Origin of the sequence: Cellulosimicrobium funkei, from assembly GCF_004519295.1 — a bacterium.
Taxonomy (GTDB): domain Bacteria; phylum Actinomycetota; class Actinomycetes; order Actinomycetales; family Cellulomonadaceae; genus Cellulosimicrobium; species Cellulosimicrobium funkei.
In genome coordinates this window covers 1-55,443 of sequence record NZ_SOZH01000001.1, presented here as the reverse complement: position 1 = coordinate 55,443, position 55,443 = coordinate 1, and the positions used below count along the sequence as shown (strand labels likewise).

The 55,443-nt window shown below is 75.2% G+C and carries 54 protein-coding genes, 1 tRNA gene, 1 pseudogene and 1 riboswitch; of the genes and pseudogenes, 27 read left to right on the top strand and 29 right to left on the bottom strand.

Annotated elements, in window-relative coordinates:
• Nucleotides 1-196 precede the first annotated feature (196 nt).
• Nucleotides 197-448, bottom strand: coding sequence for a cell division protein CrgA (locus E1O70_RS00280; protein ID WP_021483485.1), 252 nt, complete (start codon nt 446-448; stop codon nt 197-199).
• Between the two features lie 346 nt (nt 449-794).
• Here E1O70_RS00280 and E1O70_RS20235 point away from each other — a divergent pair, with 346 nt between their 5' ends.
• Genes E1O70_RS20235 through E1O70_RS00265 form a run of 4 tightly spaced genes read left to right on the top strand, consistent with a single transcriptional unit; the run spans nt 795 to nt 3,221 of the window.
• A complete protein-coding gene (locus E1O70_RS20235; RefSeq protein ID WP_240696548.1) occupies nt 795-1,595 on the top strand; it encodes a DUF881 domain-containing protein in 801 nt (266 codons plus the stop codon).
• Entirely contained in the window at nt 1,592-2,371 is a 780-nt protein-coding gene (locus tag E1O70_RS20230; RefSeq protein ID WP_061268265.1) for a class E sortase, read from the top strand. Before E1O70_RS20235 ends, E1O70_RS20230 begins: the two co-directional genes overlap by 4 nt.
• Nucleotides 2,371-2,565: a hypothetical protein gene (locus E1O70_RS00270; RefSeq protein WP_034650515.1), complete on the top strand. Its 195-nt coding sequence runs from the start codon at nt 2,371-2,373 to the stop codon at nt 2,563-2,565. Before E1O70_RS20230 ends, E1O70_RS00270 begins: the two co-directional genes overlap by 1 nt.
• Nucleotides 2,562-3,221: an aminodeoxychorismate/anthranilate synthase component II gene (locus E1O70_RS00265; protein WP_061268264.1), complete on the top strand. Its 660-nt coding sequence runs from the start codon at nt 2,562-2,564 to the stop codon at nt 3,219-3,221. Before E1O70_RS00270 ends, E1O70_RS00265 begins: the two co-directional genes overlap by 4 nt.
• Before the next feature lie 121 nt (nt 3,222-3,342).
• Here the strand turns inward: E1O70_RS00265 and pknB are convergent, their stop codons facing one another.
• The 7 genes from pknB to E1O70_RS00230 all read right to left on the bottom strand — a co-directional run bounded on the left by pknB (nt 3,343) and on the right by E1O70_RS00230 (nt 12,981).
• Nucleotides 3,343-5,403 (bottom strand): Stk1 family PASTA domain-containing Ser/Thr kinase, encoded by a 2,061-nt coding sequence (pknB, locus tag E1O70_RS00260; protein ID WP_061268263.1) that lies wholly within the window; start codon nt 5,401-5,403, stop codon nt 3,343-3,345.
• Nucleotides 5,404-5,513: 110 nt separating this feature from the next.
• Nucleotides 5,514-7,196 (bottom strand): serine/threonine-protein kinase, encoded by a 1,683-nt coding sequence (locus E1O70_RS00255; RefSeq protein ID WP_082774585.1) that lies wholly within the window; start codon nt 7,194-7,196, stop codon nt 5,514-5,516.
• Nucleotides 7,193-8,659, bottom strand: a complete 1,467-nt coding sequence (locus E1O70_RS00250; protein WP_061268262.1) for a peptidoglycan D,D-transpeptidase FtsI family protein — start codon at nt 8,657-8,659, stop codon at nt 7,193-7,195. The genes E1O70_RS00255 and E1O70_RS00250 overlap by 4 nt, the downstream gene beginning before the upstream one ends.
• The gene (locus E1O70_RS00245; RefSeq protein WP_082774584.1) at nt 8,656-10,296 is read right to left on the bottom strand and encodes an FtsW/RodA/SpoVE family cell cycle protein; all 1,641 of its coding nucleotides are present in this window, start codon (nt 10,294-10,296) and stop codon (nt 8,656-8,658) included. The genes E1O70_RS00250 and E1O70_RS00245 overlap by 4 nt, the downstream gene beginning before the upstream one ends.
• Nucleotides 10,296-11,726, bottom strand: coding sequence for a Stp1/IreP family PP2C-type Ser/Thr phosphatase (locus E1O70_RS00240; protein ID WP_061268261.1), 1,431 nt, complete (start codon nt 11,724-11,726; stop codon nt 10,296-10,298). Before E1O70_RS00240 ends, E1O70_RS00245 begins: the two co-directional genes overlap by 1 nt.
• Before the next feature lie 6 nt (nt 11,727-11,732).
• On the bottom strand, nt 11,733-12,263 hold the full coding sequence (locus E1O70_RS00235) for an FHA domain-containing protein FhaB/FipA (RefSeq protein WP_061268260.1): 531 nt from the start codon (nt 12,261-12,263) through the stop codon (nt 11,733-11,735).
• A gap of 10 nt (nt 12,264-12,273) precedes the next feature.
• Nucleotides 12,274-12,981: an FhaA domain-containing protein gene (locus tag E1O70_RS00230; RefSeq protein ID WP_021480387.1), complete on the bottom strand. Its 708-nt coding sequence runs from the start codon at nt 12,979-12,981 to the stop codon at nt 12,274-12,276.
• A gap of 388 nt (nt 12,982-13,369) precedes the next feature.
• Between E1O70_RS00230 and E1O70_RS00225 the strand changes: the two genes are divergently transcribed.
• Nucleotides 13,370-13,453 (top strand) — tRNA-Leu (locus tag E1O70_RS00225).
• A gap of 123 nt (nt 13,454-13,576) precedes the next feature.
• On the opposite strand, the pseudogene E1O70_RS20225 reads toward E1O70_RS00225, so the two are convergent.
• Nucleotides 13,577-14,025, bottom strand: a pseudogene (locus tag E1O70_RS20225) (DUF6389 family protein).
• A gap of 90 nt (nt 14,026-14,115) precedes the next feature.
• Between E1O70_RS20225 and E1O70_RS00215 the strand changes: the two are divergent.
• From E1O70_RS00215 to E1O70_RS00205, 3 genes are read left to right on the top strand one after another with little or no spacing between them, the layout of a single operon-like run.
• A complete protein-coding gene (locus E1O70_RS00215; RefSeq protein WP_061268257.1) occupies nt 14,116-14,490 on the top strand; it encodes a PadR family transcriptional regulator in 375 nt (124 codons plus the stop codon).
• A complete protein-coding gene (locus E1O70_RS00210) occupies nt 14,490-15,866 on the top strand; it encodes a permease prefix domain 1-containing protein (RefSeq protein ID WP_061268299.1) in 1,377 nt (458 codons plus the stop codon). The genes E1O70_RS00215 and E1O70_RS00210 overlap by 1 nt, the downstream gene beginning before the upstream one ends.
• 39 nt (nt 15,867-15,905) lie before the next feature.
• Nucleotides 15,906-16,988: a hypothetical protein gene (locus E1O70_RS00205; RefSeq protein ID WP_061268256.1), complete on the top strand. Its 1,083-nt coding sequence runs from the start codon at nt 15,906-15,908 to the stop codon at nt 16,986-16,988.
• Here E1O70_RS00205 and E1O70_RS00200 read toward each other — a convergent pair.
• From E1O70_RS00200 to E1O70_RS20030, 4 genes are all read right to left on the bottom strand, one after another.
• The gene (locus E1O70_RS00200; protein ID WP_082774583.1) at nt 16,913-17,968 is read right to left on the bottom strand and encodes an ABC transporter substrate-binding protein; all 1,056 of its coding nucleotides are present in this window, start codon (nt 17,966-17,968) and stop codon (nt 16,913-16,915) included. The two genes, E1O70_RS00205 and E1O70_RS00200, sit on opposite strands and share 76 nt — an antisense overlap.
• Nucleotides 17,969-18,059: 91 nt before the next feature.
• Complete coding sequence (locus E1O70_RS00195; protein ID WP_082774582.1) at nt 18,060-18,938, bottom strand: ABC transporter ATP-binding protein; 879 nt, start codon at nt 18,936-18,938, stop codon at nt 18,060-18,062.
• 29 nt (nt 18,939-18,967) lie between these two features.
• Nucleotides 18,968-20,059, bottom strand: coding sequence for an iron-enterobactin ABC transporter permease (gene fepG / locus E1O70_RS00190; protein WP_240696547.1), 1,092 nt, complete (start codon nt 20,057-20,059; stop codon nt 18,968-18,970).
• Nucleotides 20,056-21,144 carry an iron chelate uptake ABC transporter family permease subunit gene (locus E1O70_RS20030; protein ID WP_061268255.1) on the bottom strand — a complete coding sequence of 363 codons (1,089 nt, stop codon included), beginning with the start codon at nt 21,142-21,144 and terminating at the stop codon, nt 20,056-20,058. Before E1O70_RS20030 ends, fepG begins: the two co-directional genes overlap by 4 nt.
• 183 nt (nt 21,145-21,327) lie before the next feature.
• Between E1O70_RS20030 and idi the strand changes: the two genes are divergently transcribed.
• On the top strand, nt 21,328-21,924 hold the full coding sequence (idi, locus tag E1O70_RS00180) for an isopentenyl-diphosphate Delta-isomerase (protein ID WP_061268254.1): 597 nt from the start codon (nt 21,328-21,330) through the stop codon (nt 21,922-21,924).
• Between the two features lie 35 nt (nt 21,925-21,959).
• Here idi and E1O70_RS00175 read toward each other — a convergent pair whose 3' ends face one another.
• From E1O70_RS00175 to E1O70_RS00165, 3 genes are read right to left on the bottom strand one after another with little or no spacing between them, the layout of a single operon-like run.
• On the bottom strand, nt 21,960-22,700 hold the full coding sequence (locus E1O70_RS00175) for a hypothetical protein (RefSeq protein WP_061268253.1): 741 nt from the start codon (nt 22,698-22,700) through the stop codon (nt 21,960-21,962).
• Nucleotides 22,697-23,512 (bottom strand): hypothetical protein, encoded by an 816-nt coding sequence (locus E1O70_RS00170; RefSeq protein ID WP_061268252.1) that lies wholly within the window; start codon nt 23,510-23,512, stop codon nt 22,697-22,699. The genes E1O70_RS00175 and E1O70_RS00170 overlap by 4 nt, the downstream gene beginning before the upstream one ends.
• A complete protein-coding gene (locus tag E1O70_RS00165; RefSeq protein WP_128957679.1) occupies nt 23,509-24,513 on the bottom strand; it encodes a WXG100 family type VII secretion target in 1,005 nt (334 codons plus the stop codon). Before E1O70_RS00165 ends, E1O70_RS00170 begins: the two co-directional genes overlap by 4 nt.
• A 195-nt stretch (nt 24,514-24,708) precedes the next feature.
• Between E1O70_RS00165 and E1O70_RS00160 the strand changes: the two genes are divergently transcribed.
• Nucleotides 24,709-25,557: a class I SAM-dependent methyltransferase gene (locus tag E1O70_RS00160; protein ID WP_061268250.1), complete on the top strand. Its 849-nt coding sequence runs from the start codon at nt 24,709-24,711 to the stop codon at nt 25,555-25,557.
• 30 nt (nt 25,558-25,587) lie between these two features.
• On the opposite strand, the gene E1O70_RS00155 is transcribed toward E1O70_RS00160, so the two are convergent.
• The gene (locus E1O70_RS00155) at nt 25,588-26,061 is read right to left on the bottom strand and encodes a winged helix-turn-helix transcriptional regulator (protein WP_240696546.1); all 474 of its coding nucleotides are present in this window, start codon (nt 26,059-26,061) and stop codon (nt 25,588-25,590) included.
• Between the two features lie 128 nt (nt 26,062-26,189).
• Here E1O70_RS00155 and E1O70_RS00150 point away from each other — a divergent pair, with 128 nt between their 5' ends.
• Complete coding sequence (locus tag E1O70_RS00150; RefSeq protein WP_082774580.1) at nt 26,190-27,704, top strand: MFS transporter; 1,515 nt, start codon at nt 26,190-26,192, stop codon at nt 27,702-27,704.
• Between the two features lie 460 nt (nt 27,705-28,164).
• Here E1O70_RS00150 and E1O70_RS00145 read toward each other — a convergent pair whose 3' ends face one another.
• A complete protein-coding gene (locus E1O70_RS00145; RefSeq protein ID WP_205688577.1) occupies nt 28,165-29,073 on the bottom strand; it encodes an SDR family oxidoreductase in 909 nt (302 codons plus the stop codon).
• 86 nt (nt 29,074-29,159) lie between these two features.
• Between E1O70_RS00145 and E1O70_RS00140 the strand changes: the two genes are divergently transcribed.
• Entirely contained in the window at nt 29,160-29,684 is a 525-nt protein-coding gene (locus E1O70_RS00140) for a low molecular weight protein-tyrosine-phosphatase (RefSeq protein ID WP_228485158.1), read from the top strand.
• On the opposite strand, the gene E1O70_RS00135 is transcribed toward E1O70_RS00140, so the two are convergent.
• From E1O70_RS00135 to E1O70_RS00120, 4 genes are all read right to left on the bottom strand, one after another.
• A complete protein-coding gene (locus tag E1O70_RS00135; protein ID WP_061268248.1) occupies nt 29,667-30,272 on the bottom strand; it encodes a VanZ family protein in 606 nt (201 codons plus the stop codon). The genes E1O70_RS00140 and E1O70_RS00135 overlap by 18 nt on opposite strands.
• Nucleotides 30,273-30,436: 164 nt before the next feature.
• On the bottom strand, nt 30,437-31,585 hold the full coding sequence (locus E1O70_RS00130) for an alpha/beta hydrolase (RefSeq protein WP_082774579.1): 1,149 nt from the start codon (nt 31,583-31,585) through the stop codon (nt 30,437-30,439).
• A 94-nt stretch (nt 31,586-31,679) separates the two neighbouring features.
• A complete protein-coding gene (locus E1O70_RS20220; RefSeq protein WP_061268292.1) occupies nt 31,680-32,279 on the bottom strand; it encodes a DnaJ family domain-containing protein in 600 nt (199 codons plus the stop codon).
• Nucleotides 32,280-32,342: 63 nt separating this feature from the next.
• Nucleotides 32,343-32,981, bottom strand: a complete 639-nt coding sequence (locus tag E1O70_RS00120) for a hypothetical protein (RefSeq protein WP_128957678.1) — start codon at nt 32,979-32,981, stop codon at nt 32,343-32,345.
• 123 nt (nt 32,982-33,104) lie between these two features.
• On the opposite strand from E1O70_RS00120, the gene E1O70_RS00115 reads away from it, so the two are divergent.
• Both E1O70_RS00115 and E1O70_RS00110 read left to right on the top strand, forming a co-directional pair.
• On the top strand, nt 33,105-34,295 hold the full coding sequence (locus tag E1O70_RS00115; protein WP_061268291.1) for a pyridoxal phosphate-dependent aminotransferase: 1,191 nt from the start codon (nt 33,105-33,107) through the stop codon (nt 34,293-34,295).
• Nucleotides 34,296-34,390: 95 nt separating this feature from the next.
• Nucleotides 34,391-35,290 (top strand): endonuclease/exonuclease/phosphatase family protein, encoded by a 900-nt coding sequence (locus tag E1O70_RS00110; RefSeq protein WP_240696545.1) that lies wholly within the window; start codon nt 34,391-34,393, stop codon nt 35,288-35,290.
• Between the two features lie 16 nt (nt 35,291-35,306).
• Here the strand turns inward: E1O70_RS00110 and E1O70_RS00105 are convergent, their stop codons facing one another.
• The gene (locus E1O70_RS00105) at nt 35,307-35,675 is read right to left on the bottom strand and encodes a CBU_0592 family membrane protein (RefSeq protein WP_128957677.1); all 369 of its coding nucleotides are present in this window, start codon (nt 35,673-35,675) and stop codon (nt 35,307-35,309) included.
• Between the two features lie 215 nt (nt 35,676-35,890).
• Here E1O70_RS00105 and E1O70_RS00100 point away from each other — a divergent pair, with 215 nt between their 5' ends.
• Together E1O70_RS00100 and E1O70_RS00095 are read left to right on the top strand one after the other, a co-directional pair.
• Nucleotides 35,891-36,808, top strand: a complete 918-nt coding sequence (locus E1O70_RS00100) for a LysR family transcriptional regulator (protein ID WP_043653108.1) — start codon at nt 35,891-35,893, stop codon at nt 36,806-36,808.
• Nucleotides 36,809-36,888: 80 nt separating this feature from the next.
• Nucleotides 36,889-38,370, top strand: a complete 1,482-nt coding sequence (locus tag E1O70_RS00095; RefSeq protein WP_128957676.1) for a lactate/malate family dehydrogenase — start codon at nt 36,889-36,891, stop codon at nt 38,368-38,370.
• A 47-nt stretch (nt 38,371-38,417) separates the two neighbouring features.
• Here E1O70_RS00095 and E1O70_RS00090 read toward each other — a convergent pair whose 3' ends face one another.
• The gene (locus E1O70_RS00090) at nt 38,418-38,783 is read right to left on the bottom strand and encodes an SdpI family protein (RefSeq protein ID WP_167496878.1); all 366 of its coding nucleotides are present in this window, start codon (nt 38,781-38,783) and stop codon (nt 38,418-38,420) included.
• Between the two features lie 175 nt (nt 38,784-38,958).
• A riboswitch (glycine riboswitch) is annotated at nt 38,959-39,066 on the top strand.
• A gap of 280 nt (nt 39,067-39,346) precedes the next feature.
• Between E1O70_RS00090 and gcvP the strand changes: the two genes are divergently transcribed.
• The 3 genes from gcvP to gcvH are packed head-to-tail and all read left to right on the top strand — an operon-like array spanning nt 39,347 to nt 43,828.
• Nucleotides 39,347-42,202 carry an aminomethyl-transferring glycine dehydrogenase gene (gcvP, locus tag E1O70_RS00085; RefSeq protein WP_370670932.1) on the top strand — a complete coding sequence of 952 codons (2,856 nt, stop codon included), beginning with the start codon at nt 39,347-39,349 and terminating at the stop codon, nt 42,200-42,202.
• Nucleotides 42,199-43,422, top strand: coding sequence for a glycine cleavage system aminomethyltransferase GcvT (gcvT, locus tag E1O70_RS00080; RefSeq protein WP_061269383.1), 1,224 nt, complete (start codon nt 42,199-42,201; stop codon nt 43,420-43,422). Before gcvP ends, gcvT begins: the two co-directional genes overlap by 4 nt.
• 28 nt (nt 43,423-43,450) lie before the next feature.
• Nucleotides 43,451-43,828, top strand: coding sequence for a glycine cleavage system protein GcvH (gcvH, locus tag E1O70_RS00075; RefSeq protein WP_021483687.1), 378 nt, complete (start codon nt 43,451-43,453; stop codon nt 43,826-43,828).
• Between the two features lie 75 nt (nt 43,829-43,903).
• On the opposite strand, the gene E1O70_RS00070 is transcribed toward gcvH, so the two are convergent.
• Genes E1O70_RS00070 through E1O70_RS00060 form a run of 3 tightly spaced genes read right to left on the bottom strand, consistent with a single transcriptional unit; the run spans nt 43,904 to nt 47,885 of the window.
• Nucleotides 43,904-44,473 carry a hypothetical protein gene (locus tag E1O70_RS00070; protein ID WP_051027849.1) on the bottom strand — a complete coding sequence of 190 codons (570 nt, stop codon included), beginning with the start codon at nt 44,471-44,473 and terminating at the stop codon, nt 43,904-43,906.
• Nucleotides 44,470-44,970, bottom strand: coding sequence for a pyruvoyl-dependent arginine decarboxylase (locus E1O70_RS00065; RefSeq protein ID WP_043653117.1), 501 nt, complete (start codon nt 44,968-44,970; stop codon nt 44,470-44,472). Before E1O70_RS00065 ends, E1O70_RS00070 begins: the two co-directional genes overlap by 4 nt.
• Nucleotides 44,967-47,885: a response regulator gene (locus E1O70_RS00060; RefSeq protein WP_051027851.1), complete on the bottom strand. Its 2,919-nt coding sequence runs from the start codon at nt 47,883-47,885 to the stop codon at nt 44,967-44,969. Before E1O70_RS00060 ends, E1O70_RS00065 begins: the two co-directional genes overlap by 4 nt.
• A 70-nt stretch (nt 47,886-47,955) precedes the next feature.
• Between E1O70_RS00060 and E1O70_RS00055 the strand changes: the two genes are divergently transcribed.
• From E1O70_RS00055 to E1O70_RS00030, 6 genes are all read left to right on the top strand, one after another.
• On the top strand, nt 47,956-48,351 hold the full coding sequence (locus E1O70_RS00055) for a response regulator (RefSeq protein WP_043653120.1): 396 nt from the start codon (nt 47,956-47,958) through the stop codon (nt 48,349-48,351).
• The gene (locus E1O70_RS00050) at nt 48,348-48,701 is read left to right on the top strand and encodes an Hpt domain-containing protein (RefSeq protein WP_167496879.1); all 354 of its coding nucleotides are present in this window, start codon (nt 48,348-48,350) and stop codon (nt 48,699-48,701) included. The genes E1O70_RS00055 and E1O70_RS00050 overlap by 4 nt, the downstream gene beginning before the upstream one ends.
• 109 nt (nt 48,702-48,810) lie before the next feature.
• Nucleotides 48,811-49,104 carry a hypothetical protein gene (locus E1O70_RS00045; protein WP_043653125.1) on the top strand — a complete coding sequence of 98 codons (294 nt, stop codon included), beginning with the start codon at nt 48,811-48,813 and terminating at the stop codon, nt 49,102-49,104.
• Nucleotides 49,105-49,274: 170 nt separating this feature from the next.
• Nucleotides 49,275-49,529 carry a helix-turn-helix domain-containing protein gene (locus E1O70_RS00040; protein WP_043653127.1) on the top strand — a complete coding sequence of 85 codons (255 nt, stop codon included), beginning with the start codon at nt 49,275-49,277 and terminating at the stop codon, nt 49,527-49,529.
• Between the two features lie 79 nt (nt 49,530-49,608).
• On the top strand, nt 49,609-50,037 hold the full coding sequence (locus tag E1O70_RS00035; RefSeq protein ID WP_043653129.1) for a (deoxy)nucleoside triphosphate pyrophosphohydrolase: 429 nt from the start codon (nt 49,609-49,611) through the stop codon (nt 50,035-50,037).
• Between the two features lie 71 nt (nt 50,038-50,108).
• Nucleotides 50,109-51,935, top strand: coding sequence for a lipase family protein (locus tag E1O70_RS00030; protein WP_061269384.1), 1,827 nt, complete (start codon nt 50,109-50,111; stop codon nt 51,933-51,935).
• A 52-nt stretch (nt 51,936-51,987) separates the two neighbouring features.
• Here the strand turns inward: E1O70_RS00030 and E1O70_RS00025 are convergent, their stop codons facing one another.
• A complete protein-coding gene (locus tag E1O70_RS00025; RefSeq protein WP_061269385.1) occupies nt 51,988-52,371 on the bottom strand; it encodes a hypothetical protein in 384 nt (127 codons plus the stop codon).
• Between the two features lie 114 nt (nt 52,372-52,485).
• Between E1O70_RS00025 and E1O70_RS00020 the strand changes: the two genes are divergently transcribed.
• Entirely contained in the window at nt 52,486-52,908 is a 423-nt protein-coding gene (locus E1O70_RS00020) for a VOC family protein (protein ID WP_128957675.1), read from the top strand.
• Nucleotides 52,909-52,952: 44 nt separating this feature from the next.
• Complete coding sequence (locus E1O70_RS00015) at nt 52,953-54,263, top strand: amidohydrolase (protein ID WP_240696544.1); 1,311 nt, start codon at nt 52,953-52,955, stop codon at nt 54,261-54,263.
• Here E1O70_RS00015 and E1O70_RS00010 read toward each other — a convergent pair.
• Nucleotides 54,250-55,254 carry a DUF2510 domain-containing protein gene (locus E1O70_RS00010; RefSeq protein ID WP_240696543.1) on the bottom strand — a complete coding sequence of 335 codons (1,005 nt, stop codon included), beginning with the start codon at nt 55,252-55,254 and terminating at the stop codon, nt 54,250-54,252. The genes E1O70_RS00015 and E1O70_RS00010 overlap by 14 nt on opposite strands.
• Nucleotides 55,255-55,443 lie beyond the last annotated feature (189 nt).

Sequence of the window (55,443 nt, the reverse complement as noted above, 5' to 3'; positions counted from 1 at the left end):
ATCACCGGGCCTGTCGCCGGCCCGCAGGCGCAGTACCGCGGGTCGGGCGGCCGAGCGGGGGCGCAGTGGCGCCTCACCGTCGCGGGGATCGCATCCCCTGGAGCCCGACGTGTAGCTCCCCGCCGGCGGTGCATGGTGCCGGGGAGGCCCGGGGTGCGCGCTCCGTCGCGCGCGCCGCGGGCTCCCCGGGCAACGGCTACTTCCAGCGCGTCGTGAGCGCGAAGCCCGCGATGATGAAGGCGAAGCCGACCCCGAGGTTCCACGCGCCGAGCGGCGGGACGGGGAGCTGCTTCGGACCGCTGAGGTAGAACAGCACGATCCAGGCGAGCCCGACGAGCATGAGCCCGAGCATCGTGGGCACGAGCCAGCGCGGGTTGCCCGTCTCGGGCTTCGGCACGCTCGGCGGACGCTGCGGCTTGGGCTTCTTGCGCGACTTCGACTCGGGCACGAGGGTGGGCTCCTGTCCTGGTGGGGCTCGCTGCGCCGGCGCCGAGACGCACCGCGGGAGCGGACGCCTGCCGTCGTCGTGCAGGAACCGTGCATGGGTCGGGCGAAGGTCGTCGACGGGCCGCGAGGCTCTGCCGGAGCACAGGTCCGTCACGATCGTGGACGACGTTCGTCGACTAGCGTAGTGGGCGCACACAATAGGCACGGACACCGCGCGCGGAGGACGTGCCGCGAGGTGTGCCGCGCACGACTCAGCACGACACAGTCCACCACGCCGACGCATCACGCCGACGCACGACGCCGACCCGGTCGACGACCTCGTCCGCCCCCAGGAAGGAGACGGTCGCGTGAGCACCACGGACCCCGCCGCCACGGGCCCGGACGACCCCGCCGAGGGGCCGTCGTCCGCCCCGGGCGGCACGCCGCGCGCGCGTCGCGTCCGGTCCGCCGTGACGGTCGCGCTCGTCCTCGCGCTCGCCGGGGTCATGTTCACGGCGAACGCGCGCCTCGCGCGCGGCGACGAGTCCCGGCACCCGGAGAACCTCGCGCAGCTCGTCGACCGCGAGTCCGACCGCGTGGCCGACCTCGCGACGCAGGTCGACGCCCTGACGGCGGAGGTCGCGGACCTGTCGCAGACCGGGGACGCGCCCGCCGGCGTCGACCCCGACCTCGCGGCGCGCACGGCCGTGGCCGCGGGGACGACGCCCGTCGAGGGCGCCGGCGTCTCCGTGACGCTCGACGACGCGCCCCCCGAGGGCAGCTACCCGGCGGGGATCCGCCCCGACGACCTCGTCGTGCACCAGCAGGACATCCAGTCCGTCGTCAACGCGCTGTGGGCGGGCGGTGCCGAGGCGATGACGCTCCAGGGGCAGCGCGTCACGGCGACGTCGGCGTTCCGCTGCGCGGGCAACATCCTGCTGCTGCACGGCCGCGTGTACTCCCCGCCCTACGTCGTCGAGGCCGTGGGCGACCCCGAGGCCCTGCGCGACGCGCTCGACCGTTCGCCGGGCGTCCAGGTGTACAAGGAGTACGTCGACGCGGTGAACCTCGGCTGGTCGGTCGAGGACGAGAGCGACATCGAGATGCCGGGCTACCAGGGGGCGCTCGAGCTCCGCTACGCGCGCCCGTCCGACGCGGTGGCGTCGTGACCGCGACGACCCCCGCACCGGCCCGCCACGCGGGGCACCGCGGCTCGGGTCGCGGTCCGGTGTCCGCCGTCGTGGGGGTGCTCGGCGAGCTGCTCATCACGCTGGGGATCCTGCTCGGCCTGTACGTCGTCTGGCAGCTCTGGTGGACGGACGTCCAGGCGGACCGCGTCCAGGCGCAGGTGCTCGAGGAGATCCAGGCGCCGACGCCGGACGCGGCGGACGTCGGTACGACGATCCTGCGTGACGACCCGCCCGTCCCCGCCGCGCCCGCGCTCGGCGAGGTGTGGGGCACGCTCTACGTGCCGCGCTGGGACGGCAAGATGATGCCGATCGCGGAAGGCACCGACAAGCGGTCGATCCTCGACCAGGCGATGGCCGGGCACTACCCCGAGACCGTCATGCCGGGCGCCGTCGGGAACTTCTCCCTCGCCGGGCACCGGCAGACGTACGGCAAGATCTTCCACGACGTCGAGGAGCTCGAGATCGGCGACCCGATCGTCGTCGAGGCCGACGGCACGTGGTACGTCTACCGCGTCGACCACATGCAGGCCGTGAAGCCCGACCAGGTCGAGGCGATCGCGCCCGTCCCGTGGCAGCCCGGCGTCGAGCCCACCGAGCGGTACCTCACGCTGACGACGTGCCACCCGATCGGCCTCAACTCGCTCGTCGCGCGGTACATCGTCAACGCGAAGTTCGACTACTGGATGCCCGTCGAGGACGGCACGCCGCCGGAGCTCGTCGGCCAGACCGCTCCCGCCGCCGAAGGAGGCTCGTGATGTACGGGGCGCTGTGGCGCGTGCTGCCCGGCCCGGCGTGGCTGCGGGTGCTGATCCTGCTCGTCCTCGCGGCCGCCGTCGTGCTCGCGTGCTTCGAGTGGCTGTTCCCGCTCGTGTCCGAGTACATGCCGTTCAACGACCCCAACATCCAGACCGACGCCGCCGGCGCAGCGTCCGTGGAGGCCCCGCGATGACCCACCCGACCCGCATCCTCGTCGTGGACAACTACGACTCGTTCGTCTACACGATCGTCGGCTACCTCGACCAGCTGGGCGCGCAGACCGTCGTCGTGCGCAACGACGCGGTGCCGGAGCCCGACGCCGAAGGGCGCTTCCGCGACGCGGACGGCACCGTGTTCGACGGCGTCCTCGTCTCCCCCGGGCCCGGCACGCCGAAGGAGGCCGGGCAGAGCGAGCACGTGATCCGCACGTGCGCCGCGTCGCGCACGCCGATGCTCGGCGTGTGCCTGGGCCACCAGGCCCTCGCCGAGGTGTACGGCGCGACGGTCACGCACGCCCCCGAGCTCATGCACGGCAAGACGAGCCTCGTGGAGCACGAGGGCGAGGGCGTGCTCGCCGGCCTCCCCCACCCGTTCACCGCGACGCGGTACCACTCGCTCGCCGTCGTGAGCGACACCGTGCCCGCCGAGCTCGAGGTGACGGCGACGACCGCCGGGGGCGTCATCATGGGCCTCCAGCACAAGGACCTGCCGCTGCACGGCGTCCAGTTCCACCCGGAGTCCGTGCTGACCGAGGGTGGCCACCGCCTGCTCGCGAACTGGCTCGAGGCGTGCGGCCTGGAGGGCGCCGTCGAGCGCTCCGCGGGCATGGCCCCGCTCGTGCGCCACTAGCGAGCACCGCGCGGCACCGGCCCCCGTCTGTCTGCCGCCACTCGGACGCGCCGCACGACGACGGGCCCTCACCTCCGTGGAGGTGAGGGCCCGTCGTCGTGGAGGGCCCGGGGGCGGTGGGTCAGCCCTCGCCGTCTCCGCCGTTCCCGTTGCCGCCGCCGTTGTTCCCGCCGCCGTTGTTCCCACCGTTCGACGGTCCGGGTCCGGTCGAGACGATGAGCGACACCTGGGTGCCGACCGGGACCTCTGCCCCGCCGCGCGGGTCGGACCCGATCACGACGCCGGCCGGCCACTGGTCGGACTCCTGCGTCTGGCGGGTGCCCACGTTGAGCTCGGCACCACCGAGCGCGTCCTTCGCCTGGTCCTCGGTCATCCCGACGAGGTTCGACGGCACCGTCGTCGTCTCCGCCGCGCGCGGGATCGCGACCTTGAGGGTCACGGTCGACCCCTGCGGGACGCTGCCCGCGTTGGGCTGCTGCGAGAGGACCTGGTTCTCCGGCTCGTCGGACTCCTCGTCGCTGCGGTCGACCTTCAGGCCGAGCGCCTCGACGGTCGACTTCGCAGCGTCGAACTGCTGGCCCGTGACGTCCGGCAGGGCGACGAGGCCGCTCGACACGAACAGGTTGACCGTCGAGCCCGCCGGCACGGACTGGCCGGCGCCGGGGTCGGTCTTCGTCACCGCGCCCTTCGGGACGTCCGGCGAGTCCTCCGTGTTGACGTCGCCGACGTTGAGCCCGGCGTCGGAGAGGTACTGCCGGGCCTCCTCCTGCGTCTTGCCCTTGAGGTCCTGGATGGTGACGGCGTCGGGACCGGCCGAGAAGAAGGCGGTAACGGTCACCCCCAGCTCCTGGGTGGTGCCGCCGGCGGGGTCGGTCCGGGTGAACGTGCCCTCGGGCTCCGTGGAGTCCTGGTCGATCGCCTGCGCGTACTCGAAGCCCGCCTCGGTGATCCTCTGCTCGGCCTCCGCGGGCGTGACGCCCGCCGACAGGGTCGGGACGGTGCCGGTCGTCGGCTCGTCCTCGCCCTGGCTGTTGATGACGATCATCGTGATGATCGCGGCGAGCGCGAGCACGCCGACGGCGATGAGCGTCCACATGAGGCCCTTGCGGCTCTTGGGCTGCTCCTCGTCCTCACCCGGTGGCTGCTCCCCCGGCGGGACGGCGGGAGCCGCGCTGGTCGCCCAGGGGTTCGCCGCCGCGGCGGCCGGGGTCATGACCTGCGTCGCGGACTCGACCATCGTCGGCTGGAGGTCGGCGGCCGCGGCGGCAGCGCCGAGGCCCGCGGCGGCGGCCGCGACGCCGAGCGCCGGAGCCGTGATCGACCCGCCGCGCACGGCGTTCTCCAGGTCGGCCCGGAACTCGGCGGCGCTCGAGTAGCGCGCCGTGCGGTCCTTCGCGAGCGCCTTGAGCGTGATGCGGTCGAGCACCTCGGGCACGTCGGGAGCGATCGCGCTCGGCGTCGCGGGCGCCTCGCGCACGTGCTGGTAGGCCACTGCGACGGGCGAGTCGCCGATGAACGGCGGGCGGCCGGTGAGCAGCTCGTAGAGCAGGCAGCCGGTCGAGTACAGGTCGGAGCGCGCGTCGACCGTCTCGCCGCGCGCCTGCTCCGGGGAGAGGTACTGCGCGGTGCCGATGACGGCCTGGGTCTGCGTCATCGTCGCGGCCGAGTCCGCCATGGCACGGGCGATGCCGAAGTCCATGACCTTCACCGCGCCCGTGGGCGTGATCATCACGTTCGCGGGCTTGATGTCGCGGTGCACGATCCCGGCGTGGTGCGAGTACTCGAGCGCGGCGAGCACGCCCGCCGTGATCTCGACCGCCTCGTCGATCGGGACGGCCTGGCCGTCGCGCAGGATGTCCCGCACGGTGTGGCCCTCGACGTACTCCATGACGATGAACGGGACGTGCACCGAGTTGCCCGTGGCGTCCGCGTGGACGTCCTCGCCGGTGTCGTAGACCGCGACGATGGCCGGGTGGTTGAGGGACGCCGCCGCCTGGGCCTCGCGGCGGAAGCGCGCGAGGAAGGTCGGGTCGCGCGCGAGGTCGGAGCGCAGGATCTTGATCGCGACGGTACGACCGAGGCGGTTGTCGTGCCCGATGTGCACCTCGGCCATGCCACCACGGCCGATGAGCTCACCGACCTGGTAGCGCCCGGCAAGCACTCGGGGAGCGTTGTCCACCACTCATTCGTCCTTCGGTGTCGTCGGAGCCGTGGGCGCGTCCGCCCACGGCACAGCTGGCGCAATCATCCCACCCGCGACCCTGCGGCCACGCGGGGAACACCACGATGTCGTCACGATGTCACCCGTCCGGGGAGCGTCTCGGCGTCCGGCACGGCGACCTCCACGGAGGTCTCGGCGCCGCGCACGGGGGCGGCGTCGCCGCCGTCGCCGTCCCGGTCCCCGAGCGTGGCGATCGTCGCGATCACCAGCACGAGCAGGAGGCCCAGGAGGGCGACGAGGGGCCAGGTCAGGCCGTTGGGCAGGCCTCCCAGGCGGCGGCCCGTCGTGGTCGACGTGCGGCGCCCCGCGGAGCGCGACGGCACGGGTGCCGACTGCGACTGTCGTCGGGCCTCGGCGCGGGTCGCCGGGGCGACGTGCTCGGCGCGCGTCGAGCCCGCCGGACCCCCGGGCGCGCCGGCCGGGCGCGTGCCCGCGCGGGTGGGCTGCGGCCGTCGTGAGGAGCGCGTCGGACCGTGCATCTCGCGACGCGGCGGGTACGACCGCGGGGCGGCCGGGTCGTCCGCCGGGGCCGCGGGGACGGGGCGCTCCCACGGGAGGGCCGGGCCGGGCGCGGCGTCGTCCGGTGCGGGCGGCGCCGGGACGGGCTCGGCGGTCGCCGGGACCGTCCCGCCGTGCCGGCCGAGCGGGCGGACGCGGGTGGCGTCGTCGTCGGGCGGGCCGGGGGGCGTCGCGGCCGACGGCGGCGGCACGTCCGCCTGCGCGGCGTGCGCGGCGCGACGGGGCTCGGGGGCGACCCACGGGTTCGCCGGGTCCGTCGCGTGCGGGTCGCGCACCGCGGCCGGGATGACGAGCGGCGTGATGACGGGTGCCGGGTCCGGCTCGGGCGCGGGGACGTCGTCGGCGGTGGGGCGGGCCCGGCGCGCGCGGCGCGTGGGGGCGGGCGCCCCCGTGCGGGCGGACCAGGGGTCGCTCGCGAGGCGCGCGGCGATGCCCTCGAAGACGCGCGCGAGCGCGTCGGCCGGGTGGGGCCGCGCCAGCGGGTCCTTGGCGAGCATGACCATGACGAGCTCGCCGAGCTCCGGGTCGACCGACGTGGGCAGCGGCGGCACCGGCTCGTTGACGTGCGCGACCGCGATGTCCACCGGCGTGGACCCCGTGAACGGGCGGTTCCCCGCGATGGACTCGTACGCGACGATGCCCAGCGCGTAGATGTCCGAGGCGCCGGTGGCGGCCTGGCCGACGGCCTGCTCGGGCGAGAGGTACTGGGCCGTGCCCATGACCATGCCCGTCGCGGTCATCGGGACCTGGTTGGCCGCGAGCGAGACACCGAAGTCGGTGATCTTCACCGTGCCGGAGCGGTCGATGAGGATGTTCCCGGGCTTGACGTCCCGGTGCACGACGCCGGACAGGTGGGCGGCGTGCAGCGCGCGGGCGGTCTGCGCGAGGATCGGCAGGAGCCGCGCGGGCGGGAGCACCGGCTCGCGCTCCAGCAGGTCCGCCATGGGCTCGCCCACGACCAGCTCCATGACGAGGTACCCGGAGCCGTTCGTCTCGCCGTAGTCGTACATCTGCGCGATGTTGGGGTGCGAGAGCGCAGCGCTGTTGCGGGCCTCGGTGCGCAGGCGGTTGAGGAAGTCCTCGTTGCCCGCGTACTCGCTCCGCAGGACCTTGACCGCGACCTCGCGGCCGAGCGCGTCGTCGGCCGCGACCCACACCTCGCCCATGCCGCCGACGGCGATGCGTCGCACGAGGCGGTAGCGGTTGCCGAGCGTCAGCCCCCGGACCGGCTTCATCCGTTCAACACCGCCTCCATGACGGCGCGGGCGATCGGCGCGGCGATCGCGCCGCCCGTCGCCTCGTTGCCCATCGAGCCGCCGTTCTCGACGATGACCGCGACCGCGACCTGCGGGTCGTCGGCCGGGGCGAAGCTCGTGAACCACGCGTGCGGCGCGGCCTCGCCGCCCGTCTCGGCGGTGCCCGTCTTGCCCGCGACCTGCACGCCCGGGATCTGCGCCGCCTTGCCCGAGCCGTTCTGCACGACGCCCACCATCATCTGGGTGAGCTGCTCGGCCGTCGACGGCGAGACCGAGGTGCGCAGACGGCGCGGCTCGGACTGCCGGACGACGTCGAGGTCGGGGTTGCGGATCGTCTCGACGGTGTACGGGGCCATCTGCACGCCGTCGTTCGCGATCGCGGCGGCGACCATCGCCATCTGGAGCGGCGTGACCTTGACCTCGCCCTGGCCGATGCCGGCGCGCGCGATCCCGGCGGCGTCCGCGCCCGGCGTGCCCTCGGCGGGGAAGCGGCTCGGCGTGACGTCCATGGGGATCTCGAGCGAGGCGTCGAAGCCGAAGTCCTCGGCCTGGTCGCGCATCGCGTCCTCGCCGAGGGTCATGGCCAGGTCGCCGAACGCGGTGTTGCACGAGATGCGCAGCGCGTCCGCGAGGGTCATCTCGCCCGTGGGCGAGCAGCGTGTGCCGCCGAAGTTCTTCATCGTCTGGGTCGACTGGGGGTACGGCAGCTCGTCCGGGGCCGGGATCACGGTCTCGGGCGTGTACTGCCCGCTCTCGAGGGCCGCAGCGGAGGTGACGATCTTGAACGTCGAGCCCGGCGGGTACGTGTTGCCGCGGATGGCCCGGTTCGACATCGGGTTGCCCTCGGCGTTGAGCAGCCCCTGGTAGCGCTGGCGCGCGAGGGCGGTGTCGTGCGTCGCGAGCTCGTTCGGGTCGTAGCTCGGCTTCGACACGAGCGCGAGGACGCGGCCCGTCTTCGGCTCGATCGCGACGACGGCGCCGCGCTGGTCACCCAGCGCGTCCCACGCGGCCTGCTGGGCCGCCGGGTCGATCGTCAGCTCGACGGACGCGCCCTGCGGCTGCTGCCCCGTGAAGAGAGCGCTCAGGCGGTCGAGCCACAGCGAGCTCGCCTCGCCGTTGAGGTAGTCGTTCTCCTTGTCCTCGATCTCCGTGCGCCCGTTGGTGAGCGACAGGAAGCCGGAGACGGGTGCGTAGAGCGGGCCGTTCGAGTACTGGCGCTGGAAGCCGAACGCGTCGTCCACCGGCGTCGAGGACGCGATGGCGTCGCCCGCGACGACGATCGGGCCGCGGAACTTGTTGTACTCGCGGTAGATCGTGCGGGCGTTGCGCGAGTCGTTGTTGAGCGAGTCGGCCTGGACGAACTGGATGTACGTCGTCGACACCATGAGCGCGAGGAACATCACGAGGACGACGGTCGCGACGCGACGCAGGGGGACGTTCACCGGGCTCCTCCCCAGGGGTCACGGTCGGTCTCGGCGCCTGCGTCCGGTCGCTGCACGACCTCGGTCCGCAGCTCGTCCGGGTGGTCGGGGACCTCCCCGCTGCGGCCGACGGCGGGCTGGACGCCCGTCGTCGCGCGCGCGGGGCCCGTGGACGGACCGGGGACGGCGGGCGCGCCGACCGTGGTGGGGGCGTCGTCGGGCAGGGCGCCCACGGCCGCGCCGCCGCCCACGACCGCGACCGGGTCGGAGTCGGTGCGGCTGCGCGCCCCGCCGGGCGCGACCTGCCCGCGCACGGGCAGGGAGGAGGGCCGGCGCGCGTCGTCGGAGATGCGCAGCAGCAGCCCGACGACGAGCCAGTTCGCGAGGAGCGACGACCCGCCCTGGGCGACGAACGGCATGGTCAGGCCCGTGAGCGGGATGATCCGCGTGATCCCGCCGACCACGACGAAGAGCTGCCACGCCATGACGAACGCGAGGCCGCCCGCGAGCAGCTTGCCGAACCCGTCGCGCACGCCGATCGCGGTGCGCAGGCCGCGCTCCACGAGGACGAGGTACGCGAGCAGGATGCCGATGAGACCCGTGAGCCCGAGCTCCTCGCCGAGCGACGCGTAGATGAAGTCGGAGAACGCGTACGGGACCGTGCGGGGGTAGCCGGCGCCCCAGCCCGTGCCGAAGAGGCCGCCGTTGCCGAGCGAGAACAGGCCGCCCACGAGCTGGCCCGAGCCACCCGGGCTGCGGCCGAAGATCTCCGGGTCGAACGGGTGCAGCCACACGTCGATGCGCGCCTGCACGTGCCCGAACGTCGACGCCGCGAGCACGGCGCCGACCGCGATGAGGAGCAGACCGATGACGACCCAGCTCACGCGCTCGGTCGCGATGTAGAGCATCGCGACGAACAGGCCGAAGAACAGGAGCGAGGTCCCGAGGTCGCGCTCGAACACGAGGATCGCGAGCGAGACGAGCCAGACGATGATGATCGGCCCGAGGTCGCGCAGGCGGGGGAGCTGGAGGCCGAGCACACGGGGGCCGGCGAGCGCGAGCGTGTCGCGGTTCGTCACGAGGTACCCCGCGAAGAAGATCGCGAACGCGACCTTCGCGAACTCGGCCGGCTGGAGCGAGAAGCCGAACAGGTTGATCCAGATCTGGGCGCCGTTGATGCGGGTGCCCAGGCCCGGGACGAGCGGTAGCGCGACGAGCACGATGCCCGCGATCATCGCGGTGTACGTGTAGCGGCGCAGGGTGCGGTGGTCGCGCAGGAACCAGACGACGGCGAACGCGCAGAGGATGCCCAGCGCGGTCCACTGGAGCTGGCGGGGCGCGAGGTCCTGCTCGCCGCCCGTGACCTGCGAGCCCAGGTCGAGGCGGAAGATCATGGCGAGGCCGATGCCGTTGAGCGCGACGGCGATCGGCAGGATCACCGGGTCCGCGTACGGCGCCTTGAACCGCAGCAGCACGTGCGCGGCGCCCGCGAGCACCACCGTGCCGATGCTGTACACGTAGAAGCGGCCCGGGAGCTCGCCCGTGAGCTGCAGACCCACGAGCGCGTACGCCCCGATGCCCAGCGCGAGCGCGAGGACGAGCAGACCGAGCTCCGCGCCCCGGCCGGGGCGCACCTCGGTGGTCTCCACCGTGGCCATCAGGCCCCCGAGCCGGCGCCGTCGGTGGGCGCGGGGGTCACGGCCGGCGCGTCGGCCTCCGGGGTCCCCGTCGTCGCGTCGTCGGGGGTCCCGCCCGTGGTCCCGTCCGTCGAGCCGTCGGTCGCGGGGGTCTCGGTGGTGTCCTCCGCGGCCTCGGCCACCAGCCGCTCGGCGCGGGCGCGGGCGTCCTCGAGCGACTCCGCGGGGATCGTGGTCTCCAGGCGGTCGACGACGTAGCCCGGCAGGTCGTCGACGCGCGTCCCGGTGAGCTCGATCGGGGTCGACAGCGTGACCGGGCCCGCGTTCTCGGGGATGCCGCGGAACACCGCGACCTGGCCGTCGGCGACGCCCACGTAGTACTGCGACTGCGTCCAGCGGTAGCCCGCCCAGCCCGCGACGCCCAGGCCCGCGACCACGAGAAGGATGGCGACCACGGTGACCCAGCGCCGGGGCGCGCGACCGGGACGCACGTCGTCCTCGTCGTCGCCGGAGCCCTCGGGGGTGGTGCGACCCTCCGCGCCGTCCTCGTCCGCCGCGTCGGCGTCCGGGTCCTCGGCCGGGGCGGTCGCCTTCGTGCTCGCCATGAGCGCGGCCGCGCGGGCCGCCGGGCCGTCCGCGGCCGACGTCGGGGCGTCGCGGTCGATCGCCGCGGACCCGACGACCTGCGCGCCCGTGCCAGGGGCCCCGCCGTCGGGCAGGGCGTCGACGTCCACGACGTCCGCGACGACGACCGTCACGTTGTCCGTGCTGCCCGCGCGCAGCGCGAGCTGGAGCAGGTGGTCGGCGCACGCGTCGACGTCGTCCGTGTCGGCGAGCGTCTGCGCGATGGTCTCCTGGCTGACGAACCCGGACAGGCCGTCCGAGCACAGGAGCCAGCGGTCGCCCGGCTTCGCCTCGCGCACGGACATGTCCGGCGTGAGGTCGATGTCGAAGTCGCCCAGCACGCGCATGACGACGTTGCGCTGGGGGTGGGTCTCCGCCTCGTCCGCCGAGATGCGCCCCGTGTCGACGAGGTGCTGGACGAACGTGTGGTCGGTCGTGACCTGGTTGAGCTCGCCGTCGCGCAGCAGGTAGGCGCGCGAGTCGCCGAGGTGCGCCATGGCGAGCTTGTTGCCCGCGCGCAGGATCGCGGTGACCGTCGTGCCCATGCCGACCAGCTCCGGGTCGGTCACGCTGCGGTCCACGAGGTCCTGGCGGGCGTGGTCGATCGAGCGCTCGAGCTCGGCCAGCGCGTCGTCCGGGCCGTGCGACTCGCCGTCGAGCGGGGCGAGCGCGGCGATCGCGATGGAGGACGCGACGTCGCCCCCCGCGTGTCCGCCCATGCCGTCCGCGACGACGAGCAGGTGCGGGCCCGCGTAGCCGGAGTCCTGGTTGTTGGAGCGCACGAGCCCGACGTCGGAGCGCGCGGCGTAGCGCAGGGCGATGTTCACTGCGGGCTACCTCTGCAGCTCGACGACGGACTGACCGATCCGCACCCGCGTCCCCGGGCCCAGGGGGGTGACCTGGGCGATCCGCTGGTCCTCGACGTAGGTGCCGTTCGTGGAGCCCAGGTCCTCGACGAACCAGGACCCGTGCTGCGGGAAGATGCGGGCGTGGCGCGACGACGAGTAGTCGTCGTCGAGGACGAGCGTGCAGCTCGGCGCGCGGCCGATGAGGATCGACGACGTCGTGAGCGGGATCGTCGTCCCGGTCAGCGGGCCGGCGGTGACGACGAGCCGCGACGGGCCCGCGGGCGCGGCGGGTCGCGACGGGCCCGCGGGCGCGGCGGGTCGCGACGGCTCCGGGGCGGCGGGGGTGGGGCCCGACGTCGGGCGGGCGGCCGGGGCGGGGGCGCCCTTCTTGCCGCGGCGCGGCGTGATCTTCGTGCCGTACAGGTCCCGACGCAGCACGCCGATCGCGGAAAGCACGAACACCCAGAGCAGCACCAGGTAGCCCAGCCGGAGCAGGGTGAACGTGAGATCGGTCATGCGGGCCGGATCACCACTCCTCGTTGTCGGACGCGCCGGTCCAGAACATGATGCGGGTCCGGCCGATCGTCAGGGAGTTCCCGTCGAGCAGCGTCGCGGCGGGCACCTGGTGGCCCTCGACGAACAGCCCGTTCGTGGAGCCGAGGTCGGTCGCGATCACACCCTCCGGGGTCACGCGGATCTCCAGGTGGCGCCGCGAGACGCCCGGGTCGTCGACGACGATGTCGGCTTCCGAGCCGCGGCCGATCACCGTGACCGGGCCGGTGAGCAGGTAGCGCTGCCCGTCGATGTCGACGAGCGGGTGGCGCGTGCTCGGGGACGCCGTCGTGGCGGGGGCGACGTTGCCGCGCACGCTCGCCGAGCGGAGCTGGAAGCGGCCGACGTCGAGCGTGTCGTTCTGCTCGAAGCTCACGCTCACTGGGCCGACGAACGCGTAGTGCTGCGACGCGGCGTACTGGGTGACGTTCGACGCCAGCTCGTCGGCGAGCGTCTCCGCGCCCCACCCCTCGACCTGGCCGAAGTCGTCCACCGACAGCTCGATGGTGAACTCGTTGGGCACGACCGTGCGCTCGCGGTCGACGACGGCGGCGCGGTCGTCGACCTCGCGCCGCAGCGCGCTCGCGAGCTCGACGGGCTTGACCTCGCTGCGCCCGACCTTGGCGAAGGCGTTGTTCACGACGCGCTCGACGCCCTTCTCGAAGCGGTCCAGGACTCCCATGCCACCTCCTCCCTCGTGCTCGCTCGTGCCGCGGCTCGCGCCGCGCGGATCTCGTCTGCTTCCCCGGTGGCCCCCCGCGCACCCGCGTCCGGGCAGACTACCTAGATCGTATCGATCGCGTCGGACCAGCAGGCCCGTTTCGTCGGACGATTACCGGACGGATGTGGCGCTTTCGTGGCGGAGCGTGTGAACGTCGGGCGTCCGCTCCCCCGCCGAGCACGAGGTTGCCGTCGTCTCGCCGCTCTTCCCGGGAGCGACGACGTGCTCGAGGGCGACGAAGGTCGTGGTCGGCGACGGGGCCACGCCGCGGTGCGTCCGGGTGGCGGGCGTCACGCAGGACGGCGCGGTGCCGGTCGGTCGCCCGCGCCGTGCTAGTCTTCTGCGGCACGCGCGAGTGGCGGAATAGGCAGACGCGCACGGTTCAGGTCCGTGTGCCCGAAAGGGCGTGGGGGTTCAACTCCCCCCTCGCGCACGTGACGAGGTCCCGGTCAGGTCGTCCCTGACCGGGACTTTCGCATTCCCGGCCCGTGCTCTTCCTCTGGGCGGCGCCTCCGGGTGTCGCCCCCGGCGACCACGCGTGGCCTGGCTCCCGCGCTCATGGCGCGAGCGCGCGCGGCACGGAGGTGCCGTGGCCGTCGTGCCCGTCCACCACGCCCGGCACGCGCGACCTGCCGCGCGCTGCGGCGTCCCGCACCTCCACGACCCAGTCGGCGGCGGTGTCGACGACGACGTCGCGCGCGTCGTGCGGCTCGCGGCCGGGTGCGACGAGCGGCACGTCCGGGACGGGGCCGTCCTCGCGTGCACGACCTCGAACAGCGTGCGGTGCGGCGCGATCGCGCGGTCGAGCACGGCGGCGTCGGGGCCGTCGAGCGACACGACGACGTCGAACGTGCCCTCGCCGTCCTGGTCGGGGAAGACCGTGACGACGATCTCCTCCGCGCGGTCCGGGAGCGCGTCGACGACGGCGCGCAGGCGGCGCACGGCCTCCGGCGCCGCGGCGTCGAGGTGGGCTCGCACGAGGCGGGCGTGGGTCGCGGCGTCCATCGCGCCACGGTAGCGCCGGGAACGCCCGCCGAGGCCAACCCTAGATCTGCTAGGGTCGTAACCCCTAGAACAACTAGGCATAGGAGCGTTATGCGTATCGAGAAGGACCTCGTGGCTGCCTCGGCCACCCCGCTCGTGCTCGGGATCCTCGCCGACGGCGAGTCCTACGGCTACGCGATCCTCAAGCGCGTGGACGAGCTCTCGGGCGGCCGGATGCAGTGGACCGACGGCATGCTCTACCCGCTGCTGCACCGGCTGGAGCGCCTCGGCCTCGTCGAGGCGTCATGGGGCACGTCCGACGTCGGCCGGCGCCGCAAGCACTACGCGATCACGGCCGCGGGGCGCGAGGCGCTCGTCGAGCGCCAGGCTCAGTGGGACGTCGTCGCGCACGCGCTGCAGGAGGTGTGGCGCTCCGCCCAGGACGGGCTGCAGAGCCCGCCGCGCGTCGCGGAGGGGTGGGCCTGATGGGCGCCTCGACCGCGCCGGCCGGCGCCGCGAGCCCCGGCCCGCACGCCGCGCTCGAGGCGCAGATCGACCAGTGGCGCGGGTACGTCCGGCGCCGGGAGGCGATCTCCGCGGCGGACGTCGACGAGATGGAGGACCACCTGCGCGAGCGGGTCGAGGACCTGCGCGCGACGGGCCTCGACGACGACGAGGCGTTCCTCGTCGCCGTGAAGCGCATGGGCACGCTCGACGACCTGTCGCGCGAGTTCGCGCAGGAGCACTCCGAGCGCCTGTGGAAGCAGCTCGTCCTCGTGGGCCAGCAGGCCGGCCGCACCCGCTCGTGGCGCGAGCTCGCGGTGGTGCTCGGGCTCGCCGTCGCGGTGGGCGTCACGGTCAAGATCGCGATCGTGCTCCTGCCCTGGGAGACGGTCGGCCTCAACGTCGGGCTCCTCGTGCTGCCGTTCCTCACGGCCTACCTCGCGTGGAAGCGCCAGGTCACGCTGCGTGTCGTCGGCGCGCTCGTCGTGCCGTTCGTCGTGCTGGGCGTCGTGCTCAACGTGTACCCGTTCGCGCCCACGGACGCGACGTTCGTCCTCGCGGCGCTCGCCGCCCCGGTGACGCTGTGGTCCGTCGTCGGGCTCGCCTACGTGGGCGGGCGGTGGCGCTCGGACGCGCGCCGCATGGACTTCGTGCGGTTCACGGGCGAGCTCGCCGTGTACTACACGCTCATCGCGCTCGGGGGCGGGGTGCTGCTCGGCCTGACGATCGGGGTCTTCTCGCTCGCCGGCGTCGACCTCGAGCCCTACCTCGACACCTGGATCCTCACCCTGTGCGTCCCGGCGGCGCTCATCGTGGCCGCCTGGCTCGTCGAGGCCAAGCAGAACGTCGTCGAGAACATCGCGCCCGTGCTCACGCGCGTGTTCACGCCCCTGACGCTCGTCATGCTCCTCGCCGCGTTCGTCGTCCTCGCGACCGCGGGGAACCTCGCGGCGGTCGACCGCGAGCTGCTCATCCTCATGGACGCGATCCTCGTGCTCGTCCTGTGCCTGCTCCTCTACTCCGTCTCGGCCCGCGACCCGCTCGCGCCCGGGTCGTTCTTCGACGGGCTCCTGGTGGTCCTCGTCGGCGCGGCGCTCGCCGTCGACGCCGTCGCGCTCACCGCGATGCTCACGCGCATCGCCGAGTTCGGCGTGAGCCCCAACAAGGCGGCGGCGCTCGGGCTCAACCTCCTCCTGCTCGTCCACCTCGCGTGGTCGGCCGTGCTCGCGACGGCGTTCCTCCGCGGGCGTCGGCCGTTCGCCGACCTCGTCGCGTGGCAGACGCGCTTCCTCCCCGTCTACGCGGCGTGGGCGGCGGTCGTCGCCCTCGTGTTCCCGCCCGTGTTCGGCTTCGTCTGACCGACGGCGGTCGGCCGTCCCCGGGGGTAGCGTGACGGGATGGCCGACCGACCGTCCGGCGGGCCGGTCGACGGCGACGTCGTCGGCTGGCTCCTCGACGCCGACCCGGCGCTGCGCTGGCAGGTGGAGCGCGACGTCGTGCACGCCCCGCCCTCCGTGTGGCGGGCGACGCGGGCGCGCGTCGCGACCGAGGGCTTCGGCGCCCGGCTCCTCGGCCACCAGGACCCGGACGGGCAGTGGGCGGGCGGCGCGTACTTCCCCGCGGACGTCGGGGGGGACGGCGCGGCCCCGCCGGACGCCGAGGGCAGGCCCGAGGAGGGCCAGCCCTGGACCGCGACCACCTGGTCGCTCGTCGCGCTGCGCGAGTGGGGTCTCGACCCCGAGGTGCTCCGCGCGCGCCGCACGCCCGAGCTGCTGGCCGAGCACTGCCGCTGGGAGTACGACGACCTGCCCTACTGGGGCGGCGAGGTCGACTGGTGCATCAACGGGTACACGCTCGCCGCGGGCGCGTGGCTCGGCGTCGACGTGACGGGGCTGCTCCGCACCGTCCTCGACGGTCGGCTGCCCGACGGCGGGTGGAACTGCGCGTGGGTCGAGGGCGCGACCGTGTCGTCGTACCACTCGACGCTCAACGCGCTCAAGGGCCTCCTCGCCTACCAGGAGCACGCGGGGGCCACGGACGAGCTGCGCGCCGCGCGCCGCGCCGGCGAGGAGTACCTGCTCCGCCGCGGCCTGTTCCGCCGGCTCGGCACCGGCGAGCCCGTCGGGGACTGGGCGTTCCGCCTCGCCTACCCGTTCCGCTGGTACTACAGCGTGCTCAACGCGCTGGTCTACCTGCGCGCCGCGTCGCTGCTCGACGGCACGCCGCCGGACCCGCGCGCGGCGGACGCGGTCGAGCACGTCCGCCGCGCGCGGTGCCCGGACGGCACCTGGCTCCAGGGCCGGCGGCACCCGGGCCGCGTGTGGTTCGAGGTCGACGCCCCCGCGGGCGAGCCGTCGCGCTGGCTCACGTACCACGCGACCGTCGTCCTCGACTGGTGGGACGGTCAGGACGCGGGCGGCCCCGAGACGACCTCGGCGCCGTCGAGCACCGCGATGAGCTCGTCGAACCACTCGACGTAGCTCGCCCACGTGAACGGACGCTTGTCGTCCCAGCCCACGACCTGCCCCGCCTGGACCGCGGGCAGGCCTGCGTACACGGGGTTCGCCGCCATGGCCTCGTCGGAGCCGGTGTAGCTGAGCACGACGTCCGCCGGGTAGTCCGGCACGCGCTCCCAGCTCAGCTCCGCCCAGGCCTGCTGGTCCTGCGGGCCGCCGATCGTGAAGCCCAGCTCCTCCAGCAGCGCGAGCTGGCCCAGGGTCCGCTGCCCGACCCACAGCTCCTCGGCCCCGTTGAGCGGCAGGATCGTCAGCGGCTTCTCCGCGGCGATCGCCCGCAGGGTGTCGAGGCGCTCGTCGAACGCGGCGCGCGCCTCCGCGACCTCCGGGGTGTCCGCGTCGCCGCCGAGCGCCTCCGCGAGCGACGCGTAGTCCTCGATGACCTCGACGACGGGCCGGCCGGAGAACTTCATCCCGACGAACGGCGCGACGGCGGTCGCCTCCTCGGTGATCTTCTCGTCCCACCACCGCCACGCCGTGCCGTCCTCCGTGCCGAACCCGATCACGAGGTCGGGGTCGAGCGCGAGCAGCTTCTCCAGGTTGAGCTCGGCGTCGGTGCCGACGACCTCCATCTCGTCGACCTGCGCGTTGCCGATCGACAGCGCCCCGGTGTCCGAGAAGCCGTACCCGAACACGCCGTCGGGCCGCACGCCGTAGTCCCACAGCGCGGCGGCCGAGTAGCCGTCGACGACGAGGCGGTCCGGCGCCTCGTCGAGCTCGTACGTCGTGCCGTGGCCCGAGGACGTCCACGACCAGCCGTCGGCGCTCGCGGACGGCTGGTCGTCCCCGGCGCCGTCGGAGCCCGCGTCGGTGCCCGGGGAGCACGCCGCGACGACGGCCGTGAGACCGAGCGCGAGCGTGGCCGCCGCGACCGCGCGCGCGGGCCGGCGCCGCGCACGGGGCGCGCCGGGCAGGGTGGACGAGGGACGGGTCGTGCGGGTCATGCGGTGCTCCTCCGACGAGGCGGTGCGGGCGAGCGCAGGACGGTGGGGGGCCGGTCGGGCGGGGTGGTCCGACCGGGAGAACGGGGCCGCGTCAGGCGCGGCGGGGCCGGCCCTCGGGCACGACGAGCGGGGTGCCCGTCACGGGGTCGGCGATGATGCGGCACGGGAGGCCGAACACGTCCTCGACGAGCTCGGCCGTGACGACCTCGCCCGGCGCGCCCTCGGCGACGATCGCGCCGTCCTTCATGGCGATGAGGTGGGTCGCGTAGCGGCACGCGTGGTTGAGGTCGTGCAGGACGGCGACGAGCGTGTGCCCGCGGTCCCGGTTGAGGTCGGCGCACAGCTCGAGCAGCTCGATCTGGTGGGCGATGTCGAGGAACGTCGTCGGCTCGTCGAGCAGGAGGAGGGGCGTCTCCTGCGCGAGGACCATCGCGACCCACACGCGCTGGCGCTGACCGCCGGACAGCTCGTCGACGAGGCGGCCCGACAGGTCGGTCGTGCCGGTCGCGGCGAGCGCGGCGACCACGGCCGCCTCGTCCTCGCGCGACCACTGGCGCAGGAGCTTCTGGTGGGGGTAGCGCCCGCGCGCGACGAGGTCCGCGACGGTGATCCCCTCGGGCGCGACCGACGACTGCGGCAGGAGGCCGAGGCGGCGCGCGACCTCCTTCGCGGGGATGGACGAGATGGAGCGGCCGTCGAGCACGACCTCGCCCTGCGACGGCTTGAGGAGGCGCGACAGGGCTCGCAGCAGCGTCGACTTGCCGCACGCGTTCGGCCCGACGATCACCGTGAACGAGCCGTCGGGGATCGTCACGTCGAGCCCCGAGGAGATGACGCGGTCGTCGTAGCCGACGGTGATGCCGTCGGCGTGCAGGCGGTCGGTCGAGGGGGCCGCGGGGCGGTCGGCGGAGCCGGGCGCGGCGGGCGCGGCCGCGTCGTGCGGGGCGTCCGCGAGCTGGGTGGGTGCCACCGGGGTCCTTCCGGTCTGCGGGGTCGGGGTCACTTGCGGGCCTCGCGGACGAGGAGCCAGACGAGGTAGGCGCCGCCGACGCTCACGGTGACGACGCCGACGGGGAGCTGGGTCGGGGCGAACGCGCGTTGCGCGACGAGGTCGCTCGCGGCGAGGAGCACCGCGCCCATGCACGCGGCGGGCAGGATGCGTACGCCCGCGCTGCCCGTGAGGCGGCGCGCGAGCTGCGGCGCGGCGAGCGCGACGAACGCGATCGGGCCGGCCGCGGCGGTGACGAGCGCGGTGAGCGCGACGCCGAGCACGACGAGCGCGAGCCGCACCCGCTCGCTGCGCAGGCCCAGGGCGGCCGCGGCGTCGTCCCCGAGCTCGAGCAGGCCCATGCGCGGGGCGAGCCACACGAGCGGCAGGGCCAGGAGCGCGGCGAGCACGCACGCGGGAACCGCCTGCGCCCACGTCATGCCGTTGAGCGACCCCGCGCCCCACATGGCGGCGGCCATCGCCGTCTCGAGGTCGGCCTTGACGATGAGCCACTGGTTGGCGGAGGCGAGCATCGCGGACACCGCGATGCCGACGATGATGAGGCGGAACCCCTGCACGCCGCGCCGGTAGGCGAGGACGTACACGACCCCGGCGGTGACGATCCCGCCGACGAGCGCGCCCGCCGCGACGCCGACGTACCCGCCGCCGAGCAGCATGATGACGACGAGCGCCCCGGTGTACGCGCCCGTGTTGAAGCCGATGACGTCGGGGCTGCCGAGCGGGTTGCGCGTGAGCGACTGGAAGATGGCGCCGCTCGCGCCGAGCGCCGCGCCGAGCACGAGCGCCATGAGCGCGCGCGGGAGGCGCCACTCGACGACGACCATGTGCACCGGGCCGTCGGCCGCGCCGACGAGCGCCTGGAGCACCTGCGGCACGGTGAGCGGGTAGTCGCCGGTGGTGAGCGCGACCACGCCGACGGCCAGCGCGACGAGCAGGAGCGCCCCGCACACCGCGAGCGTGCGCACGTCGAGCCGCAGGCTCACGCCCCGGCCGCGCACGACGCGCGTCGCACGACCGAAGTCGACGCGCCGGTCCGGGCCGGGCGCCCCGGCGGGGAGACGGTCCTGCACCGGGGCGCTCACAGCCCGCTCGCCTTCGAGCGGCGCACGAGCGCGATGAGGACCGGGGCCCCGACGAACGCCGTGACGATCCCGACCTGGAGCTCGCCCGGCATGACGACGACGCGGCCGACGACGTCGGACACGAGCAGCAGGACGGGCGCGAGCACCGCCGAGTACGGGAGGATCCAGCGCTGGTCCGGGCCGACCGTCCACCGCGCGACGTGCGGCACCATGAGGCCGACGAACGCGATGGGCCCGGCCGCGGCCGTCGCCGCGCCGCACAGGAGCATGACCGCGACGCCGACGAGCACGCGCGTGCGCCCGACGTGCGCGCCGAGCGAGCTCGCGAGGTCGTCGCCGAGCGCGACGGTGTTGAGCGGGCGCGCGACGACGAGCGCGATGACGAGCCCGATCACGACGAACGGGGCGATCGTCCCCGCCATCTCCATCGTGCGGCCCGCGAGCGAGCCGGCGCCCCAGAAGCGCATGCGGTCGAACGCCGCCGGGTCGAGCAGGGTGATGCCCTGCGAGACGCCGCCGAGCACCGCGCCCAGCGCGACGCCCGCGAGGGTGAGCCGCACGGGCGTCGCTCCCCCGCGGCCCTGCGACCCGATGGCGTACACCGCGACGGTCGCGACGACGGCGCCCGCGAACGCGAACCAGATGAACGACCCGATGTCGGTGAGCCCGAGGAACGCGACGGCGAGCACGACGGCGAACGCGGCGCCCGCGTTGACCCCGAGGATGCCCGGGTCGGCCAGGGGGTTGCGCGTCATGGCCTGGATGAGGGCGCCCGAGACGCCGAGCGCGGTGCCGACGAGCAGCCCGACGACCGTCCGCGGGAGGCGCAGGTCGCGGATGATCACGTGGTCGCCCGAGCCGTCGTAGCCGGTGAGGGCGTCCCAGACCGTGCCGAGCGGGACCGGCTTCGAGCCGACGACGAGGCTCAGCACGACCGCGAGCACGAGGACCGCGAGGGCGACGAGGAGCCCGAGGCTGCGCCCCGCGTTCGTGCGGGCGACCCCGGCCGGGCGGTCGGCGCGGTCGGCCGGTGCCGTGCCGCCGGGGACGTCGGCCGTCGTGGCGGCGGTCGCGGGCGAGGTCATGGTGCTCGGATCTGCTCGGGGGCGCTCGGCCCGGCGGGTCAACACGAGTGAGGTTACCCTCACCTTAATTCACGCCCCGGAGGGTCCGGCAAGATCGTCCACGAACCCGGAGGAGTGACCCCGCTCACCGTCGGTGCCGGAGGGGGTTGCCGGTCCGCGAGCGGCGTGTGCGAGAGTGGCCGCATGACCTCGCACGTCCCCGTCGCCGCCGACCACGTCGTCACCGTCGACGACCAGGGTCGCCGGACCGGCACCTTCGAGCGCGCCGCGGTCCACACGACCGAGACGCCCCTGCACCTCGCCTTCTCCTGCTACGTGCTCGACGACGCGGGCCGCCTGCTCCTCACGCGGCGCGCCCTCGCGAAGCGCACGTGGCCCGGCGTGTGGACCAACTCGTTCTGCGGGCACCCGCGCTGGACGGAGTCGACCGAGGAGTCGATCCTCCGCCACGCGCGGCACGAGCTCGGGCTCGAGATCGCGGACCTGGAGGTCGCCGTCCCCGGGTTCCGCTACCGGGCCGTCGACGCGTCGGGCGTCGTGGAGAACGAGATCTGCCCCGTCTACGCCGCCCGTGCGGCGGGCCCGGTCGAGGCGAACCCCGACGAGGTGATGGAGCTCGCCTGGGCGGACCCGCGGGACGTCGCGCGCGGGGTCGCCGCCACGCCGTGGGCGTTCAGCCCGTGGATGGTGCTCCAGGTCGGGGCGCTGGGCGGCGCGAGCACGGCCGGCGACGGCCCGACGGCGCTCCTCGCCGCGGCCTTCGGGCCCGCCTCCGCCTGACCGCGCCCGGCCCGCGACCGGGCAGGAGCGAGGATTCAGACGCGCCGGAGCTGCGGGCGGCGGAACCGCTCGGGGATGCCCAGGTGGTCGGCGTCCTCGGCGGTCGAGCGCAGCCGCCGCGGCGGGAGCGCGTGCGGGAGGACCGCGTCGGCGCCGGGGACCCGCGCGTCGTGCATCGCGGCGGCGAGCGCGTGCACCAGGGGCGCCTGCCGGGACGGCCGCCGCGTCGAGAAGACCCACAGGTCGAAGCCGGGGGCGGTCGCGAGGTCGACGGCCTGGCCCTGCGCCCACGCGTGCCGCGCGACGACCGGCGACACCGCCAGGAACGTGACCGGCCGGCGCGACCAGAGCACCGTGCGGGACGCGCCGCTCACGCCGCGGTCGGCCATGAGGAGCCCGATCGTGCGCTGGTTGCCCACGACGGCGGACACCGTGCGGGGGTCGATCCCCGACCACGGGATGACCGTCGGGCGCAGGAACGGCGCGAACGAGCCCACGACGATGCCGCCGTCGAGCACGAGCAGCTTCTCCGAGCCGAGGAACCACAGCAGGACGCCGAGCACGGCGGCGACGGCCACGAGCAGGACGGCCGCGGCGACGACCTCGCCGTCGGCCAGGCTGGCGACCGGCGCGAGCAGCACGAGCACGAGGACCACGGCCCACGCGGGGCCGTTCGGCGTCGCGGCCTCGACGTGCCGCAGGCGGCCGAGGCGCGACGCGTCGGCCCAGTGGCGCACCTTGCGCGTCGCGCGGTCGCCGGTCGGCGCGGCCGTCATCGGCCGAGCAGCTCGGCGGGGAGGCGGCGCAGCGTCGCCGGCCCGACCTCCGACAGCTCGAGCGTGACGGGCGTGCCGTCGTCGTCGTGCTCGCCGCCGCGCACGAGGTACACGCCGTCCGGCGTCGCGTAGACGCTCACCCGGACGAGGGTGTCCGAGCCCGCGCGTACCGCGCCGAGCACCGTGACGGCGACCGCTCCGGAGAGCTCGGGCGACGTGCGGGCCTCCACGGCGAACTGCTCGGTCGTGAAGGTGCGGGCGCGGCCGTCGAGCACGGCCTTCGCCGCGGGGTCGAGGAACACCGCGAGGCGCCCCGCGAGCTCGGCGAGCGGGTAGACGCTGAAGGAGTGGTGGCCGCTCGGCCCGACCTCCTCCTCGAGCACCCGGTCGTCGTCGTGCAGGTAGACGTACACCCAGTGCTTGCCGAGCGCAGTCGTGCGGTCCGCGGAGAGGATGGCCGACGCCGTACGCCGCAGCACGAGCGGGCCCGTCACCTCGGGGACCGCGTCGATCCCGACCTGCGGCTCGCCGCCCGGCCCGGGCGGGCGCTCCTCGTCGGACGGCACCACGAGACCCCGGGCGAGCAGCGACCGCAGGGCCACGCGCCCGACGAGCGTGCGGTCCGCGCCCTCCTGCGCGTCGAGCCAGGGCAGCGGGACGAGCTGCGGGTTCTGGAGGCCGTCGAGGATCGCGACCTCCTCGTCCGTGAGCGTGACGACGTGCGTCACCTCACCGGGCGCCGTGCGCGCGAGCGTCTGCTCGGCGGCCGCGATGTCGGCCGCGGACCACTGCATGGTCGGCTGCTGGGTCACGAGAAGAGGCCTCCGATGAAGTCGCCGGCGGCGGAGAGCCCGTCGCCGATCGCGTCACCGACGTCGGACGCGACGTCGCCGATGGTATCGGCCGCGTCCCCGACGAAGCTCGTGACGTCGTTCCAGCCGTCCGCGAGGTACGGGCCCGGGTCCGAGAAGAACCCGGTGATCGAGTCCCAGTTGTCGTAGACGAGGTTGCCGAGCGCCCAGACGCCCGCGACCGCCGCCGCGCCCGCGACGACCGCGATGCCGACCGGGTTGGTGAGGAGCCCCGCCGCGATCGCCATGGTGCCCGCGCCGCCGATCACGGACAGGACGCCCATGCCGCGGTCGACGCCGCCGCGCACGCCGTCGTACTGGGTGTTGACGATCTGGTTGATGCCGCCGACCACGCCGGCCGCGCCGCCGGCGAAGCCCATGAACCGGGAGAACGTCGTGGCGCGCCCGAGCACGCTCAGCGCGTCCCCGACCGCCATCCCGCGCGTGAGCTGCAGGGCGCTCGCCGCCGCGGGCGACAGCGCCGCGAGCCGGCTCGCGTCGAGGAAGCCGCGCGCGGCGAGGAAGGTGCGGTACGCGATCCACGCGCCGCTCCCGGCGCCCCACGCGGACAGCGCGGTGTCGCCGACGTCCCAGATCGAGCCGTCGAGCGGGTCGCCCGCGCCGGGAGGGCCGCCGCCGGGGCCGGTCGGCACGACGGGCCCGGGGACGCCCGGGGACGGGATGGACCCGCCCTCGGTGCTCGTCGCGAACTGCTGGTCGGCGTGGCGCAGGACGGCCTGCGACGCCTCGGAGAGCGTCTGGCTCACGCCGCGCAGCAGCGCGACGGACGTGCCGGTCCACTCGCTGCGGAACTGGTCGGCGTCGCCGCCCTGCCAGCGACCCGCCGCCTCGACGAGGCCGCTGACCTCGGACGTCGTGCTCACGAGCTGGTCGGAGGCTGACCGCAGCGACTGCGCGAGCCTCCGCAGCTCGTTGACGTCCGCGCCCCACATACCGCTCACGTCGTCCCCGTCCCCTCGTCGGTCGTCCGGCCCGCCGGCACCCGGTGTCCGGGACGCGCGAGGCGGGCACCGGGGAGGCTACCGTGCGCGCCGTCGTGCGGGCGATGGGGAGTCCTCCCCGTCGGGTCGCGGCGGGCTCGCGCACGCGCACCGCTCGCGTTCGGCTCCGGCGCCCGGGCGGGTGACAATCGACCCATGCCTGACGCGGTACCCGACACCCCCGCCACCCCCGAGCGCGCGAGCGAGGCGCCGGTGCCCGCCCCGGACGCCTCGTTCGAGGAGCACGTCGCGTGGGCCCGCGCGGTCCCGGTCGTCGGGTCCGACCTCTCCCCCGTGGCGGGACGCGTCGTCGAGGACCCGCTGCCGTGGGACTACGTGGCGCTCGCGCGCGAGCTCGTCGCGAGCGGGCGCGGGCCCGTGCTCGACCTCGGCACGGGCGGCGGCGAGCTCCTCTCCACGCTCGGCCCGTTCCCCGCGGGCTCCGCGGCGACGGAGGGCTGGGCCCCGAACCTGCCGGTGGCCCGACGGCGGCTCGAGCCCCTCGGGGTCGAGGTGCGGCCCGTGGAGGGCGACGACGAGCAGCTCCTGCCGTTCTTCGACGGCCAGTTCGCGGTCGTCCTCGACCGGCACGAGGAGTTCGACCCGGACGAGGTGCTCCGCGTGCTGGAGCCGGGCGGCGTGTTCCTCACCCAGCAGGCCGACTCGCGCGACGGCGTGCGGCTGAGCACCGCGCTCGGCGCCGAGCCGGCGTGGGACCCGGACTCGGTCACGCTCGACGCCGCGGTCGAGGTGCTCCGCGAGGCCGGGTTCGTGGTCGACGCCGCGCGCGAGCACGAGGGCCTGCGCCGGTTCCGCGACCTGTCCGCCCTGCTCTGGTACCTGCGGCTCATGGCCTGGCAGGTGCCGGAGCTCGCGTCACTCTCGCCCGAGGCGGTCGCGCGCTACGAGGCGCCCCTGCGCGCCCTGCACCTGCACCTCGCCGCGGGCCACGAGTTCGTCGACGAGGCGCCGCGCTTCCTCGTCGTCGCGCGCAAGCCCTTCTGACGCCCGCGCCGCCCCGCCGCGCGGACCGGGTCACAGGTCCCGGAGCTCCGCCTCGCGCTCGTCGTAGGCGCTGCGGGCCGCCGCGATGCGCTCCTGGTGCGCCTCGGTCCAGACGACGAGCGCCTTGGTCGTCGCGTGGAGCGAGCGCCCCATCTCGGTGAGCGCGTAGTCGACGCGCGGCGGGACGGTCGGGTAGACCGTGCGCTCGACGATGCCGTCGCGCTCGAGCTGGCGCAGCGTGCGCGACAGCATGCGCTGGCTGATCCCGTCGATCTCGCGCTTCAGCTCGGTGAAGCGCATGACGCGCCGGTCGAGCAGCGCGATGGCGAGCAGCGACCACTTGTCGGCGATGCGGTCGAGGATCTGCCGCACCTCGCAGTCCTCGCGGGCGTCCCACTGCCAGACGTCGGCGTCGCTCTCCCAGCGTGACGGCGGTCGCGGGTCGCACGCCTCCTCCGTCGCGGCGCGGTCGGCCGCGCCCGCCGGTCGAGGGCGCGCCGCCACGGTATCCGCGGTGATACCAGGTGGGCGTGATGTGCCGTCTTCCATGCCTCCTGATCCTGACCCACGATGGGTTCGGTATCAAGAGGTAACCGGGTGCCGAAGGGTGCTCACGACGACAGGGGACGTCCATGGGCGACGGGACGACGAGCCGCAGCGGTGCGAGCATCCGGGAGGCCGGCCGCGAGGCCGCGCGGGAGGCCGCGCGGTTCAGCCTCCGGGACTGGGGTCTTCTCCTCGTGCTGTGCGGGGCGATCTTCCTCGAGGGCAGCGACATCGCGATGCTCTCCGTCGCGCTCCCGGGCATCCGCGCCGACCTCGGCCTCGCGACCGGCGAGCTCGGCGGGGTCGTGACCGCCTACGTCGTCGGGTACGGCGGGTTCATGCTCCTCGGCGGACGCGCGGCCGACCTCTACGGCCGACGCCGCATGTTCGTCGTCTGGCTGCTCGTCTTCCTCGTGTTCTCCGGGCTCGGCGGGTTCGCGACCGACGGCTGGATGCTCCTCCTGTCGCGCTTCGTCACGGGCGTGGCGGCCGGCTTCCTCACGCCCGCCGGGATGTCGCTCATCACGACGTCGTTCGCGGAGGGGCCGCGCCGCAACCGCGCGCTCGTCGTCTACGGGGCCGCGGGGGCCGCGGGCTTCTCGCTCGGGCTCGTCGTCGGCGGTCTCCTGGCGGCGGTCCACTGGCGGTGGGTCTTCTTCGCCCCGGTGCTCGTCGCCGTCGTGCTGCTCGCGCTCGCCCTGGTCACGGTCCCGCGCGACACGACGACGCGCGTCCGCGGCGCGCTCGACGTCCTCGGTGCCGTGCTGGCGACGACCGCCATGGTCCTGCTCGCCGTCGGCATCGTGCGGCTCGAGCACCCGGGCGACGGGCTCGCGTGGACGGTCGCCGCGCTCGGGGGCGGTGCGGCGCTGCTGGCGGGGTTCGTCGTGCGGCAGCGACGTGCCCCGCACCCGTTGCTGCCGCTGCGGCTCTTCCGGTCGGTCGAGCTCGTGCGGGCGAACGTCACGGCCGTGCTCTTCGCGGGCGGGTTCTACGGCTTCCAGGTGCTCCTCACGCTGTACCTCCAGGAGCTGCGCGGCTGGACGCCGCTCCAGACCGGGCTCGCGATGCTCCTCATGGCGATCGACGTCGTGCTGGCGCCCGTCCTCACGCCGCGCCTCGTGGAGCGGTTCGGGGTGCCGCGCGTCATCGTCGGGGGGCTCGTCGCCGGGACGCTCGCCGCGGCGTGGTTCCTCGCGTCCGGGCTCGACTGGGCGTACGACGTCATGGTCCCGTCGCTGGCGCTCGTCGGGGTCGCGTTCGCGCTGGTCTACGGGCCGATCGCCATCGCGGCGACGACGGGCGTGACCGACGCCGAGCAGGGCGTCGCGGGCGGGGTGCTCAACACGTCGTTCCAGCTCGGTGCGGCGATCGGCATCTCGGCCGCGACGGCGGTCAGCGTCCTCGCTCTCGGGGACGCGACGGGACCGGACGCGGGCCTCGCCGCCTTCCACACCGCGCTGTGGGTCCCCGTCGCGGCGTTCGCCCTCGCGGCCGTGGCGATGGGGGCACCGCGCCGCCGGGCCGCCGTCGGGCCGGCCGGTCCCGCCGTCGAGTTCTCGACCACGGAGACCGCACGACCGGCCCCCGCCACCCGCTGAGTGCATGAAACTGTCGCGTCCTGGCGTCCCGGACGCGACTGTTTCACGCACTCAGCGTCGGGGTGCGGGCAGCAAGAAGCCCGCGGGCTGGAGGGTTCCTCCTGTCGTGCTGGACGAGGGCACGACACCCGCGGGCTCTGGTGGTTGCGTGGTACTCGCTCGCCGCCGGGGGCTCCCCTCGGGAGACCCCGCCCGGTTCACGGGCTCACCGCATCCGGTCCGTTGCTGGATCGGTTGCGCGACGACTAGCGCGCAACCACCTCACGAGTCCGAAGAATCTTCACTTCCAGGACCACCTCCTTTCGCGTGTACGACGACGGTACGTCCGCCTCCCGCGGCCACGCCAGGGGTTTTCGCCCACGGCGTGGAACCGCCGGGGAACGGGCCGCCGGCTCGCCCGGTCGGTCCTGCGAGGGTCGACCAGGCGACGCGCGGGCCGACGCCGCGCGCTCGACGCGGGTCAGGCGGGGCGCAGGTGCGCCCACTCCTCGGGGTAGTCGTCGAGCCACGCGGCGAACGACTGCGCGGGCCGCTCGACGAGCCGCGGGACCGTGTCGCTCACGTGCGCGAGCTCGCCCGCGGCGATCGCCGTGTACGACGACACCCAGCCGTCCACCTCGAACCGCGGCGCCCCGTACCGGTCGCGTGAGGCGTACGCCTCGTCGACGGTCTCCGGGTGGTACGTGATGTCGCGGCCCGTGGCCGACGACAGCTCGGCAGCGACCTCCGCGAGCGTGAGCGCCTCGGGGCCCGTGACGTCGTAGGTGACGCCGTCGTGGCGGTGCGCGTCGGCGTCGAGCAGCACGACGGTCGCGACGTCGGCGATGTCGTCGTGCGACACCGACGCCACGCGTCCGTCGCCCGCGGGGCCGCGGATCACGCCGTCGTCTCCCACCATGAGCGCGAGCCCGCGGTGGTAGAGGTTGTCGCGCAGGAACGTGTGCCGCACGCCCGTCGCGCGGATGTACTCCTCGGTGCGCCAGTGGTCGCGCGCGAACGTGAACACGGCGTCGGGGGCGGCGCCGACGAACGACACGTAGACGATGCGGTGGACGCCCGCCGCGACGGCCGCGTCCACGGCCGCGCGGTGCTGCGCGACGCGGTCGACGTCCTCGCGCGCGGACACGAGCAGGACCGTGTCCACGCCGGTGAACGCCTCGACCATGCCGCGCGTGTCCGTGTACCCGGCGACGACGGCGACGTCCGACTCCGGCAGCGGGTCGTCGCCCAGGCTGGGCGCGCGGGCGGCGTCGCGCACCACGAGGCGTTGCGGCGCGCCCTCGGCGGCGAGCCGGAACGCGAGCTTCGACCCCAGGAGACCGCTCGCGCCCGTCACGGCGACCCGTCCCGACCCCGCCCCGATCATCATCTCCTCACGGTAGGCGCCCTGGTCACGGGCCGCCCGACGACCGGCCCGGACGGGAGGGGAACGCCCTCCTCGCGCAGAATGGGGCCATGTCCAGTGCCGAGACCCGCCCCGGGCCCTACCGCGTCATGACCGTCTGCACCGGCAACATCTGCCGCTCCCCCATGGCCGAGGTGGTGCTGCGCGACCGCTTCGAGGCGGCCGGGCTCGGCGACCGCGTCGTGGTGGACTCGACCGGGATCAGCGACGAGGAGCGGGGGAACCCGATCGACCGCCGCGCCCGCGCCGTCCTCGCGGAGCACGGGTACGTCGTCGACGGGACGCACCGGGCGCGTCAGGTGCGCGCGGGCGACCTCGCCGCGCGCGACCTCGTGCTCGCGATGACCGCCCAGCACGCGCGGGCGCTGCGGCGCCTCGACGCGTCGGCGCCGGTGCGCCTGTACCGCTCGTTCGACCCGGCGGCGCCGCGCGTCGAGCCGGGCGGGTCCGAGCACGTGCTCGACATCGCCGACCCCTGGTACGGCGGGCAGCAGGACTTCGAGGACTGCCTCGCCGAGGTCGAGGCCGCGGCCGACGGGATCGTGGACCTGGTGCGCTCAGAGCTCGACGGCTGAGCGCGCGCGACGGGCGTCCGTCCCGTCGGCGCGCGACCCGCGCAGCGGGGCCGTGGACCAGCGGAAGCGGTCGAAGAACGCGTCGAGCGCGGGGACGCGGGACAGCACGGTGAACAGCCCGAGGCCGAGCGCGCCGCCCACGACGTTGAAGAGCAGGTCGCTGGCGTCCGCGACGTGACCGCCACCCAGCAGGTGCGAGGCGACGTACTGGGTGACCTCGATCGCGAGACTGAAGGCCGCTGCCGTGAGCACGACGCGCCACCACGACGGCCGCGCCAGGAGGAGCGGCAGGAGCATGCCCAGCGGCACGAACACGAGGAAGTTCATCACCGCGTCGGCGACCTCGTAGTCCACGAGGGGCACGAGGACCAGGTGGGCGTCCCACGCGGCGCTGCTCGCCGGCTTGTCGAGGAAGATCGGGAACACCGTGTTCGCCACGACCCCGGCCGCGTAGACGGCGAGCGCGAGCGCGACGGCGGCCCGCGGCAGCGTGAGACGACCGGACCGGTGCAGGCGCCACAGCAGCAGCCCGAGGACCACCGCCCCCAGCGGGACGACGACGGGGAGGACGGGGACCTCGCGAAACACTCGAACCGCTCCTTCAGCTGACGACGCCACGCACGACGTCGCCGACGGTAGCGGTGCCCCGCCACCCGGGAGATCCCCCGACGGTGCGACCCCGGCCGCGGCGCCCTCCCCCTGCGGGTGGACCGGGGCGCGCCGCCCGAGGTGTCATCGGGTGTCGTCGAGCGTCACCGGCGGCGGGTCCGCCCGCGCAGCGTCCCGACGGCGGTGCCCACGGACCGCGCGACGGACCGTCCCGCGTGACGCACCGTGGCGCCGAGCCGGCCGAGCGCGCGGCCCACGCCGCCCGTCGCGCGCGGCGCGCCGCGGGGAGAGGGGGCGACGGCGTCGGGCACGGGCGGCGTGACGGGCGCGGGCCGCGGCAGGTACGCCCCGACCCACTGCGCGACCCGCCCGTAGGCGAGCGCGCGCACGGGCCGGGCGGAGAGGACGACGTCGTGCAGGGCGCCGTCGAGGCGCGCGACCGTGACGAGGTCGCCGAGCTGGACCGAGCGCTGCGCGACGCCGTCCACGTCGATCGCGGTGTCCGTGCGCATCATCTCGGGCGACCAGCGGGGCAGCAGCGTGCTCCGGGCCGAGAGCAGCACGAGCACCGGCGCGCCGATCCCGAGCCCGCGTGCGACCGTCTGCTGGCCGTGGAAGACGGCGGACAGCCACGCGGGCGTCGTCCGGAAGCCGTGCTGCGGGCGCCAGGCGAGGTCGTAGGACCACTCGCCGTCGAACTCCTTGCTCACGGAGCGCGTGTAGAAGCCGAGGTCGACGTTCGGCAGCGGGCGCGTGGGCGTGAGCCGGGCGCGCGCGCCGATCACGGGCTCGAGCAGAAGACGGCCGACCTCGCGCGTCTGGAACTCGAGCCACGGGCTGTTGAGGACGAGCGCCGCCGCACGCCCGGGGTGGCGCGCGAGCCACAGGCTCAGCGTCAGGCCGCCGGTCGAGTGGCCCATGAGCACGACCTCGCGCGGGGACCGCCCGTCGCCCCGGTGGCCCATCGCGACGAGCGCGGCCTCGATGTCCTCGTCGTACGTCGCGAGGTCGGCGACGAACCCGGGAGTCTGGCCGGGCCTTAGGCTGCGGCCGTACTTGCGCAGGTCGAGCGCGTGGAACCGCGCGCCGTGCGCCTCCCAGAAGTCGGCGAGCTCGGTCTGGAAGAAGTAGTCGGACCAGCCGTGCACGTACAGCACGTCGAGGTACGGGTCGGGCCCCGGGCGCCGGCGCCGCACGAGCGTCGCGACGACGTCGCCCTCCTCGTCGGGCGCGAGCGGCAGCGTGAGCTGCTCGTAGTCGTCGCCCAGGACGTCGGGCTGCCAGTCCGCCATGCGGCCGACCCTAGGCGGGCCCGACGACGACCGCCCGCCCGGCGGGTCGCGGACCGGTCGGGCGGGGTCGGGTCCGGTCGGGCCGGTCCGGTGGTCAACGGTCGGCGCGGCGGGCGCGCCAGCGCGCGACCTCGTGCTCGACGTCGCGCGTCGGGGTCACGACGGGCGGCCCGCCGAGCAGCTGGCGGCGGGCGTCGACGACGCGCGCGTTGAAGTCCGCGAGGATCTCGCGCACGGCCTGCTCGTCGAGCTCGCGGTCGAGGCGGTCGTCGAGCTCACGGTCCTCGGTCTTGAGGAGCATCGCCGGCGGCCCGAGACCGGTGAGCTGCTCGCGCTCGATGACCGCCTTGAGCCACCAGTCCGGGTCGTGCGTGCCCGTGAGCCCGGGGATCGGCTTGCCCGCGAGGGGGAGGTCGTCGAACTCCCCGCGGCGGACGGCCTGGTCGATCACCGTGTCGACGTACATCGCGCGGTCCTCGGGTCGTACACGGCGCGGACCCCCGACTGGGGCGTCGTCGTCGCGCGCCTCGACGGCGCCGTGCGTGCCCGCCCCGCCCGGCGGCTCGCGGCGGGCGGGGTCGTCGTCGGGCACCTCCCGCTCCGCGGCCTCGCGCGCGGCCTCCCGCTCGACCCGGTACTGCGCGGCCCGCCGGACGGGGTCGTCGTCCGGGGTGCGGGAACGTCGTCGGAACACGAGCACCTCCCTCGTCGTCTCCGCCCAGCGTAGGCAGCCCCGGTCCGGCCGGACGAGCGGACATCAGCCGTCGAGGAGCGGGTGGTACCGGCGGCGCAGGGCCCGGTCGAGGGCGGCCAGCACGCCGCCGACCGTGAGGACCGTGTTCACCGGGCCCGGGAGGTCCGGCACGAACGGCGGCGTCCAGCCGGTGAACTGCGACGCCAGCTCGAGCAGCTGCGGCACCTGCGTCACGAGCGCGACCGCGAGCACGACCCACGCCGTCACGCCCACCGCGCGGCTCGCCGTCGGGCGCTCGCGGTCCATGCGGTCGCGCCACGCCTCCGCGGTCCCGGGCAGCGGCGGGACGTCGTGCACGGTGCCGACCGCGTCGACGACGCGCACGTACCGCATCCCGTAGGTGCTCATCCTCGCCTCCAGCGTCGCGCCCCCGAGGTCGAAGCGGGCGCGCGAGCGCTGCTCGTCGACGAGCCGGCCGTCCCGGTACAGGCGGATGCGCTCGTCCCAGTCGAGGAAGTCCACGGCCACGACGTACTCGTGGCCGCCGTGCCGGAGCCCGAACGCGCTCCGCCACAGCACGGCCCACCCGCGCACGGGGCGGAAGGTCGCGGCGCCGTCGCGTCGGTCGCCATGGTCGCCGTGGCCGCCGCGGTCGTCCTTCCGGTCCTCGGGGCCGTCGCGCCAGGCGTCGTCGGTCGTCATGGCCTCATCCGACCCCGGGCGCGCGGTACGGCGCGTCGCCCGGACGACCGACACCTCCGCGCGGGGCCGGCCGGCGTCCGCCGAACGGATGACCCCGGGCATGATGGGCTCATGCCCGGGTCGATGAAGGTCTCACGCCGCTCCCACGTGCCGCCGTTCGCCGTGATGGAGGTCCTCGCCGAGGCGAACCGCCTGCGCGACGCCGGCGCGTCCGTCCTCAACCTCTGCGCGGGCGAGCCGTCGACCGGGGCGTCGGACGTCGTGCGGCGCCGGGCGATCGAGCTGCTCGAGCACGGCGACCTCGGCTACACGGAGTCGCTCGGGGTCCCCGCGCTGCGGCGCGCGATCGCCGAGCACTACGACCGCTGGTACGGCGTCGAGATCGACCCGGCGCGGGTCGCGGTGACCACCGGGTCGTCCGGCGGGTTCCTCCTCGCGTTCCTCGCGGCGTTCGACGTCGGCGACCGCGTCGCGCTCGCCCGCCCCGGCTACCCCGCGTACAAGAACATCCTGCGCGCGCTGGGCTGCGAGGTCGTCGAGCTCGACTGCGGCCCGGAGACGCGCTACCAGCCCACGGTCTCGCAGCTCATGGAGGCGTACTACGACGGCGGCCTCGACGGGCTCGTCGTCGCGAGCCCCGCGAACCCGACGGGGACGATGATCCTGCCCGCCGAGCTCGACGCCGTCGCGGCGTGGTGCGCCGACCACGACGTGCGGCTCGTGAGCGACGAGATCTACCACGGCATCGTCTACGGCGACGGCGACGGCGCGGAGCGTCCGGCCGCGGCGCTGCCGACGGCGGCGCGGTACGTGCCCGACGGCGCGGTCGTCGTCAACTCGTTCTCGAAGTACTGGGCGATGACCGGGTGGCGCCTCGGGTGGCTCGTGCTGCCGGACGAGCTCGTCGGGCCGGTCGACGCGCTCGCCGGGAACGTCGCGCTGTCGCCGCCCGCGCTCGCGCAGCACGCGGGCGTCGCCGCGTTCTCCCCCGAGGGGTATGCCGCCGCGGCCGAGAACGTCGCGCGGTACGCGGCGTCGCGCGAGCTCGTGCTGTCCCGGCTCGACGACCTCGGGTGGTCGCGGGTCGCGCCCGCCGACGGCGCGTTCTACGTCTACGCCGACGTGTCCGGGGACGGCCTGGACTCCGTGACGTGGTGCGCGCGCCTGCTCGCCGAGGCGGGCGTCGCGCTCACCCCCGGCACGGACTTCGACGGCGTCCGCGGCGGGGACTGGGTCCGGCTGTCGTTCGCCGCGGCGCCGAGCACGGTCGCCGAGGCGGTCGAGCGCATCGCCGCCTGGCGCCGCACCCTCTGACGGGCCCGGGGCGCGCCGCCCCTGCGGCGTCCCCGGTACCGGGCGGGGAACCCGCCCTGGTCGCGACGGTCCGCGGCCCGCGCGAGGATCGTCCGGTGCCCCACGACTCCCGTGACCTGACCCACGGACCGCTGCCCCCGCGACCGGAGGGCGCCCTCCGTCTCGCGACCTTCAACACGCTGCACGGCGCCGCGCTCGACGGGACGGTCGACGTCGAGCGGTTCGCGCGCGCCGTCGCCTACCTCGACGCCGACGTGCTCGCGCTCCAGGAGGTCGAGCGCGACTCGCCCCGCTCGCACCGTGCCGACCTCGTGGCCGTCGCGGCGGAGGCGCTGCGCGCCGAGCACCGGCACCTGTCCCCCACGCTGCGCGGCGTCTCCGGTGCGTGGGTGCGCGCGGGCCGGCCGGGGTCGGGCGTGCGGCGCGTCCCCGGCGTCGCGTCGTACGGGATCGGGCTCGTCAGCAGGTTCCCCGTCGAGCGGTGGGCGCGCCTCGAGCTCGACCGGATGCCGTGGCGGTCGCGCGTGCGACGGCGACGGCCGGGTGCCGCGACGGGGGCCGCCCGCCTGCTCCCGTTCCGGGTGGTGCCCGACGAGCCGCGCGCCGCGCTCGCCGCTGCCGTCCGCACGCCGTGGGGGCCGCTCACCGTCGTGACGGCGCACACGACGTCGCGCCCCGAGTTCACCGCGGACCAGCTCCGGTCCTTCACGGGGGCCTGCGCGCCGCTCCCCCGCCCGCTCGTGCTGCTGGGCGACCTCAACCTGCGCGCGCCCGAGCCGGCGGAGATCACCGGGTTCACGTCGCTCGCCGACGTGCTCACGCACCCCGTCGACCGGCCCGTGCGGCAGATCGACCACGTGCTCGCCGACGGCCTGCCCGGCGGCCCGACCGTCCGGGCCCTCGGGCCCGCCACGGCCGTCGACACGGGGCTGTCCGACCACCGCGCGGTCGTCGTGGACGTCGTCCTGGAGCCCGCGCCGGGCGCCTCGCGCTGAGCGGGGCCGGGGGCGGTCAGGCCGCGAGCCCGACCTCCTGGGGAGCGGGGTCGCCGTCGGCGCGCACGGCGGCCGGTGCGGAGGCGGCCGCCGTGATCCCGGCGGCCTCGGCGAGCGTGCGACGGCGCGCACGACGCGCCCGCACGATGACGACGATCGCCTGGGCGCCGATGAGGACCCACACGAGGTTCGCGGCGACGGACGGCCACACGCCGTTCGCGGCGGCGACCATGCCCATGAGACCTGCGGCGGTGAGGTTGGTCAGCTGGAACGGGGCGGACGACGGCGCCCAGCGGCCACGGCTGACCATCGCGTAGGCGACGACGCCGGCGGCGGCACCGATCCAGCCGAGGAACATGACGATCGCGTCGAGGGTGACGGGCACAGCGGTACTCCGGTGACGAAGAAGGGGTGGAGGGGGTACCGCGACGCTGCGGTGGCTGTGCGCTCCGGGCCGATGGCTGGTGGCGCGGGTGGTGCGAAGCTCGGGCGCCGACCCGTAAGGAGGAGGAGGTAACCGACCGGCGCCACGACAAGTGTGAGGCCTTCCGAGGTTCAGCACAATCGAAGGATTCTGCACCGGCCGTTTAGCATCTCTACATGGCGACGGACCCACGCAGACTTGGTTTCCTCCTTGCCGTGCACCGGGGCGGAGGCATCCTCGCGGCAGCGGATCTCCTGCACGTCACCCCGTCCGCGGTCTCCCAGCAGATCCAGCGGCTCGAGGCCGAGGAGGGGGTCGTCGTGCTCGACCGCGGACCGCGCGGCGTGACCCTCACCCCGGCCGGTCGCGTGCTCGCCGAGACCGCCGAGCGCATCGAGACCGAGCTCGTCGAGGCCCGCAAGGCGCTGGCCGCGCTCGGCGACGAGGTGAGCGGGCGCGTCGCCGTCGGCTCCTTCCAGACGGCGATCCGCGCCGTCGTCGCACCCGTCGCCGGGAGGCTCGCCGAGACCGCGCCGGGGATCGAGCTCGACGTGCAGGAGCGCGAGCCCACCGAGGCCCTGCGGCTGCTGCGCGCGGGCGAGCTCGACGTCGTGCTGCTCGAGCGCGACTACGAGGCCGACTCCCCCGCCCCGCGCGGCACGCGCGAGATCGTCCTGCTCGACGAGCCGTGGCGGCTCGTCGTCCCCGCGGGCATGCCGACGCCCACGCGACTCGACGACGTGCGCGACGCCGTCTGGCTGGGACCGGAGCCCGGCACCGCCGCCGCCCGTGCGCTCCGGCGGCTGGCCCGCGGGCTCGGCGGGACCCTGCGCACGCGGCACAACTACTACGACTTCGACGTCGCGCTCTCGCTCGTCGCCGCCGGGCTCGGTGTCGCGATGCTCCCGGCGCTCGCCGTGGAGGGCGGCGCGTCGGACGAGGTGCCCGACGGCGTCACGGTCGTCGGGCTGCCCGGCCTCGGCTCGCGCCGCCTCGTCGCGCGCCACCGCGCGACCCGGCACGAGCCGCGCCCCGTGGTCTCCGCCGTGCTCGACGAGATGGTCGCCGCCGCGGGCGACATCGCGTTCGCCTGACGCCGGGGTCCCCGGGTCCCCGGGGCGATCCCGGGGGCCCTGAGGGCCCGCGACATCACGGGGCGTCGTAGCCTGCCGGGGTGGACGTAGCGGTGGTGGGGGCGACGGGCGACGTCGGCCGACAGGTGTGCACGCAGATCGTCGAGCGGCGGGTGCTCCCGCCGACGGCGCGGCTCCAGCTCGTCGGCCGGGCCGGCGGGGCGTCGGGGCGGGCCGTGCACGGGCTGCGCGCCGACCTCGTCGACGCGTACGACGAGCACGCGCCGCTCCTCGACGTCGCGCACTCGCCCGACGACGTCACCGCCGACGTCATCGTCGTCGCCGCCGGCCTCACTCCCCCGGCCCGGACGGGCGCCGACCCCGACCGGCGCGTGCTCGCCGCGACCAACGGCGCGGTGCTCGCCGAGTACGCGGACGCGATCGCGCGGCACGGCTCGGGGCACGAGGTCGTGATCGTCGTGACCAACCCCGTCGAGCTCGGCGTCGCGGTCATGGCGGAACGGCTCGGGCGGCACCGCGTGCTCGGCATGGGGGCCTGGCTCGACACGCTGCGGTTCCGGCGCGAGCTCGCGGTCGAGCTGGGCGTACGGCGGCACCGCGTCGGCGGGTTCGTGGGAGGCCAGCACGGCGAGGACGCCGTCCCGCTCTGGTCGACCGTCCGGGTCAGCGGGCTCGACGCCGACGAGCGGGCGCGCGCCGTCGCCGCGCTGCGCCGCGGCCGCACCCTCGACGCGCTGCCGGGCGAGATCGCCGCGGCGAAGGACGAGCTCGCGCGCGTCGCGAGCCAGGACATGGGTGCCGCGTTCGAGCTCATCGACACCTGGCCCGCCGACCTGCGGCTCGTCACGCGGCCCTGGATGACGCACCAGTCCGGCGCGAAGACCCCTGCGGGCACCGCGAGCGCGACCGTCGACCTCCTCGAGGTGATCCTCGACGGCCGCGAGATCGTCGTCGCGGGGCAGGTCGCGCTCGACGGCGAGCTCGACGGACGCCTCGCCCCGGCCGACGGCGTGCCGTCGCGCGGCGTCCTCGGCGTCCCGGTCGTGCTCGGCCCCGGCGGCTGGACGCGCGTGCTGCTCGACGAGCTGCCCGACGACGAGGCGCGCCGGCTCGTGCAGGCGGCCGAGGGGATCGATCGCCTGATCTCGGCGAGCGCGGTGTCGGACGCGGGCCGTGCGGCGGGCGCGGCGGGTCCGCAGGGCGGGGCGGGCTCGCCGGGCGTGGCGGCGGGCGTCCCCGGCGCGACCGGTGCGGCGGGCGCGGTGCGTGCGCCGGGCCCGGTCGGTGCGGAGCGCGACTGGGTCGCGACCGTGCACGGCCTCGACCAGCCGGGCACGCTCACCGCGCTCACCGGGGTCTTCTCGACGCGCGGCGTGAGCTTCGACTCGCTCGCGACCGGGCCGGTCGACGGCGACGGCCGGGCGGGGCGGATCGTCGTGTCGTTCCGTGCGACCCCCCGCCGCACGCGCGCCCTGGAGCGCGCGGTCCGGCGACTCGCGACGGTGCGTTCCGTCGTCGTGGAGCCCGCGGGCGACTCCTCCCGGCGCGGCACGCCGGGCTGAGCGACGGCCGGGCTCGCGGCGTCGACCGTGCACGTGCCGCCGCCGGGTCAGCGGCGAGGACCCACCTCGCGGCGCACGGCCCGCGTCCCGACGACGAGCCCTCCCACCGTGAGGGCGAGCGCCAGACCGGTCGCGACCAGCACGACGACGAGGCCCGCGGCGTCGTCGACGAGGAGGAGCACCGGGGCGGCCGCGACGAGCACCCAGCCCGCGGCCTCGCTCAGCGGGCGGGCCGCGCGGTGGGCGGTGCGCCAGGCGTCGTCGCTCGCCAGAGTCGTCGCGGTGCGGATGCCCGCGACCTGGTTGCGGCCGATCCGTCCGGAGGCCGTGGCGCGGGCGCACCAGACGAGCAGGAGACCCGCTCCGGCGAGGACGAGCAGGAGCACGAGATCGGCGACGGTGTCGGGGTGCACGTGCCCCACCCTGTCACGGCGGCGCGCGCCCGTGCCGGGCTACCGGTAGGCGTGCGCCTGGAGCGCGGACATCTCCGCGCACGGTCCGCCGCGAGCGCGACCGTGGCGCCTGCCACGGCCCGCCCGGGCGGCACGACCCCGGTAGGATCGTGCGCACAACTGCAGTACTGCCGCCCGAACCTCGACGGGAGAGCTCGGCAGCACGGTCCTCGGACCGGGCGCCGGCGCCGAAGGAGCAAGTCCTCCCCGGGAATCTCTCAGGCCCACGTACCGTCGAGGCGAGGCAACTCTGGAAAGCGGTCGTGCGCTCGTCGGACCCCCGGCGACCTCGGCCCACCGACGGTGCAAGTCGGCGCGCCCCGGCCCTCGTGGCACGGCGGACCGGCAAAACTCTCAGGTCGACGCGTGCGTCCGATGACAGAGCGGGGAGGGACCCGCCGTCGTCCCCTCCCCCGGAGGTCCCCGTGACCCAGCCGTCCCTCGACCGCACCTCGCCGCCCGACGCCGCCTCCGGCGCGTTCGCGCCGCGCCACCTCGGCCCGCGCGGCCGCGAGGTGCAGGTCATGCTCGACCAGCTCGGCTACTCCTCGCTCGACGCGCTGGTCGACGCCGCGGTGCCCGCGACGATCCGCACCGAGCGCCCGCTCGACCTGCCGGCGGCGCGCACCGAGACGGAGGTGCTCGACCACCTGCGCGCGCTCGCCGCGAAGAACGTCGTCAAGACGCAGATGATCGGGCTCGGCTACTACGGCACCGTCACTCCCCCGGTGATCCGTCGCAACGTCCTCGAGTCCCCCGCCTGGTACACGGCGTACACGCCGTACCAGCCCGAGATCTCGCAGGGCCGCCTGGAGGCGCTGCTGAACTTCCAGCAGGTCGTCGAGGACCTCACCGGCCTCGACGTCGCGAACGCGTCGCTGCTCGACGAGGCGACCGCGGTCGCAGAGGCCGTCGCCCTCATGTGGCGGGCGTCGCGTGCGAAGAGCGGCTACGTGGTGCTCGACGCCGACCTCTTCCCGCAGACGCTCGCGGTGACGCTCGGTCGTGCGCAGGCCGTCGGCCTGCCCGTGGTCGTCGCGGACCTGTCGGGCGGCCTGCAGGCGGGGCTCGCCGCCGCCCGCGCGGCGGGCGCGTTCCCCACCGAGGTGGACGACGACGCGCACCTCGTGGGCGTCGTCGTCCAGCAGTCGGGCGCGTCGGGTCGCGTCGTGGACTGGCGGCCCGTGGTCGCGGAGGCCAAGGGCGCGGGTGCGCTCGTCACCGTGGCGAGCGACCTCCTCGCCCTCACGCTGCTGGTCTCCCCCGGCGAGCTCGGCGCCGACGTGGCGGTGGGCTCCGCCCAGCGGTTCGGCGTCCCGCTGTTCTACGGCGGCCCGCACGCCGCGTTCATGGCGGTCCGCAAGGGCCTCGAGCGCTCCCTGCCCGGCCGCCTCGTGGGCGTCTCGATCGACGCCGACGGCGACACCGCCTACCGCCTCGCCCTCCAGACGCGCGAGCAGCACATCCGGCGCGAGAAGGCGACGAGCAACATCTGCACGGCGCAGGCGCTCCTCGCGATCGTCGCCTCGATGTACGCGGTCTACCACGGCCCCGACGGCCTCCGCGCGATCGCCGAGCGCACCCACGCCCACGCCACGACCCTCGCCGAGCACCTGCGCGCGGGCGGCGTCACGGTCGAGCACGACACCTTCTTCGACACCGTCCGCGCCGTGGTCCCGGGCCGCGCCGCCGCCGTCGTCGAGGCCGCCGCGGCGGCCGGCGTCAACCTGTACAACCCCGACGCAGATCATGTACAGATCGCCTGCGACGAGACCACCACGCCGGCGATCCTCGCCACGGTCGTGCGGGCGTTCGGGATCGACCCCGCAACCGGGCAGAGCGAGGACGCCGCTGCTGCCGCATCGCCCGGCCACGACCTCCCGACCTGGGCGACCCGCACGACGCCGTACCTCCAGCACCCCATCTTCCGTCTGCACCGCTCCGAGACGTCGATGCTGCGCTACCTGCGCCGCCTCGCGGACAAGGACCTCGCCCTGGACCGGACGATGATCCCGCTGGGCTCGTGCACGATGAAGCTCAACGCGACGGCGGAGATGGAGGCGATCTCCTGGCCGGGGTTCGCGGACCTGCACCCGTTCGTCCCCGCCGACCAGGCGCGCGGCTACGAGGAGCTGATCGGCGGCCTGGAGTCGGCGCTGGCCGAGATCACGGGCTACGCGGGCGTCTCGGTGCAGCCGAACGCGGGCTCGCAGGGCGAGTTCGCGGGCCTGCTGGCGATCCGCGAGTACCACGTCTCTCGCGGCGACGTGGAGCGCGACGTCTGCCTGATCCCCGCGTCGGCGCACGGCACGAACGCGGCGTCGGCGGCGCTGGCGGGCCTGAAGGTCGAGGTCGTGCGGACCGCCGAGAGCGGCGAGGTGGACCTTGCCGACCTGCGCGCGAAGCTGGCCGACCACGGGCCGCGGGTCGCGGCGATCATGATCACCTACCCGTCGACGCACGGCGTCTTCGAGGAGCACGTCCGCGAGGTCTGCGACCTCGTACACGAGGCGGGTGGTCAGGTGTACATCGACGGAGCGAACCTCAACGCGCTCGTCGGGCTCGCGCGCCCGGGGGAGTTCGGCGGCGACGTGTCGCACCTGAACCTGCACAAGACGTTCTGCATCCCGCACGGCGGGGGAGGGCCCGGGGTCGGACCGGTCGCGGTCGGCGAGCACCTGGTGCCGTTCCTCCCGGGCGACCCGCTGGCGCCGGGCGCGTCCGCCGCGACGCCCGTCTCGGCGACGCGGTACGGCTCGGCCGGGATCCTGCCGATCTCCTACGCGTACGTCGCGCTCATGGGCCCGGACGGGCTCACGGAGGCGACGAAGACCGCGGTGCTCACCGCGAACTACGTCGCGAGCCGGCTCGCCGACCACTACCCGGTGCTGTACACGGGCCCGAACGGCCTCGTCGCGCACGAGTGCATCCTCGACCTGCGCCCGATCACCGCGGAGACGGGTGTGACGGCGGAGGACGTGGCGAAGCGGCTCATGGACTACGGGTTCCACGCGCCGACGCTCTCGTTCCCCGTGGCAGGCACGCTCATGGTGGAGCCGACGGAGAGCGAGGACCTCGCGGAGCTCGACCGGTTCGTCGACGCGCTCGTCGCCATCCGCGGCGAGATCGACGCGGTCGCGTCGGGCCGCTGGGCGGTCGAGGAGTCGCCGCTGCGCGGCGCGCCGCACACCGCGGCGGCGCTCGTGGCGGAGGACTGGGCCAAGCCCTACTCGCGCGAGCTCGCGGCCTACCCGGTCGCGAGCCTGCGCGCCGGGAAGTACTGGCCGCCGGTGCGCCGCATCGACGGTGCGCGGGGCGACCGCAACCTCGTGTGCTCGTGCCCGCCCCTGGAGTCCTACGTGACGGGAGACCTCGCATGACCGAGCAGCAGACCGGGACGACCGAGAGCGCGGAGCGCCGCAGCCCGCTGCACGACGAGCACGTCGCGCTCGGCGCGAACCTCACGAGCTTCGGCGGGTGGCTCATGCCGCTGCGGTACACGTCCGACCTCGCGGAGCACCGCGCCGTCCGCGAGGCGGCCGGCCTGTTCGACCTCTCCCACATGGGCGAGATCGAGGTCGCGGGACCGCAGGCCGCGGCCGCGCTGGACCACGCGCTCGTCGGGAACCTCTCCGCGGTCGCGCCGGGCCGGGCGCGCTACACGATGATCTGCCAGGAGGACGGCGCGGTCCTCGACGACCTCGTCGTCTACCGCCTCGCGGACGAGCGGTTCCTCGTGGTCGCGAACGCGGGGAACGCGGACCTCGTCGCGCTCGAGCTCGTGGAGCGCGCCGCGGGCTTCGACGCGACGGTCACCGACCAGGGCGCGGGCACGGCGCTCGTCGCGGTCCAGGGGCCGCGTGCGGAGGAGATCGTCGCGGGCCTCACGGACCCGGCCGACCCGGTCGCCGCCGAGACCGTGCGGGACCTCCGGTACTACGCGGCCGCGCCGCTCGTGCTGCGGACCGACGACGGCCCGGTCGACGCGCTCGTGGCCCGCACCGGGTACACGGGGGAGGACGGGTTCGAGCTGTTCGTGCCTGCCGACCGCGCCGCCGACCTGTGGCGCACGGTGCTCGCCGCGGGCGCGCCGCTCGGCCTCGTCCCGGCGGGCCTGTCCGCGCGCGACTCGCTGCGCCTGGAAGCGGGGATGCCGCTGTACGGGCACGAGCTCGACACCACGACCACGCCGTACGAGGCGGGGCTCGGGCGCGTCGTGAAGCTCGACAAGGTCGACGCCGACGGCGCGCCGCTCGAGTTCGTCGGCCGCGCCGCGCTCGCCGCGCGCCGGGAGTCGCCGCCCGCGCGCGTGCTCGTCGGGCTCCGGGGCCTGGGGCGGCGGCCCGCGCGGGCGGGCTACGCCGTCGTGCTGCCGGGCGACGGCGTCGACGCCGGGGGAGCGGTGGGGGAGTCCGCGCGTCGCGTGGGCACGGTGACGTCCGGCGCGCCGTCACCGACGCTCGGCCACCCGATCGCCCTCGCGTACGTCACGCCCGAGCTGTCGGCGGAGGGCACCGAGCTTGCCGTCGACGTGCGCGGCCGGGCCGAGCCCGTGGTCGTCGTGCCGCTCCCGTTCTACCGTCGTCCCCAGCAGTCCTGACCGCCCCGTCGTCCCGAAGGAGAACCCCATGACCGAGGCCCAGTTCCCGGCGCACCTGCAGTACACGGCCGAGCACGAGTGGATCGACGGCTCGACGCCCGCCGTCGTCGGGATCACCGCGACGGCCGCCGAGGCCCTCGGCGACATCGTCTACCTGGAGCTGCCCGAGGTGGGCGCCGAGGTGACCGCCGGGAGCGTCATCGGCGAGGTCGAGTCGACCAAGTCCGTGTCGGAGCTCTTCTCGCCCGTGACGGGCACGATCGTCGAGGTGAACCAGGCGGCGGTCGACGACCCGGCCGTCGTGAACTCGGACCCGTACACCGACGGCTGGCTGTTCAAGGTCGACGTCGTCGACACGGGCGACCTGCTCACCGCCGACCAGTACGCGGCGCACGTCGGCAGCTGACGACCCGGCCGGGGCGGCGCGGACCGCCCCGGCACAGGGTCGGCGGAACGTTCGGCGGAACGGCCGGCGGAACGGTCAGCGGAACGTCGTCGCGTAGTACGTCTGCTGGTCGACGGTCTCGACCTCGACGTCCTGCGTCCGCTCGAGGTGGCGGCGCAGGTTGTCCGCGAACCGCAGCGAGTCGTCGTTGAACCGCGACACGTCGTAGGCGCACACCACGCGGTTCTCCGCGAGGTGCGCGACGAGCGCGTCGATCATGTCCATGAACGTCCGGCTCGCCCGACGGCCCGGGTGGGCGAGCGTGAAGCCGATGTACCAGACGGCGCCGCGCGCCGCGTGCTCGGGGTAGCGCGCCGCGAAGAACTCCGGGCTCACCCACGGGACCGCCGCGAGGTCTGTCGCGAGCGTCGTCAGCCCGACGGCCGCGCCGTCGTCGTCGTGCGCGAGGAGCTTGAGGACCCGCGGGTCGCTCATCTCCTCGTCGAACTCCTCCCGGTGCAGCACGTGCCGGGCCGCCGCGCGCGTGCGCAGCGGCTCGAACGCCTCGAGGTAGAGCTCCCAGAACCGGTCGGCGAGCTCGCCGCCCACGGTCTGCTCGAACGTCACCGCGGCGCGCCCCGCGCCGGCGCGCGTCGGCGCCGTCACCGGGTCTCCCCGTCCCAGCCCTCGCGGCGGTACGCGGCGACGACGACGGAGCACACGGGCAGCGACTCGCAGCGCACCCCGGCGACCCGGCGACCGGCCGGGTGGAACCGGTTGCCGCGGGTCGCGGCCAGGTCCTCGAGGCTGAGCGTGAGGTCCAGCTCGAGCTGCTCGTGCGACGGCGCCTCGTGCTCCACGAAGAGACCGGCACCGCTGTCGTCGTCGCGCAGCGACCACGCCACGCCGGCCCACGCCTCGTGGCCGGGCATCACGGCGTGCGCCTCGGCGTACACGCAGTAGAGGAGGTCGCCGTGCCCGCCGTACCCCTCCTCGAGACGGTCCACCTCGACCACGCGGGACCCGGGCGGCACGACGGAGCTCAGCCGGACGAGGTTGAAGTCGCCGACGCCGGCATCCGTGAGCGCCGCGTCGAACGCGGAGAGCTCGGTCCTCCCCGTGCCCGTCCCGTGGCTCACGTAGATGATGGGTCCCGCGGTCATGTGATCTCCGTCCCTGAGGCTCTTGCCCCGTCGTCGTGCGCCGTGCCCCAGCGGCCCGCGGCCGTGTCCAGGAGGTCGAGCACGGGTTCCAGCAGCTTCTCGGGGGCGGTGCTCCCCTTGCGCAGGTAGACGGTATCTCCCAGCCGGAGGTCCGCACGCTCGTGCGCGTCCAGGCGGGCCCCGCTGTAGATGACGAGCGGGACCCGGCTCAGGCGGCCGTCCTGGCGGAGCGCGTCGACGACCTCGCGGCCCGCGCCGTCGGGCAGCGTGAGGTCGAGCACGACGAGCGCCGGGTCGTCGCCGCCCGCGAGCACCTCCAGCGCCTCGTGGACGCTGCGCGCCAGCGTGACGACGAGACCCGCGCCCTGCAGGACGGCCCGGACCACCTCGCCGACCTCCGGGTCGTCCTCGACGACGAGCACGTGCTCGTGGTGCGGGCGCAGGCTCACGGCCTCCTTGACGGTGCGCTCGAGCTCCGCGGGCGCGACCGGCTTGACGAGCCAACGGTCGGCGAGGGACGCCGTCGCCACGGCCTTCGAGGGCTGCGAGCCCGAGACGATGACGACGGGCACGTTCGCCGTCGCGGCGCTCCGGCGCACCCGGTCGAGCACGTCCTGCCCGTCGCGCCCCGGCATCGCGAGGTCGAGCACGACGGCGGCGGGCCGGGCGGCCTCGATGGCCGCGAAGGCGAGCGTGCCGTCGGTCACCCCGACGACGTCGTACCCGCGCGACTCCAGGACCGCGCGCAGCACGTCCACGACGTACGCGTCGTCGTCGACCACCACGACCCGGGGGCGCTGGTCGCCGGGCGCGGTCGCGGGCACGTCGTCGGCCGGGTCGAGGACCGGCTCCGGCCGGGGGAGGGTCGCGCGGAAGGTCGCGCCCATGCCCTCGCCGCGGCTCTCGGCCCAGATGCGGCCCCCGTGGCGCTCCACGATGCTCTGCGAGATCGCCAGGCCGAGCCCGCTGCCGCCCCGCTCGCGCGAGTCCGACGCGTCGACCTGCTCGAAGCGCCGGAACACCGCCTCGAGCTTGTCCGGCGGGATGCCGCGCCCCTCGTCCTCGACGCGGAGCTCGACCATCTCCCCGGCGGAGCGCGCGGACACGCGGACCGTCCCGCCCGGCGGGGAGAACTTCACGGCGTTGCTCAGCAGGTTGGTCAGCATCTGCACGACGCGGTCACCGTCGACGGCGACGACCTCGTCGGTGTCCTCCTGCACGATCTCGACGCCGGCGTCGCGCGCGAGCAGCCCGACCGGCTCCGCGGCCGTCGAGACGAGGTCGGCGACGCGGTGGTCGGCCCGCTCGAGCGGCGTCGTGCCCGAGTCCATGCGTTCGATGTCGAGGATGTCGTCCACGATCCGGTTGAGGCGGTCGCTGCTGGACCGCGCGACGTGCACCATGCGCGCCGAGCGCTCGGGGAGCGTGCCCAGGGCCCCGCTGTCGAGCAGGCCGAGCGCGCCGCGGATCGCGGTGAGCGGCGTGCGCAGCTCGTGGCTCACGACGGACACGAACTCGTCCTTGAGCCGCTCGACCTCCCGCCGGTCCGTGATGTCGCGGAACACGACGACCGCGCCCAGCGTGCGGCCGTCGTCCTTGAGCGGGCTCGCCGTGACCTCGACGGCCACCTCGGAGCCGTCCTCGCGGAGGTAGACGTCCTGCTCGGCGACCGCGGTGATGCCGTCGCGCACGGCCTCCCGGATGTAGCAGGAGTCAGCGGGATAGGGGTTGCCGTCCGCGTCGGGGGCGTGGAAGAGCGCGTGCGCGTCCCGGCCGATGAGCGAGTCGGGGCTCGCGCCGAGCGTGCGGGACGCCGCCGCGTTGACGAAGGTGACGCGGCCGTCGGGGTCGACGCCGTAGATGCCGTCCGCCACGGACTCGAGCGTCCGCGCGCGCTCGCCGGCGAGCGCGCGGAGCTGGGACGTGCGCTCCTCGACGCGTCGCTCCAGGCCGTGCAGCAGCGACTCGTTGTCGGCGACGACGAGGATCTGCCGTGCGACGACGGCGAGCAGCACGACGACCCACAGCGCGTTCGGGGCCCACGTGAAGCCCGTCGAGGACTGCACGACCCGGATCAGGGCGGCCGCGAGGAACAGGCAGAACGTCACGGTCGTGCCCAGGATCGCGGACCCCTGCGCCCGCTCGTCGGCCACCGGGCTGCCGCTCGCCGCCCGGTGCCGCGCGGCGAGCGCGATCATGAGGTACCCGCCGACCCACCCGACGTCGATCGGGCTGCCGAACGTGAACGTGCCGTCGGCCGAGAGCAGGGCGAACGCGACGTCGGCGACGGCGTAGAGCACGAACCCGCTGCCCACGAGCACGAGGGGCACCCGCTCGGAGGCGGTCGAGCGGGTCATCACGAGGACGGCGAAGGTCGCGAGCAGCGCGTCCACCACCGGGAGCGTGTACGCCGTGACGGCCGTGGTGCCGGTCGGCGGGGCCTCGGCCGAGCGGAGCGTCACCGCGTAGAGCGCGATGTACAGCACCGAGCCGCCGACGACGACGCTGTCGAGCAGCATCCGCCCGATCTCCTTGCCGCGCGGGCGCACGGTGGGGAAGAACGCGAGCCCGACGATGCCGAGGACCAGCGCGGCGATGTAGGCGTAGTCGCCCGTCGACGGGTTGTCGACCAGGCCCGCGTAGACGTTGCCGACGAGACCGACCACGCCGCCGAGCGCGAGCAGGCTCCACGCCCGACGCCGTCGGCCCGTCGAGCGTGCCGCGCGCCACCCGCAGCTCGCCGCAGCGATCGCCCCGGCGCTCACGATCGAGGCCTGCGAGACCGTGCGTCGCGTCTCGGCGTCGAGGGGGCTCGCGAGGACCGCGGCGAGGAGCACGAGGAGGACGCCGACCACCCAGCACCAGAGGACGAAGGGGTCGTGCGTCCGCTCCGCCGGTCCCCGCTGCCCCACCATGCGTCGAGCGTAGGGGACCGCCCGTGGGCGCGCGCTGCCGGGCACGGGCTTCTCGGCTAGCGTCGGGACGATGGACGCGGAAGGGCAGACCAGGCGGCGCGTGGTCGTCATCGACGACGACCCGTCGATCCGCGAGGTCGTCGAGCTCGCGCTCGACGTGGTGGGCGGCTACGAAGTGCACGTCGCCGCCGACGGGGACGAGGGCGCGGCGCTCGCCGAGCGCGTGCGGCCCGACGCGATCGTGCTCGACGTGATGATGCCCGTCGTGGACGGGCCCACCGTGCTCGCGCGCCTGCGGACGCGCCCCGCGCTGCGTGACGTGCCGGTCGTCTTCCTCACCGCCAAGGTCGGCGCGGGGGAGATCTCGCGCCTCGACGGCCTGGGCGCGGCCGGCGTCATCACGAAGCCGTTCGACGCTCTCGACCTCGCGGCCCGGCTGGGCGCGCTCCTCGGGTGGGAGCCGTGACGGCCGGGCCCGACGGCCGTGCGGAGGACCGGCTCGACGCCGCGCTCGTCGTGCTGCGGCAGCGGGCGCGCGCCCGGAACGCGGCCCGCGTCGAGGAGGCCGCCCGCCTCCTGGGGCCCGGGGCGGACGGCGCGGAGGAGCCCTCGGCCGAGGCCGTCCTGGAGGCTGCGGCGCTGTGCCACGCCGTCGCCGGGTCCGCCGGGACGTTCGGCGACGACGACACGACCGCGGCCGCGCGCGCGCTGGAGGCGGCGCTCCGCGGGGGCGACCTCGCCGCGGTGCCGGCACGTCTCCAGCGCCTGCGCGCCCTGACCGACGGCGCCCGGGAGGCCACGAACCCCGAGTCTTGAGCAAATCTTGAGGTTCTCCTGCGGCGGACGTGGGATTCCCCCGAGGACCGCGCACCAGGGTGGTGGGTGCCGAGGGGACGGTCCCCCGGACTGGCAGGGGGGTACTCCCATGATCGACACCGTGACGTCGCCCGACAGCCCGACCCGACGCGAGACCCGTGCGAGCCACGGGCCCCGCGTCCCGACGCCGACCTACCTCACGTCGGGACCGCAGGCGAGCATCGACGCCGCCATGGCAGCGCTGAGCGACACCGTCGAGCGCACGCTGCAGGAGGACCTCGCCCAGGGAATGCTCCCGACGGTCGAGCAGATGAGCGTGAGCGTCGTGACCCGTTCGACGGGTTCCGTCGAGGACTACACCGCGGTGGCGCTGCTGCTGCTCTCGTACCAGCACCTCGTCTGACCTGCACCGACGCCGCTCCGGCGGCGGGTTCGTCCGGGTCTGGACGAACGTCCTGAAACTCGTCGCGAGAAGTCGCGTCATGAAACGACTCCCGTCCCATCCCTTCAAGTAGCACCAACCGGAACTCGCCACGTGGGGATGACGTGACCGGAGAGCATCTGGAGGAGAACATGAGCACCATCGAGCTGGTCCGCCCCGTGGCGGCCCCGTCGGAGCGGATCGCCACGCCGATCGCTCCGCTGACCCGCCGGGAGCGGGTCGTCCTGTCGAACCTGTCTGAGGACGTCACGCTCGAGCAGATCGCCACCAAGCTCTTCGTCACGCGCAACACGGTCAAGTCGCAGGTCCGCAGCCTCTACCGCAAGCTCGGCGTCTCGACCCGTGCCGAGGCCGTGGCCTGGGCCCGGGCGGCCGGCCTGCGCTGACGAACGGGCCCGCGGCCCTCGCAGGCCGCGGTCGCGGTCGCGTCACCCGCACGTCACGACGCCGTGCGACACTCCGCGTATGACTCTGCGCAGACTGGTGGTGGCCGCGGCGATCGTCGACGATCTCGTCGCCCCGCGGCTCCTGCTCAGCGCGCGCCGGTCCCGTCCGTCGCACCTCGCGGGCCGCTGGGAGTTCCCCGGGGGCAAGGTCGACCCCGGCGAGACCCCGACGGAGGCGCTGCACCGCGAGCTCCGCGAGGAGCTCGGCGTGGCCGTGGAGCTCGGTGACGAGATCGTGGGCCCCGACCACGGGGCCTGGATCATCACCGACCGCCACGTGATGCGCCTGTGGTTCGCGCGGGTCACCGCGGGAGAGCCCCAGCCGCTCGTCGAGCACGACGAGCTGACCTGGCTCGACGCCGGGCGCTGGCTCGACGTGCCGTGGCTCGACGCCGACGTGCGCATCGTCGAGGAGGTCGCGCGCCAGGTGGCGCCCGAGGCGGTCTGACCGCCGACCCCTCCCGGCCTGCGCCACGCGCTCCGCGCGCGCCCTGCGGGACGCGTGGCTACGGTCGCGACGTGAGCCGAACCACCGCCCGGGCGCGCCGCGCGCTGCGCGACCTCGGGGACCGCCTGCCGCCCTGGGCCGCCGTCGTGCTCGGCGCCGCCGCGACCGCGCTCGGCGCCGCCGTCGTGCTGCGGCCGTTCGCCTCGCTCGCGGTCCTCGTCGTCGCGGTCGTCGCGGCGTTCGCCGTCCTCGGCGTCGCCGAGCTCGTCGGCGACGGCGGCGCGCCCCCGGACGCGCGCGGCCCCCGCGCCCTGCGCGTCGTGCGCGGGCTGCTGTTCCTCGCCCTCGCGGTCGCCGTGCTCGTGTGGCCCGCGCCGACGATCGGGGTCGTCGCGCTGCTCGTGGGCGTCGGCCTGGTCGTCGCCGGGGTCCTCGACGTGGTCGACGGCGTCCGGTCGTCCGGCACGGACCGCTGGGCCCGCGTGGCGGTGGGCGCGGCGTCCGTGCTGCTCGGCGCGCTCGCGCTCGTCTGGCCGGACGTGACCGTGCTCGTCGTCGCCGTGGTGCTGGGGGTGCGCCTCGTGCTGCTCGGCGTGCGGCTGCTGGTCGCCGGGCTGCGCCGTGCGCGCGCCGCGCGCCGTCCGCCCGACCCCGTCGCGGCGTCGTCGCGCCGGTCCCGGTCGGCGCGCCGCGGCCCGGCCGCGCTCGTCGGGGCCGTGCTCGCGTTCGTCGCGGCCGCGGGGCTCACGGGCGTGAGCGTCGCCGTGCAGCGCGCCGCGCCGCACGCCGACGCGTTCTACGACGCGCCCGACGCGCCCCCGGACGCGCCCGGGAGCCTGCTGCGGGCCGAGCCCTTCACGCGGCAGATCCCGGACGGGGCGACGGCCTGGCGCATCCTCTACACGACGACGCTCGACGAGGGGGAGCCCACCGTCGCGAGCGGCCTCGTCGTCGTGCCCGACGGCGTCGGGACGGACGGCGGAGCGCCGCCGCCCGTCGTCGCGTGGGCGCACGGCACCACCGGCTTCGCGCGCGGGTGCGCGCCGTCGGTGCTCGACGAGCCGTTCGAGTCCGGCGCGTTCTTCCTGCTCGACGACGTGCTCGCGCGCGGCTGGGCCCTCGTCGCGACCGACTACGCCGGGCTCGGCACGCCGGGACCGCACCCGTACCTCGTCGGCCAGGGCGAGGCCCGCTCCGTGCTCGACGCGGTGCGCGCCGCCCGCGCCCTCGGCGATGCGACGCTCGGCGAGCAGACCGTCGTGTGGGGCCACTCGCAGGGCGGGCACGCCGCCCTGTGGACGGGCGCCGTCGCGCCCGTGTACGCCCCCGACGTGCCGCTCGCGGGCGTCGCCGCGCTCGCTCCCGCGAGCGACCTCACGGCCATGGTGTCCCACCTGGAGAACGTGCCCGGGGGGAGCGTGTTCGCGTCGTACGTCGTGGCGGCGTACGACGCGGCCTACCCCGACGCGGACGCGATCGAGGCCGTGCGCCCGGGGGCGCGCCTCGTCGTGCACGAGATGGCGTCCCGCTGCCTGTCCGAGCCGGGCGCGCTCGTCTCCGTCGCCGAGGCGCTGTCCATGGACCAGCCGCTGTGGACGACCGACCCCACGGACGGCGCCCTGGGGGAGCGGCTCGCCGAGAACGTGCCGACGGGGGCGGTCGAGGCGCCGCTGCTCGTCGCGCAGGGGGCGTCGGACCCGCTGGTCCTCCCGAGCACGCAGGACGCGTACGTGGGGGAGCGGTGCGCGGCCGGGCAGCCGGTCGACTACCGCACGTACGAGGGGCGGGACCACGTCGGCCTCGTTCAGGCGGACTCGCCGCTCGCCCCCGACCTCGTGCGCTGGACCGAGGCGCGGCTCGCGGGCGAGCCGCCGACGCCGACCTGCGCCACCGGCTGACGCGTCGGCGTCGCCGTGTGCCGTGGCGCGGGCGGACGGCGGCCGACGGCTGTCAGGAGCGCTCGTCGTCCGCCGTGTCCGCCGTGTCCGCCGCGTCCCCCGCGTCCGCCGCGCCGGCGCGCGCCCGGAGCAGGCTCGCCACGTCGGCGAGCGTGTTGCCCACGGCCCGCGGGGCGCGGTCGGGCCGCAGGTAGCGCTCGTCGTCGTCCGGGGTGCCCACGGCCGGGCGAGGTGGCGCCGTCGGCTCGACCCCCGCCGGGGCGCCGGGCACGGCACCCGGCTCCGGGAGCCCCTGCACCACGCGGCCCCCGCCGGCCCGCCAGGCGAGCGTCGCGTCGACGAGGCGCCGGTACACCCCCGCGTCGAGCGGGTCGCGCAGCCACGCGTCGGCCGCCTCCGCGACGTGCCGCGCGAGGCGCCCGTCCTGGTCCGTCACGTCGTCTCCCGGTGGGTGGTGTGCCGTCGTCCGGTCCCATCCTCGCGTGCCGCGACCGCACCTGCTTGCGAGCGCGCGGGCGCGGCGCGACGGTGGCGTGCGGAGGTGGTCACCGTGGCCGGCACGTTCCCCCGGATCGCCCAGGTCGTGCTCGACACGACCGACGCCCGCGCGCTCGCGGAGTTCTACCGCGGCCTGTTCGGGCTCGAGTACCGCGCGGGCGACGAGCCGCCCGCCGCGGGCGAGCCCGACCCCGACGGCGCGGACTGGCTCGTGCTGCGCGCCGCACCGGGCGGGGTCCAGCTCGCGTTCCAGCAGGTGGGGACGCTCCCGCCCTCGACGTGGCCCGACGACGGCGTGCCCCAGCAGCTGCACCTCGACTGCACCGTGCCCGACGTCGCGGAGCTCGACCGGCAGCACGACCGCGCCCTCGCGCTCGGGGCGCGGCTGCTGCTCGACCGGTCCGACGACCCGGACGAGCCGCTGCGCGTCTACGCCGACCCGTCGGGTCACCCGTTGTGCCTCTTCGTGGGCTGACGCGCGCGGTCGCCGCCCGTCGCCGGGCGCGGGATCATGCGTGCATGACCGCGACCCCGATGACCACCGCCGAGCTCACCGACGTCTACACCGACCTCCACCGGCACCCCGAGCTCGCGTTCGCCGAGCACCGGACCGCCGGGATCGTCGCCGAGCGGCTGCGCGGCTGGGGGTACGACGTGCACGAGGGGATCGGCGGGACCGGCGTCGCGGGCGTCCTCGCGAACGGCGACGGACCGCGCGTCCTGCTGCGCGCCGACATGGACGGGCTCCCCGTCACCGAGCTCACCGGCCTGCCCTACGCCTCCACGGACACCGCGACCACGCCCGACGGCCACGAGTCCGGCACCATGCACGCGTGCGGCCACGACGTGCACGTGACGTGCCTGCTCGGCGCCGCGGCCGAGCTCGCCGCGCACCGCGACACGTGGTCGGGCACGCTCGTCGTCGTCTTCCAGCCCGCCGAGGAGGTCGGCGGGGGAGCGCGGGCGATGGTCGCGGACGGCCTGTTCGACCGGACCGGCGGACGTCCCGACGTCGTCCTGGGGCAGCACGTCATGCCCCTGCCCGTGGGCGTCGTCAACCTCACGGCCGGGCCGGCGATGGCCGCGACCGACTCGTTCCGCGTCACCCTGCACGGCAAGGGCGGCCACGGCTCCAGTCCCGAGTCGACCGTCGACCCCGTCGTCATGGCGGCCGCGACGGTCATGCGGCTCCAGGGCGTGGTGTCGCGGGAGGTGGGGGCGCGGGAGTCCGCGGTCGTGACCGTCGGGGCCCTGCGCGCCGGGACGCAGGCCAACATCATCCCGGGGTCGGCGGAGCTGCTCGTCAACGTCCGGTCCTTCACGCCGCAGGTGCGCCGTCGCGTGCTCGACGCGATCCACCGCATCGTCGACGCCGAGGCCGCGGCGTCCGGGGCGCCGCAGGCCCCGGAGTACGAGGAGGTCTCGACGTTCGACCTCATGGTCAACGACCCCGCTGCCACCGAGCGCACCCGGGCCGTCCTCGCCCGCACGCTCGACGAGCAGCACGACCGCATCGAGGCCGCGGGCGGGCGGGCCGCGGTCGTGTCGCTGCCGCCGCTGCCCGGCTCCGAGGACGTCGGCGACCTCGCCACGGCCGCCGGCGTGCCGCTCGTCTACTGGAACCTCGGCGGGTTCGACCCCGCGCTTTTCGCCGCGTTCGACCTGTCCACCGCGACCGGCATGGGCAACCTGCCCGACGGCGTCGCCCCGAACCACTCCCCGTACTTCGCGCCCGTCCCCGAGCCGACGCTCGACCTGGGCGTCGCGCTCCTCGTCGCCGCGGCGCGCGACTGGCTGCGCGCCGCGGAGGGTGGCCCTACTGGAGGGTGACGAACACTTCGTCGGAGAAGAGGCCGGGCGTCACGCGCAGGAGCCCGGGGTCCCCGGACGGGACGGCGATCGCCATCTTGCCCGTGGTGGTGCCGCCCGTGTAGAGCTCGTCGAGGCCGAGCTGAGGCTCCGGCGGGACCGCGACGGTGTCGTACGAGGTCAGGACCTCGCCGGTGCTCGCGACGTAGTCGATGTCGACCATCATGGCGTAGCCGGAGTCCGCGCCGGTGTAGGTGATCGTGGCATCGATGACCGCGTAGGTGAACCCCTCGGGGGGCGCCTCGTTGAACGTGTTCGCCGCCATGACCTCGTCCGTGGCGTCGAGCTGCACGCTGTTGATGGTGACGTCGAACTCGTCGCCGCTGATGACGCTGCCGAGCGGGACCGGGTTGTCGCGGCTGCCCGGCTCGGAGGCCGCCTCCTGCTCCGTGTCCGTCTCGGTCCCCTCCGCCGCGCCCTCGTCCTCGGCAGGCGCCGAGTCCTCGGCGTCCGGGGTGGTCACGGTGACGTCCGAGCCGCCGAAGGCCTCGTCCACCGAGTCGCTCACCACGGTGAAGAAGACGATGAACCCGACGATCGTCCCGACGACGGACAGGACGAGCGCCGTGACGACCGGCCACTTCTTACCCTGTACGAAGAACCCGATGATCGACAGGATGAAGGCGATCGGGAGCAGCACCCAGCCGATGATCAGCGCGCCGGGGATGCAGGCGAAGACGAACCCGACGACCGCGGCGGCCAGCGCCACCCACCCGAGGGGGTGGACCGTGCGGGCGGTGGCCGTCGTCGCGCCCGGGTAGGCGGCTCCGTAGGCTGCTGCCGAGGGGTCCCCGCCGGGGGCGCCGTAGCCGGTACCGGGAGCGGCCGGCTGGTTCTGCGGGGCCGGGATCGTGTGCTGCGTCCACGACGATCCGTCCCAGTACCGCTGGACACCGGTCCCGCTGCCGTCGTCGTACCAACCGGGTGCCGGAGAACCATCGGGCGTGCTCATGGGCACATGCTAGGTGGGCGTGGTGAGCGCCCCGGCACCGGTCGAGCGGAATTCACCCGGTCGTCCGGTCGACGGGCGTCGGGGTCAGGCGGACTTCTCGCGCGGGGTGCGGGCGCGCGCGGTCGTGGTGCGCGGCACGATCGTGGGATTGACGTTGTCCAGCACGACCTCACGCGTGATCACGACCCG

Bases quoted from the DNA above. Each gene is read 5' to 3' on its own strand.
- E1O70_RS00270 (WP_034650515.1), top strand. From the start codon at position 2,371: ATGTACGGGGCGCTGTGGCGCGTGCTGCCCGGCCCGGCGTGGCTGCGG.
- E1O70_RS00160 (WP_061268250.1), top strand. From the start codon at position 24,709: ATGCCTGACGCGGTACCCGACACCCCCGCCACCCCCGAGCGCGCGAGC.
- E1O70_RS00060 (WP_051027851.1), bottom strand. From the start codon at position 47,885: ATGGTGGGGCAGCGGGGACCGGCGGAGCGGACGCACGACCCCTTCGTC.
- E1O70_RS00145 (WP_205688577.1), bottom strand. From the start codon at position 29,073: ATGATGATCGGGGCGGGGTCGGGACGGGTCGCCGTGACGGGCGCGAGC.
- E1O70_RS00210 (WP_061268299.1), top strand. From the start codon at position 14,490: ATGGGCGCCTCGACCGCGCCGGCCGGCGCCGCGAGCCCCGGCCCGCAC.
- E1O70_RS00140 (WP_228485158.1), top strand. From the start codon at position 29,160: ATGTCCAGTGCCGAGACCCGCCCCGGGCCCTACCGCGTCATGACCGTC.
- E1O70_RS00120 (WP_128957678.1), bottom strand. From the start codon at position 32,981: ATGACGACCGACGACGCCTGGCGCGACGGCCCCGAGGACCGGAAGGAC.
- gcvH (WP_021483687.1), top strand. From the start codon at position 43,451: ATGACCGAGGCCCAGTTCCCGGCGCACCTGCAGTACACGGCCGAGCAC.
- E1O70_RS00215 (WP_061268257.1), top strand. From the start codon at position 14,116: ATGCGTATCGAGAAGGACCTCGTGGCTGCCTCGGCCACCCCGCTCGTG.
- E1O70_RS00265 (WP_061268264.1), top strand. From the start codon at position 2,562: ATGACCCACCCGACCCGCATCCTCGTCGTGGACAACTACGACTCGTTC.
- idi (WP_061268254.1), top strand. From the start codon at position 21,328: ATGACCTCGCACGTCCCCGTCGCCGCCGACCACGTCGTCACCGTCGAC.
- gcvP (WP_370670932.1), top strand. From the start codon at position 39,347: ATGCTCGACCAGCTCGGCTACTCCTCGCTCGACGCGCTGGTCGACGCC.
- E1O70_RS00175 (WP_061268253.1), bottom strand. From the start codon at position 22,700: ATGACGGCCGCGCCGACCGGCGACCGCGCGACGCGCAAGGTGCGCCAC.
- E1O70_RS00100 (WP_043653108.1), top strand. From the start codon at position 35,891: ATGGCGACGGACCCACGCAGACTTGGTTTCCTCCTTGCCGTGCACCGG.
- E1O70_RS00035 (WP_043653129.1), top strand. From the start codon at position 49,609: ATGACTCTGCGCAGACTGGTGGTGGCCGCGGCGATCGTCGACGATCTC.
- E1O70_RS00150 (WP_082774580.1), top strand. From the start codon at position 26,190: ATGGGCGACGGGACGACGAGCCGCAGCGGTGCGAGCATCCGGGAGGCC.
- gcvT (WP_061269383.1), top strand. From the start codon at position 42,199: ATGACCGAGCAGCAGACCGGGACGACCGAGAGCGCGGAGCGCCGCAGC.
- E1O70_RS00245 (WP_082774584.1), bottom strand. From the start codon at position 10,296: ATGGCCACGGTGGAGACCACCGAGGTGCGCCCCGGCCGGGGCGCGGAG.
- E1O70_RS00205 (WP_061268256.1), top strand. From the start codon at position 15,906: ATGGCCGACCGACCGTCCGGCGGGCCGGTCGACGGCGACGTCGTCGGC.
- E1O70_RS00040 (WP_043653127.1), top strand. From the start codon at position 49,275: ATGAGCACCATCGAGCTGGTCCGCCCCGTGGCGGCCCCGTCGGAGCGG.
- E1O70_RS00015 (WP_240696544.1), top strand. From the start codon at position 52,953: ATGACCGCGACCCCGATGACCACCGCCGAGCTCACCGACGTCTACACC.
- E1O70_RS20030 (WP_061268255.1), bottom strand. From the start codon at position 21,144: ATGACCTCGCCCGCGACCGCCGCCACGACGGCCGACGTCCCCGGCGGC.
- E1O70_RS00130 (WP_082774579.1), bottom strand. From the start codon at position 31,585: ATGGCGGACTGGCAGCCCGACGTCCTGGGCGACGACTACGAGCAGCTC.
- E1O70_RS00115 (WP_061268291.1), top strand. From the start codon at position 33,105: ATGAAGGTCTCACGCCGCTCCCACGTGCCGCCGTTCGCCGTGATGGAG.
- E1O70_RS00235 (WP_061268260.1), bottom strand. From the start codon at position 12,263: ATGACCGATCTCACGTTCACCCTGCTCCGGCTGGGCTACCTGGTGCTG.
- E1O70_RS00230 (WP_021480387.1), bottom strand. From the start codon at position 12,981: ATGGGAGTCCTGGACCGCTTCGAGAAGGGCGTCGAGCGCGTCGTGAAC.
- E1O70_RS00065 (WP_043653117.1), bottom strand. From the start codon at position 44,970: ATGACCGCGGGACCCATCATCTACGTGAGCCACGGGACGGGCACGGGG.
- E1O70_RS00200 (WP_082774583.1), bottom strand. From the start codon at position 17,968: ATGACCCGCACGACCCGTCCCTCGTCCACCCTGCCCGGCGCGCCCCGT.
- E1O70_RS00010 (WP_240696543.1), bottom strand. From the start codon at position 55,254: ATGAGCACGCCCGATGGTTCTCCGGCACCCGGTTGGTACGACGACGGC.
- E1O70_RS00255 (WP_082774585.1), bottom strand. From the start codon at position 7,196: ATGAAGCCGGTCCGGGGGCTGACGCTCGGCAACCGCTACCGCCTCGTG.
- E1O70_RS00045 (WP_043653125.1), top strand. From the start codon at position 48,811: ATGATCGACACCGTGACGTCGCCCGACAGCCCGACCCGACGCGAGACC.
- E1O70_RS00055 (WP_043653120.1), top strand. From the start codon at position 47,956: ATGGACGCGGAAGGGCAGACCAGGCGGCGCGTGGTCGTCATCGACGAC.